The organism is Neobacillus ginsengisoli (assembly GCF_030813055.1).
Genome location: NZ_JAUSTW010000006.1, coordinates 172,332 through 230,002, shown reverse-complemented (window position 1 = coordinate 230,002; position 57,671 = coordinate 172,332). Strand labels below are relative to the sequence as shown.

Genomic DNA, 57,671 nt, shown 5'->3' with positions numbered 1-57,671 from the left:
ACTGTTTTGACGCTAATCACAAGCTGCTCGGCAATTTCTTTGTTTGCGTACCCTTTAGCAATAAGTGTTAGGACCTCTTTTTCACGATCGGACAAAAGATTGTAGGTATTGGAGCTATCTTGTTTCATGCTGCCCAGATATTCCTCCATTAATCGTTTTGTTGCCGAAGGATGCAGATACGCATCACCGAGAGAAACGGCTTCAATTGCTGACATTAATTCATCATGAGGGGCGCTTTTTAAAATACAGCCTGAAGCACCGGCCTGAATGGCTCGAAAAAGGTATTCTTCATCATCGTGCATCGTCAGAATCAGGATGTGAACATTTGGCATGTGCTTTTTTAATTCAGTTGTAGCAGATAATCCGTCTTTTCCGTGGGGCATGCTTAAATCCATCACAACCACATCAGGTTTCAGCTTTAAGGCTTTTTTGATTCCTTCGTTCCCTTCAGAAGCTTCTCCAATTACTTCCATTTCAGGATTTTTATTCAATAGCATGGTTAGACCCATTCTTACCACAGCATGATCATCAACTAGCAGAATTTTTATCACTACATTCTCTCCTTTGATCCATTATTAATGGAAGAGATATTTCAATAGATGTACCCTCTCCTATTTTAGAGGAAATCACACATTGTCCGCCAGTTAGAAGCATCCTTTCCTTCATCGCCGCTAGTCCTGATGAATGTTGGTTTTTTTCCATGTTCTCCTGTTGGAATCCTTTACCAAAGTCATGAATAGCTATTGTTAATTCGTCCGGCTTCCACATAAAGTTCATCTTCACATGAGATGTATCCGCATATTTTGCAATATTAGCAAGGGCTTCCTGACAAACCCGAAATAATGCGATACTATTTCGATCAGGTAAGGGTTTTTCAGTTCCTGTGGATTCCAAATCAACAAGAATACCAAATGTAGAAGTATATAACTTAATATAGCTTTTCATAGCGGGAAGTAAACCCAGAGTTGTTAAGGTAGGAGGATGCAGTTCGACAGAAAGCAGCCTGATTTCTTGAATCGTCTTTTCTATTAACTGTGACATTTCACGAACATAATTTACTATATTCGGCTGATTGACGCCTGATTCAATAAACTGTAAGCCTGTTAAAATACTATAAAGGTTTTGTCCGACTCCTTCATGAAGTTCAATGGCAATACGCTTTATCTCCTCTTCCTGTGAATGGATAATATAGGAACTGATTTGTTCCTTTGACGGTAATAGCTCCATTTGCACACCTCCTTTTAAAGCGGAAGCACCCGTTTAGCGCATGACAGGACTGAAGCGCTTCGACTGAGATAAAGTCAACACGAATCGCGTTTTTGGCTTTTTTGTGTTGACTTATCGTAGGGAGAAGAGCGAAGTACACTAGGCGCTGGGCGCTTGAGCTAGACAGTTACCTTCGTTCAAAAATCTTTACTTTCTGATATTTAAAAAAAGCCAGGTACTTAATTAAAAGTCCTGAACCTTTTTTATCGTATATTGTAGTCCACTGTCAGAGTCAATTGCCGTCCATTCAGTTTCCGATTGTTGGACTCTGCTTGTCAGCGGTACGGCGAGAAAATAAAAATCATCAAAATAAAAACGGATATGTGTATCATCAGGGCAATGCTGAACCTTTTTTACTGTTTTTTTTACAGTAGGGGCTTGATCTCCGCCTTGTTTATCTTGAATTGCAATTTCAACGGGGACACCGACAAAATGCATAAGGTTTTCTATTTTAATGGGTTCCACAGCTATTACATCCTCTCAGAACAGGATAGATGAACATCTTATATGCTTGTAGATACTCCCAAAACTTCTCACCTGCATGCTCCTCAAGGAACTGAATTGCATCTTCTTCCGTTGCCCATTCACTCATTCCTTTTATCTCGGCAATTACCATTTCAGCACCATCCATCGACTTTTCTTCCAGAAACCAATTCAACCTTTTCTTTGCAAAGGTGCTTTTTAGTAACTCATCAACTTCGGTAGAAAAACCGCCTGATTCCGGCCGTACGAAACAAAAATCAAGATAGGTCTCACTAGTCATTCACATTCACACCTTTTTTATAGATGAAGAAAGCAACAGGAAATAAAATTACGTTAATGATTGCTGCAATTAATGTGGTTGAATAATGTTCATAAAAATATTGATGGACCATGTATTGAGTAAAAATAATATTTAACATTAATACGACGAGAAGGAGTGCGACACTTAGGTAACTACGCTTCATAACGTTTCACCCCCACGGCATAGACAGCACCGTTTTCTACTTTCACATGAATTTCAGGAAGCGGACGTCTGGGCGGCCCGGCAATTGGCTCTCCTGTTTTTACGTCAAATTTCCCGTGATGGCAAGGGCAGATCATTTCACCCTCATCTTTTTTCCAAAATACAGGGCAACGCAGATGTGTACAAGCATTTTGATAGGCAACATACTTATTTTCTGAAAGTCGAATCAAGATGGCACTGTCATGTTCTCCCGGAAAAGCGAAATCAACAGCATCACCAACTGCGACTGACTTAACATCTGTAATTTTCTTTTTCGGGTATTCTTTATTTCCAAGTCCGGCAAGTTCTTTAGCCGCCAACGCTCCCCATGGAAGCGAAGAGATCGCAAACACGCCTGCTGCACCGACCAATGTTTTCATGAAACCGCGGCGGTCAAGCTTTCTTTCGTTATTACGGTTAATATTATGAGTATAGTTATCTTCATCAAACGGGATTTTATTATTTTTATCTGTCAAGTTAATCCCTCCTAAAACAATTTCGTAACGCCCTGTAAGATACCGGGAAGATTCACTTTTACATTTGTTTCGCCCTCTAAATAAGGCATGCTTGTCACCCATTTACCATTATCAAGATTAAATTGCTTTTGTTTTGCTTCAATTTCCTCATCAGTCAACCATTGCAGTGTGTTGGAAGGACATACACTCGCACACATTGGCGGTATTCCGTCCTTAGTGCGATCAATGCAAAGATCACATTTATACATTAGATTTTGCTCGGTATCAAATTTCGGAATACCATACGGGCAGGCAATCGTACAGTTTTGGCAGCCAATACATTTTTCAACAAGGGCGGAAAGAACCGCGCCTGTCTCATGGATTTGTATTGCCTGAGCCGGACAGCTTCTTGCACATGCCGGATTTACACAATGAAGACACATAAGCGGCATCGTTTGACGGTTAACAAGCGGGTTGACATCGTAAACATAGTTCCGGTTCCGCTGATCATGTCCGCCGCATTGCGTACAGGCTGCCAAGCAAGAGCGGCACCCAATACAGTTTTCAAGTTCTAAATATAGTCTTTTTTTCATTTACTGCACCGCCCCTTTTTTTAGTTTTTCAATCTGTGCTGCACATGCTTTGAATTCCGGCATCCGTGATATTGGATCAAGCGCAGGAATCGTTAAGAGATTAATAGATTTTTCATGTCCAAAATGGTACGGAACAAAAACCGTATCTTTTCGGATAGCTTCAGTAATCTTCACTTTATATTCTGCTTCGCCTCTTCGAGTAAAAAGGCGGACATACTCTTCATGCTCAATGTTATAGTTTGCAGCTGTTTCTGGATGTACTTCTACATATGGTTCTGGACACATATCACGTAAGAATTGTATTCTTCTCGTTTGGTTTCCTGATAGGTAGTGGAAAACAACGCGTCCTGTTGTTAAGCGTAAAGGATATTCTTCATTCGGCTCTTCAGCAGGCGGGCGGTATGGAAGTGCACAAATTTTCGCCTTTCCATCTGGATGATAAAACTTTTTATCTAAAAACATATGTGGTGTTCCAGGATCCTTTTCATCCTTACAAGGCCAGAAGACGCCATCTTGTTTGTCGATTTTATCCCAAGTTGCACCGTAATAGTCAGCATAACCGCCTTTAGAAGCTAATCGGAACTCATCCGCTACATCTTTTGCCGTTTTTAAATGAGAGAAATATTTTCCCCTTCCAAGGTATTCAGCTAGTTCTGCTTGAATTTGCCAGTCAGGTTTTGATTCACCCAGCGGCTCCTGTGCTTTATTAATTTTAATAATACGGCCTTCTAGGTTTGTTACCGTTCCTTCATCTTCAGACCAAGTTACGGATGGTAGAATGACATCGGCAAACTCCGCTGATTCAGACAAGTAGAAGTCTGAACAAACCATAAAGTCTAGGCCTTTTAATGCTTTGCGGACAAAGTTTTGATTTGGAGCGGAAACAGCTGGGTTTGAACATAGTAAGTAAAGACCTCGAATAGTTTTCTCTTCCATCAGTTCGAACATCTCGTATGCAGAAACACCCGGCTGCGGCATTTCTTCTGGGGTAATCCCCCATACTTTACATACTTCCTCAACATGTTTAGGGTTTGTGAGTTTACGATAACCTGGAAGTAAATCAGATTTTTGTCCATGCTCACGGCCGCCTTGACCGTTTCCTTGACCTGTAAAGGTTGCTACCCCAGCTTTTGGCCGACCGATTTTACCGGTAACAAGAGCCATATTAGTATATGCAGAAACATTGTCGACCCCTTTATGCTGCTGTTCAATACCACGGGCAAACATGACGATGGCATTCGGTGCTTTTCCGTAAATCTCTGCTGCTCTGATGATCTTCTCAGGAGCAACCCCTGTAAGCTGGCTTGTATATTCCGGCGTGAATTCTTTCACCAATTCTTTTGTTTCTTCAAATCCATTTGTATGGTTGTTAACGAAATCTTCATCAGCATAGCCGTTTTGTATTAATAGATTTAAAATTCCGTTCGCTAGTGCCAGATCTGTACCCGGTCTTAAATCTAAGTGCACATCTGCTCTTCTTGCGATTGGCGTTTCACGAGGGTCAGCTACAATCAAGTAACCCCCTCTTTCCTGTACCGCCCAAACGCGGAACATCGAAGTTGGATGGCATTCTGCTGTGTTACTTCCTGCAATAAACATACAATCTGTTTCATGAATATCTGTCCAAGGAAGAGTTGATCCACGGTCAACACCAAAAGAGCGAAGGAAGCCACCCGCTGCACTCGACATACAGAATCGACCGTTATAGTCGATATAACGTGTTTGCATAGCAACCCTAGCAAACTTTCCAGTTAAATAACATTTTTCATTTGTCATTGATACACCACTGAAAACAGATAATGTATCTTTTCCGTATTTAGTTTGTAGCTCTGCAAATTTCGATGCGATTAGTCTGTATGCTTCATCCCATTTTGCTTCACGGAAGCCTTCTTTTGTTCCTTTTAAAGAAGCATCATCACGGATCAACGGTTTTAAAATACGATCGTCATGGTTGGTTTGTTGATAGGCGGTAACCCCTTTAGGACACATTTTGCCGACGTTTACGGGCCAGTCATAACGAGGTTCGACCCCGATAATTTTATTTGTTTTTGTATTTACTCGTAAATTCATCCCACATTGCATGCCGCAGTAAGCACAGTGAGTTTTAACGAGCGTTTCATTTGGGTGGCGTACATTTTCTATTTCTTTAAAAAACTTATCCCTTTGCATTCTGGTTTGCCTCCTTGACCTTTACTTGGTGGGTTGCGAATCCTGAAAATCTTGAAATTCGGTATTTTCTGCGGCATGGCAGGCACAATTCAGCGAGATTAAAACCATCTTGCATATTAAATTCGATATCATTGACTCCCAATACTTGAATAACATCGTTTGATTGTTCAACTGAAACAAATTTATCTCCGCACACTTTACATTCTTTCATATGTTGTTCTCCATAATGTTCACGGTAGTTTCTTGCAAAGACACTCATAGGACGGAATGGGATATGGGCAAGCTTGCCAAATGGTAAATAGATTAAAGTAACAATTACGGAAAATTGGTGGATCAGCGACATTTGCGGCTGCATCCAGCCGTGCAGTACAATGTTTTGGAACGTTAATAAAAGTCCGGTAATCGAAATAAATAACAATAAGTAAAGAGGAAGGAAATCATACATAAACTTTTGTTCCGCTCTTGCTTGCATATTTCTTAACCGGCGGTACAATGCCATACAAACACCTGAAATTACCATTACCGCTGCAATATTTAGTGCGTTATAGGAGAAGAATGCAATGATTCCTTCTGCAGGTACCTTCAGCACATTCATTCCAAAAAGCACGATAGTGTAATAGCCATTGTTTTCCATCGTAAAATACATCCAGCTAAATACAAGTGGAAACGTTACTAGGCAGGCAAGAACACAGCCCCAGCCGATTAGGATATGCTGAACCCAGCGATAAACTCCCCGATTCCGAATGAAATCGTAAATCGCTAAATGGCTAACAGCAGTTTTAGCAGTACTTTTTCTAAATAGCAGCTTTAGGCCTTTTTTAATAATAATTTTGGTTGGCGGCCTTTCCCCCCATGCAATAAACCGGTAGAAAAATCCTCCGATAAACACGATGGTTCCAACCATATATCCGTAAAGATTCAAGTCAATATGGGTAAACATTCTTGTTCCAATAAAAACTAAAACGGCAATTCCGGCAATTGTTAGGAACACTGATTTAGCAAAATGGGATGCAAAGGCATCACTGATCGAGCGTCCTTCTTTTTTAGTCGTTGAAATTGTTGACTCCATTCAAGCTCCTCCTCAAAAAAATAACACTAACGATTTTCTTACCTTTATTGTAAGAAAATCGTTAGTGTTATAAATATCAGGGAACTCCCCTATCATCGGGGAAAAAAACCCTTATAAATTGCAATTTAGACATAGTTCTGTCACAAACTAGAAAAGCGGAAGCGCCTGTTTAGCGCACGACAGGACTGGAGCATCCCGAAACACGAATCGCGTTTTTGGCGATTCGATGCTGACTTATCGTAAGGAGGAGTGTGAAGTACACTAGGCGCTGGAGCTAGACAATACTCAATTTAGAAAAGACTTAAGATATTTTTTCCGCCAAGAAAATAACAGCAGCATAAAACCAAGCAAAAGTTGCAAGGAGAAAAGAGATGCATCCCAAAAAGCTAAGGATGTAGGAGCTTGTTCGAATCCGGGAAAAACGTTTTTCCAAGCAAACCATAATTGAGGGATATAAAATAGCACATAAAGCGTAATCGTCAAAACTACACCAACAAAATAGAAAATGGAATAAAAGTAAACCGGTTTTCTTTCACCTGCAAATATAACCTCTCCTTTTGAAGAAGTTTGTTGAATCGGAAGCCATTTTCTAATTATTTGCCTTGCATTTTCCATCAAATTATAGCAGCCCGAAACATTTTCAAAAACAAAATATAGATCGGTTTTCATATAAACACAGCATTGATACACCATGCGAATAAACGTATCCAAGACAACCACATGCATAATGCTCAGGAAAATCTCCGATCCTTTGAAGAAGATTAATTGACTGATTAAAGCCAGAAAAAGAACCATCGTATCAAAACATAAACCTGCTAAATATAAAACGTTCCGGTCCTTTGAGGGCAGTTTCCATACAGCTGACATATCGGTTTCCAGCACCACAAGAAATAAACGGTGACCAACCTCTAATTTGGTTGGGAGATGTTTAGCTCTCATTGCAAGCACATGTCCCAATTCGTGAATTAACACCAAAACACTCGTTAACAACAACCAAGAAGGTATATTTAACACCATTAAATGAAATATAAATAAATCCTTATAGTGTGGAAATAAGGCCGGATGGTAGATGAGGAGACCGACATTTATCATAAATAATAATAAATAAACAATAAAAGCTGTTTTATTAAAAAAGAATTTCCCAATCCTTGGCGAAATCCACAAAAAGCCTAGGCTTTCTTTTTTCTTTTGCTTAAATTCCACCTTAATACTATCAATCTCCGTTATAAGGTTTAACTCAAAAAGCTGTTCCGCAAAATCAATGAGGTCAACCTCTTCCTCTGGGAATTTTTCTCTAAGCTGTCTTTCAACTTCTCCAAGTACCTCACCATGTTGAATCAAGTGGATAGCTTTTATACAAACCTCCGGCATCTCGTAAAATTCACCTGAGGTTAAATCTTCTACGATATAATGCCGTTTATCTTTTCGAATTTCGATTGGAACCAACAAAAGCTGTGAACTCAGTGTTATCTTCATTTAAACACCGTTCCTAACTAGTAATCTATAAATAAAGAAGGATGCTAAGTTATTTGCTAGCACCCTTCTTTTTGTTACATAAACCAACATACCCAGCATAGACCAGTTGCTTTAACTTTTTTTAATTTACGGATTTTCAAGGCTATCACCTCCTTAAAATCAGTTAACTGCTAAACTAATGTTTAATTTTGCATTTGCATCATTTTTAAAGGACAAATCATGGATTTTTTCCCATAGCGGATATGCCTTTTGAAATAAACTAACTAATTCAGGATCAAACTGGGTTCCTTTTCCCTCCAAGATCCGCTTATATGCTTCTTCAACAGATAAAGCTGCTCTATAGGATCTATTGGACGTCATCGCATCAAAGGCATCTGCAATTGCTGCAACCCGAGAAAGATACGGAATTTCCTTCCCCTTCAATTGGTCGGGGTATCCTTTTCCATCCCAACGTTCATGGTGAGATCGAATAACCTCAATGCTATTACTAAATCCTGCTACTTTCGAGACTGCCTCTGCACCCACTGTTGTGTGTGACTTAATGATTTCATATTCTTCATTTGTGAGACGTGACGGCTTCATCAAAATTTGGTCCGGAATATGTATCTTTCCTATATCATGGAGTAAACAAGCAAAATTAAAAGCTTTCAACTCTTCATCAGTAAACTTTCCGCTAATTTTTGCTAGTTCTAGAGCATAACTTGCAACTCGTTCGCTATGGCCTCTTGTATACGGATCCTTAAGCTCAAGAGTTGCAATAACTCCCTTTACAATACCTGTTAGCTGTTGATCATAGGAAGTTTTTATTGCATTTACATATGATTGGAATCGGGATAACAAAATAAATGAAAAAACTGATAAAGTAGATACCAATACAATACCTAAAAAAACGACAGGGGATTTAATGATTAGTCCAACAATAATATATTTTAAAATTATTCCAAGAGAAACAACGATAACAAAAGGTTTGCTAACAAATATCGGTGACAACAAAATCCAAAAGATTTCTACTGCATTTCCACCCCTATACAAATCAGGTTTTCCAATAAATGTAACTGCATCATTTAAAAATGTTAAGGAGGTATAACTTATAAAATAGATATACTTAATTACATATGATTTTTGTTTTTTAGTAAAATAGTGGGCCACCGGTAATAAGGCAAACATGAATAGATATATCCAATAAATCAATTTATCCGGTGTATTGTCATTTAGTTGCGGAATATAACTTGAGATGAATTTATAAATTATGTCAAATGAAATGGATATAATATAAAATAAAACTAAAAACCATTTTAGCGTCCTGGTTTCTTCATTTCTTACATTTGGATCTATTACTTGTTCTTTCATGTGCCTACCTCACAATAGAAATACAAACATTTATTATCTGTTCTCGAAAAAACGATTTGATTGTTATAACAAGACATTACTTTCCATAATTACCACAATAAGTGTATTTATGACACTTTCCTACATTATAATTCATTTATATTAGTAGAAAAATATAAAACTAGATTGATTTATGTATAATTATAGAACTATTTTTTGTATCAAGGAATAATTTTTTGTTTTTTTTGAAAATTATAATATAATTTGTTGAATCTATCATTTTGACAATTTTTGATTTATTGGTAATTCTACTTCCACTTTAGTTCCTTTCTCGAGTCTGCTTTGAATACTAAACTTCCCTTTATGGTCCTTAATAATTTGATTCGTTACCATTAAACCGAGGCCTGTTCCATCTTTTTTCGTGGTATAGAATGGTTCCCCTATGTTAAGAATATTTTCTTCTGCAATACCGCAACCTTCATCCTCAATAGAGATTAGCATTTTGTGTTCCTTTGAAACTTTGACACGGATTTTTATTTTTCCGCCTTCAGGCATTGCTTCAATGGCATTTTTTAATAAGTTTATAAACACTTGCTTTAGCTGTTTGTCATCACAATCAATTTGAGATAGGGGTCCTTCTATAATCGTTTCAACAGTAACCCCCAGCATTTCAGCTTGTTGTTGAGTAATCGATAAAGTATAAGCAATAATTTCTTCAATGCTTGCTTTTTCAAGTTCAATTGCCTTTGGTTTACCAAGGTACATCAAATCGTTCACAATTGAATTGATTCGATCAATTTCCTGGATCATGATTGGATAGAAATCGTTAGTATTAGGATATCGTTCCTGTTGCAACTGTGTGAACCCCTTTAATGATGAAAGCGGATTACGAATTTCATGACCAATGGCAGCTGCCATTTGGCCAACAACAGCTAGCTTCTCTTTTTTTCTCAGCTCTTCGAAGACAGTTTGTAAGGAATTAATATAAGAATCAAACCGTATTAATAACACATAGGCAATTACAGTTAAAATTAAATAGATAATTGCTGGTATTAATACGTTTAAATCTTTTAAAATTAACCCTAATAAGAATTCCTTCCCTATCATCCCTACTGAGACTGTCCAAAAATATTTTTTATTGACAAACATAGGGGAAAAAAGAATAAATAAAACCTCAACAATATTTCCCGAAGCATAAGATTTCGTTGTTCCCAAATATGTAATAAGAGTATCAGTAATATCAATACATATGTAGCCAATGATGTAGATAAACTTTACAATGTAAGGATTATCCTTTTTAATAAAATAAATAGCAAACGGCAGCATCCCTAGAACAAGGACATATAACCATACCCCTAAACCATCCTTAGTGTCGAAATTGCTTTCTTGAGGATGTAGTCTAGGCCTAATATAGTTATAGAAAATATCAAAAGAATAAAACATTAAATTAAACAACCATAAAAAAAGAACAATCGCCTTCTTTTCTTCATAGATGAGCTTGGGATTCTTGATACTTTCTATCATATATGTTGCTCCCTCAATCAGATTTGTTTAGGAAAATTGTACATATAAATCCTCCTACCATTTTATCATCTTTTAAAAGAAAATTGGCTTCTCTTATGAAAAAAACCCTGCTTTTCGACATATTTCGCCATTATACAATAAAACAAAAGGAGCTTGCTACAGCAAGCTCCTTTTGTATATATTATGTTAATACTTACATCACTTTTTTCATTTGATTTGGCGGGTTATTCAAGGTTGAGTGTTTGCGTCCATACCCGAAGTAAACAACCAATCCGATTACAAGCCAAACGAAGAAAGCAATCCATGTTGTGGATGGTAACTGAAGGACTAAATAGCCACAGAATACGAATGCAAGGATTGGAATCCATGGTACAAATGGTACACGGAAGCCGGTTGTTGGTGCTTGCTTGTTTTTACGAAGATACAAAATTCCAACAGCAACAGTCATGAAGGCGAATAATGTCCCAATGTTTGTAAGTTCTGCAAGCTTGTTTAACGGTACTAATCCTGCAAAGATGGATACAAGTATACAGGTAATCCATGAATTAAACACCGGTGTTTGCTTCTTCTTATCAACTTTTGAAAATACCTTTGGCAACAATCCATCACGGCTGATCGCATAAAATAAACGAGTTTGCCCATAAATCATTACCAGTAATACCGTTGTGATACCGGCAATGGCACCTAGTGAGATGAAACCGGCAGCCCAATCCTGATGAATAAAATTAAGTGCGAATGCAACAGGATTTTTCACATTAAGCTGTTGATAAGGAACAATACCTGTTAAAATTCCGGAAACAATGATATATAAGATTGTGCAAACAAGAAGTGATGCAATAATCCCTATCGGCATATTCTTTTGCGGATTCTTTACTTCTTCCGCTGCAGTGGATACTGCATCAAAACCAATGTAAGCAAAGAAAACTGTAGCGGCCCCAGTTGCGACACCAGAGAATCCAAATGGCATAAACGGAGTCCAGTTGGCAGGCTTTACATACCATGCCCCAACAGCGATAAACAATAAAACAACTGCAAGCTTTATAATAACGATAATCGAATTAAAACGAGCTGATTTTTTTACACCTTGTGTTAATAGGAAAGTAATCAATAGAACAATTGCAATTGCAGGTACATCGATAAAAGTTCCATGTGCAGGGTCAAAAGCACTGGTTATGGCTTTGGGAAAATGAATGCCAAAGCCTGCAAGTAATCCTTGGAAGTAACCTGACCAACCGCTGGCAACAGCTGATGAAGCCAGCCCGTATTCCAGAATTAAATCCCAGCCCAATATCCAGGCAATGATTTCTCCGAATGTTGCATAGCTATACGTATAAGCACTTCCTGATACAGGAACAGTTGATGCAAATTCAGCGTAACACAGGGCTGCAAACACACAGGCTAAACCGGATAAAATAAAGGATAAAATAAGTGCAGGTCCTGCATGTTCAGCTGCCGCTACTCCCGTTAGAACGAAAATCCCCGTTCCAATAATTGCTCCTATTCCGAGCATCGATAAATCAAACGCCCCTAATTCTTTCTTTAAAGTTACATCTTTTTGTCCAACTTCTTTTATAAGATCCGCAATGGACTTTTTTCTAAATAAACTCACGGTATATACCTCCCTGGTATAATGTCGAAATGTTCTGAAAAAATATTTCGTAAATTTGTATATTGGTATAATATATTTTATTTTTAAAAAAAGCAATATTTTTCGAAAAATAAAATTATTTCAAATTAATCCCAAAACAATTAATCCCATTTACTTAAGCTTTCCACTTAAGGACATTCTCATTCAGGATAATATTTATATGCTTTTTCATTATTCTGATAAAATAAATTCGATATTCGAAATAAAAAACGAATCCAACAGATAAAGGCTTGTCACCTAATCCTGCGAATCCGCCTTTTTTGTCTATTTTACTTGATTTTTTGATAACTAATCCTATTAATAGTATTGACAATACTAAGAGGGCTCCCCGGTTAAAAGGCCCTCTTTTCTATTTTCCTATGTTTTTTACACACAAATGGGGGAATAAATAAAATGTATTTGTTTTAAGAATTGAAAGGAGAGTATGAAATGAACAATGACCATACAATTGAGCAAGCTGTCCTCCATAAAAAGGCTGATAATCTTGAGAAAGGGGAAACCTCAGGGCTTGCCTGGTGGCAGCTTTCACTGATTGGAATTGGTTCAATCATCGGAGCAGGCTTTTTCCTAGGGACAGGATTATCAATCAAAACAGCAGGCCCCGCTATTTTACTTAATTACTTAGTTGGCGGACTCACAGCCTTTTTTGTCTTTAGTGCCCTTGCAGAAATGACGGTCAGAGACCCTCAGCCTGGCTCCTTTCGTGCTTATGCAAAAAATGCATTCGGGAATTCGATGGGCTTTGTATCGGGATGGATGTATTGGTTATCAGGCGTTTTTATTATGTCTAGTGAGGCAGTAGCCCTTGGAACCTTTACCCGTTACTGGTTTCCCCATATCCCGCTGTGGATTTTCACCGTTGCCTACGCTGTTCTTGCATTTGGTATCAATCTTCTCGGTGTGAAAAATTTCGGCAAGATTGAATCAACCTTTGCCATGATCAAATTAGCGACACTTGTTATTTTTATATTTTTCGGCCTGTTATTATTAGTTCATTTTATTTCTCCCCAAGCGGTTTCATTAAGAGGCTTTGGCGATTTTCAACACTTTATGCCAACTGGTATAAAAGGAATGTGGTCCGCTTTAATCTTTGTATTTTTTTCCTTTGGAGGGATTGAGATTATTGGCATTGCCTCCTCTGAATTAAAAAATAGAAACGAAGTTCCGAAGGCAGGAATCGGCATGTTGATTGCTCTTGTTTCCTTGTACATTCTGTCTATTTTCTTTGTTCTGTATATGGTGTCATGGTCGACTATTAACGAATCAGAAAGTCCATTTGTTACGGCGTTAACCATTTTTCATATTCCCTTTATCGGAACTATTTTCAACATGATTGTTATTAGCGCAGCCTTTTCTACAATGGTCGGGGCTTTATTTTCTGTCACCAACATCATGGTATCATTGGCTGAGGACGGGGATGCCCCTAAAACGATTGCAAAGAAGAGCATGCGGGGAACCGCTTTTAAGTCTTTATTTTTAACAGGTCTCGCTCTAGCTGCTTCCCTTACCTTATCGTTTATTCTGCCAGGTAAAATATATGAATATATAACGACCGCTGCCGGTGTAATGATGATTTTAAATTGGACCACGATTCTTTCATCACAAATTAAATTGCGAAAAGGAACCCAAAATAATGAACATTTTAAAATGCCTGGTGCTCCTTTCACCTCCTTTTTAGGAATTGCCTTCATTCTATTGGGTGTCTCCGGCGGATTGTTTCAAGCTACCCAAAGAATGGGCGTGTTCATTAGCCTTGGGTTGATTGGAGTAATTTTCATCTGCTACTTTGCGATAGCGAAAAAACGGCAATTTTCCGCTCGGAAAGGATAGCAATTTGACATTTCTATACAATAGGTGTACTATTAGTTATTGTGCTTTAGATTTCAGTAACTTGTAATAGATAAATAACGCAATGTAAGAATTTTTCTGGCATTTTCGCTTATGTTTAAAAGAAAAAACTTATTCACACTGGATCGGCTTCGGAGTCGTAAGGATGTAAGAGAGGTAGGGCTTACATCGTTTAGGTATAAAACCATCAGGTGGAAAAATAACCGCGGCATATTTGTTTTCTAAAACAATTACAATAAATTAATTTTTACTTTGCAATGGCTGATATAAAACAACCATTCACAAGTTACGATATAGATCCAAAAGGGATCAAAAGCAAAAAAGGCAGAGGGCCGACGGTCCTCTGCCTTTGCCCATTCTACTAATAAAAAATAAAGCTGACCCCTGTTCAACTAGTCAGCCTCATTCTTTATTTTTCGATCACAATCGCTTGTTTGCCCATTTGTTCCCAGGCTTTAATAAAATTAATTCGATTTACTTTCTCGTTTTTAAAGCCATATGGATCGTTAATATAAATATAATTTTGATCGTATCCTGTTATAACGACACTATGTTCACTAAACGTAATCTCCATCATCCCTTGAGGAGTGTTCCACTTTTGAAAAACAGAAACCGGCGCAAACTGGGTTGTTGTGATTACCCAAACCGGAAGCCCCTGACCTACCATTTTTAATACTTCGTCAAACTGTCTGTTCGTTAAATTAACAGCTTTATCCCCAACATAGGATTGGGCAAGGTTAAAAATCGGGCCATTATAAACGCCTAAGCCCGGTCCGTCCTCCATATCTCCAACGAACCCGATATTGGGATTTCCCTTCTGTCCGTTGCTATAGGTTAATGGAACTCTATTTATTTTTTGAGCTAATGTATTTTTCGTCACGTTTACACCATGGTAATTCAAAATCATCGCTAAGCTGGTTACCTCACACCCATTATATAATTGGGGTTTATCTAACTGCAAAAGGAGTGGAACATCCAGGATGATACTATTCGGCAGCACGGGTTCTGCAGGTGCCACGGTAACTTTTTTCGGAATTTCCTTTGGCACTGCTCCTTGCTGATTCACTTCTTTTGTCGTTGGTAGGTCCTTAGACGCTTCCTTTGCAGTCGGTGAAAATTCATTCCTTTTTAAAGCTCCAGCTACTTCCGATGTTTTATCAGGCTGTAACTGTTTAGTAACGGCCGCAAAAATATCATTTACGTTCACACTTTGGGCACTAAAAAATGATATCAATATTATAAACACTATAAAAATAATTTTTCTCATAAGCTATTAGACTCATTTCTTTTATGAATTTACCAATAGTATTACTCTATTACTATATCAAAAACAATAATAACCATAAACCCTATTAAATTCCAATCCTATTGTAAATTAGGTTCCTTAACTTTTTCTTAAGAAAAAAACCTTCCGGTGATTGCTCACTAAAAGGTTCAATTTCTTACTTTTTCGGAATTAATTTTTCGAATTACCTGGTTGATTACTTCAGAAAAGACAAGGCCAAAGGCAATCGACCCGGAAATCATCAATACTTTAGCTGCTGAGCCTAATGCTGAATTGTAATCATTCTCGACAAAGTTCTTCATCGCATCAAAAGCTAATCCTCCGGGTACTAATGGAATAACCCCAGCGACGCTAAATATAATCACAGGTGTTTTATAAAATTTCGCTAATAATTGGCTAATAATTGCCACAAACAGACTGGCACCCAGTGTTGCGATAACAGAATCACCGGAATAATCTTCTGTTACATAATAGATCAACCAGCCTCCCATCCCAATGAGGCCACACTTCACTAACGTTTCTTTCGGTGCATTAAAAATAATCCCAAAGGCACCTGTCGCAATAAAGCCGGTTATTAATTGTCCTAAAATGGTCAAACTGCTGCCCCCTTATACTTTCAAAAACGCTAATACGATGGCAATACCCGAGCCGATGGCGAAGGCTGTCAGGAACGCTTCGGCGCCCTTTGATAATCCTGACACCAAATGCCCGGCCATCAAATCCCTTACCGCATTCGTAATCAGCAGTCCCGGAACCAAAGTCATTACTGAGCCAATAATAATTTTATCTAACTGATGACCTATTCCTATTTTTACTAATAATAAAGATAACAAACCGATTAAGAATGAGGCCAAGAACTCAGAAAAGAATTTTATTGGCACAAAGCGATGAACGTATACAAAGCTTAGGTAGCCTAATCCACCGGAAATCATCGCCGGAATGAAATCATTCCATCCGCCATTTAACATAATCATGAAACAACCGCTGGCACTTGAAGCGGCAGCAACCTGAACCATGAAGGGAAATGTCATATCTAAGGAATCGATTTCATTTAAAAGACCCAGCGCTTCCAAAAGGGTGACTTCACCGCTGCTGATTCTCCTCGAAATACTATTGACCATTGCTACTTTTTTCAAATCTGTCGATCGTTCGGAAATTCGAATAAGCTTGGTTTTGGTTTCCTCTGACCCCTCTGCGGAAAAGATGATACCAGTCGGTGTAACATAGCTATGGGTGTTTTCAATGCCAAAAGAAGCCGCAATCCGCATCATTGTATCTTCGACCCGATACGTCTCGCCTCCGCTTTGCAGCATGATTTTCCCCGCGAGTAAACACACTTCCATTATTTCGTACGTTTGTGATGCTTGATTTTTCATCTATATCTCTCCACGTTTATCTATGTTGTCTCTTAGTTTAAATCAAAACAAAGGAATGAATCAATCGTCAATAATAAAAACAGGAAATGACCGCACCTTAAGTTCGGGCTTATTTTCTGCTAATATAAACCATTAAGGATGGCCCAACTAAGGCATATTAATATTAATTTACTCTGCAGCAGTAGTTTTCACTAATTTAACAGCCGTTTTCTTTCTTCTTTCCAAAAAGATGATACCTGTTAAACAGAGATTCATTCTCCTTTTTGTTCATTTAATTTTAATATTGGATAAATTTACAAATTATTTTTTACCCAGATAAAAAGCATGAAAGACATCTTTCACGCTTCAATTTAATTACTCGCCAATATTATTTTCAAACCACTCTTGGAGTTCTTTCAACGAGGTAAAGCTAAAAATTTCTTCCCCATTTTGGCCGTTATCAAAGCCTGTATTACCCCTTAGGGTAATTTCCCCTTCATCTCCGGAAATCAAGATCGAATAAGGATGGTTTACATTTATGAATCTGGCATCCAGATCATTATCGCTCCAGTTCTTGCTTTTCAAAAAGGCTTCATAGTGTTCCATTATTTCCCTCCATTTTTTAATTCCTTCTATATTATTCCATTAGCTGCTTACAATTATTTTTCTGATTGATAACTTCTTAAAGATGTTTTTTATATCCACTAATGCGCTAAAAGCATGGGGGGTTATTTTTTTTATCTTAATTTTCCCTTTTTCATATCTTTTACAATTAATTAGGATAAAATCCAAGAGTCTGCAAAGCATACGATATAAAAAAAGACCCAAAATTAATTGAGTCTTTTTGCTATTTTTTAATATTGGAAGAGAGTTTTGTAAAGTCATAATCTTTGTAATAGCTATTCTTAACTAAGATGTTTGGCCCCAGACAAGATACTGCAGGGCAATGACAATTTAACTCTCCGGCAATAGCTGAAGATTGCCATGTTTGATAGGCATCTTGCAAATTCGTCGTTTGGATATTTCCAAGCGGCGGGGTATCGCCAAAATCCGTGACAATAATCTCACCTGAAAAAATGTTTACGTTCAAACGGGAACGGCCATCAGGGTCATTGCGGACCGTAACATTTTTACTACCATACAGGCGTTTCAAAAGATCTAAATCTTCCTGCATACCGCTGCAGGCATAGAAAGGCAGCGTACCGAAGAGCATCCAAACATTTTCATCCCGAATATCAAGCAAATGATGAATGGATTCTCTTATTTCATTAAGAGACAATGTTTCAAGATTGCTAGCAAAATCACTGGGGTACATAGGGTGGACTTCATGCCTTTGGCAAAGCATTTCATCAACGATTTGGCGATGGATTTTTTCCAAATGCGGTAATGTACGCTTGTTTAACATTGTTTCAGCTGATACCATCACACCGGATTTAACAAGTTCACGGCTGTTTTCTATTATTCTCGTAAAATATTTTTCCCGCTGACTGTATTCCGGCATTTTTTCCATCCTTGCAAACCCACCCTCGACGAAATCATCGACGGTTCCCCAATTATGAGAGATATGTAGGACATCTAAATAAGGGATGATTAATTCATAACGTGCTAAATCAAGCGTCAAATTGGAGTTAATCTGAGTTCGGACTCCTCGTTCATGTGCATATTTTAAGATTGGCAGCACATAGTTTTTTACAGAGGACAGTGATAGCATCGGTTCTCCCCCTGTAATACTAAGAGATCGTAACATCGATATCTCCTCTAACCTATTTAACAATAGATTAAGCGGCAGTGGCTCGGGATCCTTTGTTTGGAGCGTATATCCTACTGCACAATGCTCGCACCGCATATTACATAGGGTAGTCGTGGTGAATTCAATATTGGTGAGCTGCTGCTTCCCATATTGTTCGATATCTAAATAGGCTTCCCAAGGATCATGCATTGGGGTAATTTTTCTCAATGTTGACATGTTGAACTCCTTAAAATCAGTTTTAAAAAACCTTTTTATTATAGCTGATTTATGGATATTTTAGCTAATTTTACTCACTATTGTTTACAAAAGCTTATGTCCATTAAAATGCTAATATGATTCGGTTTTTTTGTAACGTAACAAGCAAAATTCTTTTGCAAAATGGCGAGTTTTCCCTAGCAATACATATTTAACACTTTTTGTATAAAATAAGAAAACATTAAACGTAACTTCGAATGGTGGTTAAAACAATATGGAAATGCAGCCTTTAAGAAAATTGGAAAAATTAGCGTTAAGGAAGGTGTAGTTTTCAAATTAATATGAAAAACAAGGCCGGACTTTAAGCCTTGTTTTCTATTTAACAGATATCGACAAATTCCCGGGAAATATCAACATAATCTGATATGATATCGACAATTCTATTTTTTCTTACTTATAAAATATAGATATGCTTTAATCATAAAATAGCTAACTTCCTCAGGAAGCAGTTCTTTAATTGGTTTTAAGCGATCTCGGCCTGCTTCTTCGACCGCTTTCCTGATTAGTAGAAGATATTCAGCCGGAATAAGCGTTAAAAAATCAACGTCCAGCCCATGCTGTGCACATTGAATTAAGTGGTTTTCAACGGTGCTAATGGCCAGATCCCTTTTTTCGGCAATTTCTTTTATGGAGTAATTATTTTTATGCAAGTTAAGTGTCTCTATATGGGAATCCCCCGCTGCTTTTTTTGCCGGTTTTTTTGGCGCTTTTTCTTCTGCTGCTATCTCGCTCTTATAGTCTGTGTTGGCTTCGCAATATGCACGGATGGCCTGAATAAATTCCAGCCCGTATTTTTGAAGCTTGTGCTCACCGACACCACTAACCTGTAATAACTGTTCGCTCGTTTGCGGTGCCTTGACACACATATCCTTTAAGCTGGCATCGGAAAAAATCATAAACGGCGGCACTTTTTCCGTTTCGGCAATCTTTTTTCTTACCTCTCTAAGTTCTTCAAACAATGGGTCAGCATTCGAGACTTGCTTAACCTTAGCTGATTCTCTCCTGCGGACCTGATGTTTTCCAAGAAGGATGTCTTTTCCTTTTGGAGAAACATAGAGTGTAGGATACGTTCCTTGCTCAATTGCAATTAGCTCCTGGGATATTAAGAATTCAATAAAATCACTAACTTCTTTTGCCCCTTGGTCCTTCATAATTCCATATGTGGTGAGTTTATCAAAACCCAACTCGGTTACTTTTTTATTTTTCGAACCGGTTAACACCTGGGCCGTGAGTGTCTTTCCAAATCTCTGCCCCATCCGAATCACACAGGACATCACCATTTGGGCTTCTTTTGTGACATCAATGCTTGTCCGGTCGTCTGTGCAATTTGAGCATCTTCCACATGGCTCCGTTTCCGTTTCCCCAAAGTAGTTTAAAATAAATTCCTGCAGGCAGTTTTCCGTATGACAATAATCTACCATTTGCTGCAATTTTTCTAACTCAGCATGAATCCGGTTTCTTTCACTTGATTGGTCGATTAAAAAGCGTTGAATTTGCACATCCTGTGAGGAATGAAGAAGCACACATTCACTCTCAAGGCCGTCCCGTCCCGCACGTCCCGCCTCTTGATAATAACTCTCCATGTTTTTTGGAAGCTGAAAGTGAAGTACATAGCGGATATTGGACTTATCAATTCCCATTCCAAAGGCGGAAGTGGCGACCATTACCGATGCTTTATCCTGTAAAAATCGCTCCTGCTCCCCGGCTCGCTCATCGTCTCCCATCCCTGCATGGTAGCGGGCAACATTGACGTTTTCTTTCCGTAGCCTTTCAAAGAGCTGATCCACGTTCTTCCTTGTTGCCGCATAAATAATACCTGCTTCTTTTTCATTCTTTTTAATATAGTCTACTAAATACTTAATTCTGTCCTGTCCTTTAATCACGGAAAATGATAAATTTACCCTTTCGAATCCTGTAATAATCGTATTTTCTTCATCAATTTTTAGCAGGCTACAGATATCTTCCCGGACCCTGGGTGTTGCTGTTGCAGTAAGTGCCAATACAATAGGCTTTTGCGGAAGGCTGTGAACCATTTGCTGAATATGGCGGTAGCTTGGGCGGAAGTCATGGCCCCACTGTGAAATACAATGGGCTTCATCTACTGCAACTAATGGGATTTCCATGTTTTTTAAATCTTCAATGAAATCACTTGATTCTAATCTTTCGGGCGCAATGTATAACAGCTTGTACTTTCCTTGTAATGCATCTTGCATTCGCTGATTCGCTTCTCTAAAACTTAACGAGCTATTAATAAATGTTGCTGGAATTCCCACCTGAAGAAGTGTATCAACCTGATCCTTCATCAAGGATATAAGTGGAGAAATGACGATCGTTGTACCTGGCAGGACCAAAGCGGGGATTTGATAGCAGATCGATTTACCTCCGCCTGTTGGCATGACGCAAATGGTATTTTCTCCGTCTAAAACAGCACGGATTGCATGCTCTTGACCGGTGCGGAAGGACCTGTACCCGAAATAGGATTCTAATAATGGCAGTGCTTTTTCAAACAAGCTTGTCTCTCCTTTCACTTTGAATTGGTTATGTTTTAAGTTTAAAAATAAATAGCAGATATTCTATTATTATAACTGAATGGAAAGTTAAATGGATGGGTGAATTTGGTGAATAGCGAATTATTAAGGCGAACAAGGGTTATGGGATGTGGTGCCCGGTGAAATGTTTTCCTTAAGATTCTTTGTTGTTGACTGTCCAAATTGGTAGTTGAAGGTGCTTTATATTTTTATCTCATTGTTACAGCAAAAATTGCCCGATTCTACCAGTTATAAAGAAGGTAACCAACCTCATACTAAAGAGAAAAAGGCGGGGTCAACATGAAAGGGCTCAAATTCTGCAGCTTTATATGTTGTGTTTCTCTTTTAACTAGTTGTAATCACCATATAACTGAGAATCAGAAAGGACTTGCGCAAACTTCTTCACCTCAGCCCAATAACTATAAACTGTTATTAACCAGCAACCCCGATACTCCTGCAACAACAGATGAACAACTAAAACAATATTTAATACAAAAATACCAAGTCCCTAAAGAGTGGGGAGAAAATGTTACAGGGGTAAGGACGAGATTAAATACGTCTGATAAAGTCATTGCCCTTACTTTCGATGCTTGTGGGGGAACAAACGGCAGCCGCTATGATTCTGAATTAATTTATTATTTGCGGCAGCAGCAAATTCCCGCTACACTTTTTATTAATAGCAGGTGGATTGATGCCAATTATTGGACCTTTATGGCTTTATCTAAGATACAACTTTTTGAATTAGAAAATCACGGAACCCTTCATAAACCCCTTTCGATAAACGGAAAATCGGCTTGGGGAATCAAAGGGACAGAGAATGTTGGACAAATCGTTGATGAAGTACTAGGCAATCACCGAAAAATGGAGAAGCTACTTGGTGCTCCTCCTCGTTTCTTCCGGTCCGGGACTGCTTATTATGATGAAGTTGGTGCAAAAATTGTCCATGAAATTGGCGAGCAACCCGTGAATTACAACATTCTTGGTGACGCCGGTGCAACATACAATCGCAATCAAGTTAGAGATGCTCTTTTAGCTGCCAAACCTGGTTCAATAGCTATTTTCCATATGAACCATCCTGAAGGAGAAACTGCTGAAGGAATAAAATTAGCCATACCTGAACTAAAAAAACAGGGTTTCAGGTTTGTAAAATTATCGGACTACCCACTTCAGTAATATACAGATTTGTTTTTTTCAACTAATCAAAGGACAGAGGAAACTTTTCCCAATTTCTCTATCCTTTTGATTCATCACATTGTTTACTCTCTCAGTTAGCTATTGAAAAATTTTTGGATAAAAAAGGCAGTCGTGGTATTTTCGACAGCCTTAATTCAATATTATCTGTAAATCTCATTCAAAATTTCGTCATTATGCTCGCCTTTTTTGGGTGGAGGAGTAAAATATAAATCCTTGATATCACTGTGCATTTTAACTTGATAGTCTCCCCATGAAGAAACAAACACCAGCTCCTTCTCTTTAAAATAAGGGTTATCAATCAGTTCCCCTGCTTCGAGCATCGGAGCCAAACAGCAATCTACCATTTGCGCAAATTCAATCCACTCGTAAAAGGTTTTTCTTTTAAAAAGAGCTGTTAGTTCCCGAAATACGGGATTTGAATCAGCCGATTTTGAAAAATGAGCCTCGATCCAATCTTCACGCCCGTGCGCCGTACAAAAATTTTGCCAAAATTTCGGCTCCAGTGCCCCCAGGCTCATATATCTCCCATCTTTTGTTTCATATAACCCATATGAAATAATACTCCCGGTTAAAACAGAGACACCTTGAGCTTCACCCGTTTCCTTTTCAACCATGACATGGTTCCCCATTAATGACACCATTTGGTCCGTGATCGAAATAGAATGATAACTTCCTTGACCGGTTAAAAATCTCGACACTACCCCCGCCAAAATCCGTTCATTCGCCGCCATTCCTCCGATAAAATCTGCAAAGGTTATGCTTGGATGTACCGGTTTTCCATGTTTATCCTTTAGCTGAGACAGCACTCCGCTTAATGCCATGTAATTGATATCATGGCTGCCAAGTACACTTAGCAGCCCTTGTTGTCCATATCCTGAAATCGAGCAATAAACGATATCAGGCTTTATTTTTTTTACATCATTATAGCCGAGACCTAATTTTCCCATAACACCTGGGCGAAAGCTTTCTAAAATGACATCAGCGTTAGAAATTAATTTCAAAGCAATTTGACGACCTTCTTCTTCCTTCAAATTGAGCGTGAGACTTTTCTTCAGACGATTGTTCGCCAGAAAAACGAGGCCTGTTCCTTCCTTTTTAATTCCTGTACTACGGGCAGGGTCGCCTTCCGGCGGCTCAATTTTGATAATTTCAGCGCCTAATTCTGCTAAGCGTAACGTAGCGAAGGGACCTGGTAGATAGTTGGTAAAATCGATGACTTTAATTCCTTTTAGCATATGTTAAATCCTTTCCTATGAATTGGTTGACCTTTTAGTAAAAATCTCTTCCAGCTGTTTTCTAAGAATAAATTTTTGGATTTTCCCGCTGGCATTCCGAGGAAGGGCATCACAAAAAACATACTTTCGCGGCCGTTTATAATTAGCAAGATTATCACTATTTTTACAAAACTCATCAAGTTCTTGTTCGGTCACACTCGGATCTTTTTTTACTACAAAGGCCGTAACGGTTTCTCCCCAGCGATCATCTGGCTGCCCAACAATGGCCACATCCAGGACTCCCTTATGGGCGTGCAGGACATCCTCCACTTCCCTTGGGTAAATATTTTCTCCGCCGCTGATAATCATGTCATCGACACGGTCATTCACCCAAAGATAGCCATCTTCATCCAAATAACCAATGTCACCGGTGTGATACCAACCTTTATACATCGCTTTTTCAGTTGCTTCATCAAGACCAAAATAGCCGGTCATCATACACGGTCCCTGAACAATGATTTCACCTGTTTCTCCCTTAGGTACAACATCATCCGGATCAGATGGACCATCCTCCCTTGTGCGGACAATCCGGATATCATGATTTAAACAGGCCCGGCCTGCAGAACCCGCTTTTGTAAGCTGATCAGCCTCTGACAAGAAGGTAATTGCCGGTCCCATTTCGGTCATTCCGTACGCTTGCACTAAAGAAATACCAAGGCGATCATGGCATGCATGAACAAGCGATGGGGCCATCGGAGCAGCGCCATACAAACCAAGCTTCAAACTTGAAAGGTTATAAAGGCTCAAATCCTCTTGCAGGAGCATATTCCACATGGTTGGTGCCGCGAAAAATTTCGTAATCTTTTCTTGTTCAATCAATTGCAGGACATTCTTAGGATTAAATTGGTGGAGGATGACATTTTTACAGCCGGCATGCACTCGCGGAAGGATATTACAATGGAGCTCCGCACAATGAAACATTGGAGCGGTTACTAGGCCAACGTCAGTATCCTCCAGCTTTGTCGCACCGATGACAATTAAGCTTTGCTCGACAATATTTCGATGTTTGTGGAGAACTCCTTTTGGCCTCCCGGTTGTCCCACTCGTATACATAATCGCATACAAATCATTTTCATCGACCTCTACCTGAATATTCTCTTTAGTTCCGGAAACAAGTCTCTCGTTGTAGCTGACAGCATAATCAGGGGTTTTTTCATCTATATACCAGAAGGAGATTTTCTCGAAGCGATTTTCAATTGCGGAAATAACAGGTTCTAATACTTTTTCAAAAAGAACAATCTTGGGAGATGCATCAGATAAGATATAGGCAACCTCTTCAGCGGTTAAGCGGAAATTAATCGGATTAAAAACAGCACCAATTTTAGCACAGGCAAAAAAAGCAGTTGCTAATTCCTCGGTATTGAAAAGAAACGTTGAAACACGGTCGCCCTTTTTTACTCCTTCTTTTAAGAGTACATGGGCAAGTTGATTAACCTGTTCACTCCATTCCTTATAAGTTAGGCGGATATTTTTTCTCATATCATAAATGGCTTCCTTGTTCGGAAATCTTTTCACCGTTAAATCAAAAATTTTCCCAATCGTCATACCCATCCAATTTCCCCCTTAAGTGTGTATGCAGGCAATCGGTTATTTAACCGGTTGCCCCTTTATTTAATTCAACCGCTCGATAATCGTAGCATTGGCCATGCCGTGACCTTCACACATTGTCTGCAATCCGAAACGGCCGCCCGTACGCTCGAGTTCGTGCATCATAGTTACCATTAAACGGGCACCGCTTCCGCCTAATGGATGGCCTAGGGCTATAGCTCCGCCATTCGGGTTAAGTTTTGCCGGATCAGCACCTGTTTCTTTCAGCCATGCTAGCGGGACAGGAGCAAAGGCTTCATTGACCTCAAATACATCGATGTCGTCAATGGCAAGGCCCGCTTTTTCTAAGGCTTTTTGTGTCGCAGGGATCGGCCCTGTTAGCATTAAGGTTGGATCAGAACCGACCACCGCACGGGTATGGACACGGAAACGAGGCTTAAGCCCGAGCTCCTCTGCCTTCTCGCGGGACATCAGCAATACCGCTGCAGCGCCATCGCTGATCTGACTGGAATTCCCTGCATGAATCACCCCATCTTCTGCGAATGAAGTGCGGAGCCCTGCCAAAGCCTCCTGTGATGTACCCTGTCTCGGACCGGAATCATCCTTGATTACAGCTGTTGTCCCATCCGGGAGCGTTACTTCAAGCGGGAAAATTTCTCTTGAAAAATAGCCTTCTGCCTGTGCCTTTAAGGCCTTTTGATGGCTTTCAAGTGAAAATTGATCAAGCTCCTTGCGGGTAAAACCATATTTTGCAGCAATTCGTTCGGCAGACAAGCCTTGATGGATCATTTCATATTTCTCTTTTAGCTTAGGGCTAAACGGTTCTGCAGTCCCATAGTTTAATCCCATTGGCACACGGGACATGCTCTCGACCCCGCCGGCAATCACTACATCCATATCACCTGCTAAAATCGCTTGGGCGGCAAAGTGTACTGCCTGCTGACTTGAACCGCATTGGCGATCAATCGTAGTTCCCGGAACTTCAATTGGGAATCCGGCAATTAAAGCGGCAACCCTAGCGATATCCCCTGCTTGTTCACCGGCCTGGGTAACACACCCCAATATGACATCTTCCACGATGGCAGGGTCAATACCGGCTCGAATGACGAGTTCCTTCAATAATAAAGCAGCCAAATCATCCGGCCGGATATCCTTTAAAACGCCGTTTCTTTTTCCTACAGGTGTACGAACACCCTCTACAATTACCACTTCACGCATCTTCATCTTCCTCTCAGGAATTCTATAATCCTAGGTTTTTCGCAATAATCGTTTTCATGATTTCATTCGTGCCTGCATAAATGCTTGCCACCGGAATATCCCGATATCTTCTTGATATCTCGTATTCTTCCATGTAGCCATATCCTCCATGGAGCTGCATGCATTCAGCGGCAATCTTTTTGGCATTTTCCGTCAGCTTCCATTTGGCCATCGACACTTTAGTGACGACATTTCGGCCATCGATATGTTCGGCGATCAAGCAGTCTAAAAAGGCTCTTCCCATTTCTATGTCTGAAGCCATCTCGGCAATTTTGAATTGGGTATTTTGAAACTCGCTGATGGGTTTTCCAAACACTTCGCGGCTCTTTACATAATCAATCGTCATCTTGAGCATCACTTCCGCAGCCGTTTGCGCCGCTATCGCGACAACAAGGCGTTCCTGTTGGAGTTTCTCCATTAAATAAAGAAATCCTTTGCCTTCCTCCCCGAGTAAGTTTTCCTTCGGGACGCGACAGTCTTCAAATATCAATTCAGCTGTATCCTGACAATGCAGGCCAACTTTGTTTAACTTTCTACCCCTGGAAAAGCCCGGAGTACCTCTTTCTACTACCAGCAGGCTGACTCCTTTATGCTTCGGTAATGCATGAAGGTCCGTTTTAACGGCAACAACAATGAGGTCGGATTGAATTCCATTTGTGATAAATGTCTTTTGTCCATTAACAATATAATGGTCACCGTCAAGCCTGGCAGTTGTTTTGATATTGGCTAGATCAGAACCTGCACCCGGTTCTGTCATGGCAATGGATGTTATCAGCTCTCCTGTTACACATCGCGGGAGCCAGCGCTGTTTTTGTTCATCGGAACCGAATGATGTGATGTAGGGAACGACAATATCATTGTGCAGCCCAATTCCAACTAGACCTGAACCTACTCGTTCCAGTTCTTCATTAATAACCACAGAAAAACCCCAATCGACTTCACTGCCGCCATATTTCTCCTCTAAATCAGGACAGAGAAAGCCCCACTCTCCCATCTTCGTCCAAAGGGAGCGGGGAATCATTCTGTCCTCTTCCCACTGTCCATAAAAGGGATATGCTTCTTTTTCCAAAAACTTTCTGAAAGACTTGCGAAAAATTTCATGGTCTTCAGTTAAATAAGGATGTTTCATCTTATAACCTCCTCCGACATTGTGAAGGCGTTTCCATTTTTAAGCGCTCACTTTAAGAGGTATTTACAAATTTGGGGGTTATTTACGTTTTTTAATTTATCTACAAATTCCCGTTGCTCACTATTCTCCCTTCCACTTTTTCATATATATTTATTATAGCAAAGAATATTTATTTTTTTGAATATTTTGATTATTATTTCATTAACATTTTAATGGATCAGGCTCTACTATCGAAAAGTAGGCCTGATTTTTTATTTTGGTTCCTCGTAAGCATTCATAACTTGTAAACTTTATATCAGCAATATTATCCAACCTTACCTGAGGGGGAAAAAATGGTTATCATTCCTAATAAAATCCGTTATCATTATTTTAGGTAAACGAAATTAATGTAACACTATTTTCGGAATGGAGGATCATATGTCTAAAAGAAAAATGGTTATTACCAATAAGCTGGAACAACACTACTACAAGCAAATAAAGGAAATCCTCCCTGATTGGGAACTAGTGGTTGGAAAAGAAAAAGCTATCTGGCAAGATCATATCCGCGATGCTGAAATCATTGCCGGTTGGAAAAAAGGGTTAGAAAAAGATTGTCTCTCACCACATTCAAAACTTAAGTGGCTGCAAACCTGGAGTGCAGGGGTAGATTCCTTACCACTTAAAGAACTGGCTTTAAGAAACATTGCCCTGACCAGCGCAAATGGCGTTCATGCCTATCCCATCTCAGAGACCATCTTTGCTTTAATGCTTGGATTAACGAGAAAAATCCATACATATGTAAGAAACCAATTATCGATGGTCTGGGATCATGCCAACATGGGATTGGAAATACATGAAAAGACGGTTGGAATTATTGGTGTTGGAGCAATAGGAAAAGAAACGGCTAAAATTGCAAAAGCATTTGGGATGAAGGTAATCGGAGTCCGCCATTCCGGGAAACCGGAAGAATGTGTTGATGAAATGTACACCACTAACCAATTACCCGTTCTTCTTCCAAGATGTGATTATGTCGTCATAACATTGCCCCTTACGCAGCAGACCTATCATTTATTTGGCGCGGAACAATTTCAACACATGAAGTCATCTGCCTTTTTTATTAATATAGGTCGTGGGGAAATTGTAGTTGAAGCTGACCTCGTTAATGCTTTAAAAGAGGGTACAATTGCCGGTGCGGGGCTTGACGTATTTGAAACCGAACCTTTAACGAAAGAAAGTCCTTTATGGGAAATGGAAAATGTTATCGTTACACCACACACATCAGGCTCAACAGAACATTATGATAAGAGAGTTATTGAAACAATCTTAATCCCTAACTTAAAGGATTATATTTCCAGTGGAAAACCTTCAATTAATCGGGTTGATTTTTCAAAGGGGTATTAATAAGAAAAGCGCAAGCACCCATTTAGCGCACGACAGGACTGGAGCGCTTCGACTGAGATAAAGGAAACACGGAGCTGAAGTCGATTCGATGTTGACTTATCGTAGGGAGAAGAGCAAAGTACACTAGCCGCTGGGCTCCTTGTGCTAGACAATTCTCGAAGTCAAAAATTTCTTTCTTATACTTTAAAAGGAAGATGCGTAAGCATCTTCCTTTTAAAGTATTTAATAAATCGTCTGCATCCCTTTTCCTGCTACAGTCATCCATTCAAACTGACGCAGTCTTACTTCAAACAGCGTCAACGGATCACGGAAAATTTCAGGATTGGTATTCATTTTATCGAGCATTTCTTTATTCGTACGAATTTCTGAACGTGCTCCCTCAGCCGTTTGATTTAATAGAGCTAATGGAAATTTAAAAAACAAGGTAATATCCCGTTCCAATGATTTTTCAAACAGTTCAAATTGCCTGAAGAAACGTTCGGTAACCAGTGCGGTTACTTCAGAATAATCTTCATTTTTTACAAATGATTTGTACTTATTAAAAAGCATCGCTTTGTTTTGTATAGCCCCAAATAGTTTTCCCGCACTTTTTAATAAAAATTGTGATGGGGTATTGCGCAGCAATATATTTACATTTTCAAGCTGGAATCCGTTTGTCATCCGGTCGGTATCACGTCGCCAGTCTCCCAGCACTTTAAAGTCACATTCAAGCTTGATTCTCTCTTCCCCGTACAAGGTGTTAAAGCCTTCAGCCATCTCATCCAAAAATAGCCGGCTTTGTTCGAACTCTTCTTTGGAATTCACGATCCACCCCTGAAGTGAAGTGAAGTATTTCGGCAACACCGAATTCTCCAAGTAATCTTGTATTTTTCTGTTCATCTCTTCATTCAATTCAATATGAATTTTACTAAAATTGCTGTCTTCGGTAATAAGCTCCGAACACTCCTGCAACATCTTCGGCACAGTTTCAGAAATCTCATTTTGAATCGCTTCTCTTATTGCACGATACGACTTTGTGATGGCAGTTGTTTTTTGCGACTTTGCATCATTCACTTGGTTTAGGGCACCGGTTAGCTTCATTACCAACTCTTCGTTCCAACGTACTGATTCGATCAGTTGATTTTCGACACTAATCCTTTTTTGTAAAAGGTTCGTTATGGTTGTACGGATAAAGAATAATAACTTTGCTAAACGTTTATCCTCTAAATTACGAGTGTTTTTAATTGATTGAACAAACGCTTTAAAATCGCTTAGCTGCTGACTGCTTTCGTACTGAGAAGAAAAAGCAAACACCTTGGCATCGGGCATATATCCGTTTATGACCGCTTTCGTTTCATCAAAAATTTGAATCGCTTCCTGCTCATTGACAATGGTATCCATCTTATTCAAAAGAAAATGGACAGGAATAGCAGGTGCCAGCTCTTGTATTTGTGAAAGAACTGCTCGTTCCTTGTCAGTAAACGGAGCATTGGCATCAAGGACAAATAATACCGTATCTGCAGTATGTAGATGCTGCAGCACCTCATATCGATCCTGTTGACTGCCCTTTAACCCGGGCGTATCAATAAGGGCCAGGCTGTTTTCATATAAAAATGGATTGGGCCGTTTGAATTCGAATATTGATTCCAGCGCATTCCGCCGTCGGTCAAGTCTCGCTTGAAATTGCGAAAAATCTGGGAGCGTTACAGTTTCGTAATCAGTGATTTCAGTAATAGTTAATTCCTCAAAATCTTTAAACATAATGACAGATGATGTTGGGCTATCCTGTACTTCTTCGCCCAGAATTGCATTCACAAAGGTCGACTTTCCGCTTCCGCTTAACCCGGTAATTAAAAGATGGTGTGTTTCAAAATCGATTAATTGTTGGACAATCCATTTTAAGCGATTATTTTCGCCCATGTCATGAGCCTGTGCCCATTTCAAGATTGCTTCAAAAAGACTCAAGCACTCTTCAAGTTCATCCATTTCCGTTTCTGTGTGACTGATTAGGTCCTCAGCTTCACTCACAATGGACATACTAATGCTTGCCGGAAAAAGTTCATTCCAGGATAAAGCAGCGGCAGATGCCACAACTGTCTGAGCAGGGTCCGTTAATCGCACCCAATTCGTTAAGAGGTCGGGAATGAGATCCTGTAATTTTTTAATAAAGAATCTTCCATCAATTAAGCCGAAATATGTTTCTTTATGAAGGCTTGAAAGACCGTGCCAATAATCATTCCTACTAATATCGAGATTTAATAGTAAATGATTGATTTCTCTTAACCATGCAAAATAGGACTCTTCCTGTTTATAACTGTTCCAAAGTGAACAACAAAGCCGTTCAAACAATTGTCTATCAAGGCTGAATAATTCTATTAATGCTTGGGAAAAATAGTTTGGGTGTAGCTTTTTTGTTACACCTTTTTCAACATACGTATTGATAGTCTCAAACCATTCCAGTGAACCGGTTCGCTTTGCTTCATTCACTGCCAGTTCAATCGCATTGCTCCAATCCTGCCGATCTTCAAAAAAGCAGCGGGCAATTTGCGTGACATTCGGATAATCAGGATTTGAAACAATGGTGCTTTTGATGACAGCTACTGCCGCATCTAACTTACCACGCTCGATATAAAGTGAAAATAACTGCAAATTCACTTCTGTGTTTAATGTAAGTTGATCTGTTTCAATGGCCAGATAGAAATCCTCCGCATTGGATAACAGCCCCGATTCATAGTAGGCATCAGCAATATTTTTCTTTGCCCATGGCTCGAGCTCATTTGTGATGTTTTCCCATTTAAAAATAGCTGTTTCATAGTCTTTGTTTTGGAAATACACTTCCCCCTGAGCAAAACGAATAAACGATAAATCAGGCATATCTTTTTTAAGTTCCTCTTGGGATGCTTCACCAAGGACACGAATCGGATGAATGTTTTCATGCTCATTTATGAACATTTCATAATATGTTTTTTGTATTAGTTGCTTCTCTAACGTCATAACTTTCCCTCCATTAACAAGCACTTCTATGACATTCATATGGAAAAGAGGCATAATTATTCCTCATACTATTCGTTCAAAGATCAATTTATTAGTCCCAATTATACAATTCTAACAAACGATTTTTTTAAATAGATGACAGTTGTGTTTCAATTTGAAGACAAAAGAAATAAAGCTGAAGCGCCCGTTAATCGAAGTACACTAGTCGCCGGACGCTTTTAGCACAGGTTGGATCTAATAATTCTTTTAATAAGGCTTGAAATTGCAAATCTTCTTTGTAAAAGTTCAACTTTGCATGCCCCCCTATAAAAGATTTTTCGGAATAATCAATAAACAAATTATAACATTATTAAAGATGGGAAAAAATAAAAATTAGTTCAATTGGTACTAGATTCCCTTACTTTCCTTTTTCAACGTATAATAATATCAAAGACCAAAGGAGAATCGAATGTGGAAAAGGATCAAGCTATTTATTTAAGTAATTATCTTGAAGAGTGGAGCGGTTCCTCTTTTGAAATTAATAAGTTAAAAACAGTTGGCGGAACCTTACCTAAGTTTCATCAATGGACTAATGGAAAAAAAACGCTGGCCGGCTACGAAGTCACCCGTCCTGACCATGATATAGGTTACTATCTTTTATTTATTGATTGGCATCGGAACGAAAACTATTACCTAGTTATTTATGCCCATGATAAATCGACAACCATTGCGGAGATGCGTCAAATTGAGGAAATTGATGGAATCTTCCATCTGGTATGGAAGTACAATCCCTTAAAACGGGACGGGAAAAACGATCAACGGAAAGCCTATTTTAAACAAACGTTTGGCACGACAACTGTACAAATTAAGATCCCCTCCTCTTCTATTGAAGTGGAAGCATTTATTAGCCAATTGTTTAAGCTTTGCCAAAATAGAATGAAAGCTGACCAAATTGTTGAAGTATTTGATTTTGAAAATGGAAGGGGCTGTTGAATATCAGTACGCAATTGAGCTAATAAAGAGATGACTTAAGAAAACAAGCTTAAGGATATCTCTTTTTATCTTTTTTAGGACATGTAACGAAGTCGAAGCCTAATCATATTTTGATAGAAATGATGTAAAGGAGTCGATTTTTTAAGCATGATTACTTATATACTCCAACCCGGTGATAATTTATTGACACTTGCTCAAATGTATCACACTACTGTGGAGGAAATTGTTGCTGCTAATCCAAGCATTGGCCCCTATAATCTTTTTGTTGGCCAAATCATTTCCATTCCTGCTGCTCGTCAGCATAAACCTATTGCCCCACATCATCCCGGACACTCCACTCACCATACAAAGTGTGGACCAGGATGTGTCAGTAAGGCGGAACTTGATTTAAATAGCTTCATGCGCGTTCTTTGGGAAGAGCATATCGCCTGGACGCGCATGGTAATTATTAGTATTACGTTTAAATTACCAGATGTTGACTTTGTCATTAAACGGCTCCTGCAAAATGCGACTAACATGGGTGCTGCCTTCAAGAAGTATTACGGGGAACAAATTGGAGCTAAATTTGCCGCCTTGATTAAAGATCATCTCGTGATTGCTGCTCAGCTCGTTAAAGCAGCAGCAGCAGGTGACAGTAAGGGAGCCGACATGGAAGAAAAACGTTGGTATGCAAACGCAGCCGAAATTGCTGACTTCCTAAATAAAATCAATCCTGCTAACTGGCCAAAGGATGCAGTCAATGAGATGATGAAGCACCACTTAAGATTGACCAAATCGGAAGCTGTATACATGATTACAAAGGATTACGCATCAGATGTTGCCATCTACGATGAAATTGAAAAGCAAGCGTTAGAAATGGCCGATGCTTTTACAAATGGAATTATCAAGCAGTTTCCGCATCTCTTTTAAAAAAATAGGGGAAGCAGTAACAGCCTCCCCCTTAACTAGTTATAAAACCTTACTTAAAAATAATTTTGTTCTATCTTCCTTTGGATGATCAAATAATTCACTTGGGACGTTTTCTTCGACAACTACACCGCCATCCATAAAGATCACGCGATCGCCTACTTCTTTGGCAAAGCCCATTTCATGCGTAACGACAATCATCGTCATGCCCTCTTTTGCCAATTGCTTCATAACTTCGAGCACTTCGCCAACCATTTCAGGGTCCAGTGCTGAAGTCGGTTCATCGAACAGCATGATTTTTGGTTCCATCGCAAGCGCTCTGGCAATTGCCACCCGCTGCTTTTGCCCCCCTGATAGCGAATCAGGATAAGCATTTTCTTTATCCTCTAAACCAACTTTTCTTAAAAGCTCTAATCCTTTTGCTTTTGCTTTTTCTGCAGGAACATTTCGCACCTTCATTGGGGCGAGCATAATATTTTCAATAACCGTTTTATGAGGAAATAGGTTAAATTGCTGAAAGACCATTCCTACTTCGGTCCTTACTTTATTGATATCGGTTTTTTTATCTGCAAGATCGATTCCCTCAATATAAATATGACCGTTTGTAATCGTTTCAAGTAAATTAATACAACGGAGAAACGTCGATTTTCCTGAACCGGATGGTCCAATGACTACCACTACCTCTTGAGGTTTAACGGAAACATTTATATCCTTTAGAACCTCGTTATGTCCAAATGTCTTTTTCAAATTTTTCACATGTATCATTCTGTTGCCAACCTTCTTTCAAGACGAGTTAACAAGAAGCTCATGGTAAGAGTTAATACTAGATAAATGGCAGCTGCCGTAAGATACGGCTCCCAAACGCGGTAATACTGTCCCTGCATCGCGCGTCCCCAGTACATAAGCTCCGGTGCCGCAATAAGTGCTGCCAAGGATGAATCTTTAATGAGGACAATAAACTCATTTCCCAGCGCAGGAATCATCCGTTTAAAAGCTTGCGGCAGAATAACAAATTTCATGGCTTGTACATGTGTCATCCCTAATGAGCGGGCTGCTTCCATCTGACCCTTGTCGATTGATTGGATCCCGGCACGGAAGATTTCTGCAATATAGGCTGCCGAATTTAATGAAAGACTTAAAATCGCTGCCGTAATTGCATTGGTTTCACCAAGAAAAAGCGGAACAACGGCAAAATGGATCAATAGAATTTGGACCATAAATGGTGTCCCGCGGAAAAAAGCAATGTACCAAGTAAACGGCATGGAAAAGAGTTTCTTACTACTCATTTTTCCTAAACCAATTAATAAACCAAGTATTGTTCCGATTAAAATACTGGCAATGGATAGACCAATTGTCAGCAAAGTCCCTTTTAAGAAAAAGGGAGAGTATTCAGCTATAATATCCCAACGAAAATCCATCTAGAATCCCCTTCCAAGGCTGTAATCGCTTATAGCAATAACATAAGGCAGTATTTTTCTTGCTAGAATCAAAAAATTGCGTAACTGCTAATTTAGAGTTACGCAATTTAATATGTTTGCCCGATTATTTCTGTTCTTTTAGAATTTTTATATCAGGGTCTACTTTAAACCACTGTTTGTATAACTTCGCATATGTTCCGTTATCCAGCACTTTTGTAATGGCCTTATCAAAATCAGCTTTAAGCGTACTTCCTTTTGCAAACATTAAACCATAAAATTCTTTATTAAAGGCTGTATCGTCCTCAATAACTTTTAAATTGTCCTGCGGATTATTTTTTACATATTGCTCGACTACCGTGTTATCTGCAACTACAGCATTAGCTCCGCCGCTTTTTAGCTCCATAATTGCCAGGTTATTATTTTCAAATTTTTTAAGTTTATCACTGTTTTTCCCTAGCAGTGCCTCAACTGCATCCTGACCGGTTGTACCGTTTTGAACTGCGACGGTCTTCCCTTTTAAATCCTGTGCATTCTTAATATCACTATTCTTTGGCACTAGAATTTCGTTTTTAGATAAAAAGTATGGAGTGGAGAAATCATAGGTCTGTTTTCGTTCATCGTTAATTGTGATAGCAGATAGTCCGATATCTGCTGTCTTGCCTTTAATTTCTACAAACAAAGGATCCCATCCAACGTTATCAACCTTCACATTGTAGCCTGCTTCCTTTGCAACAGCCTTGATAAAATCAATATCAAAACCGACTACTTCGCCTTTATCCTGGTATTCAAATGGTGCATATGCGGCATCTGTCACAACTCTAAGAGTTTTCTTAGCATCACTCTTTGTGCTGCCGCTTGTTTGACTTGTTCCGCATGCTGCCAGAATAAAAAGTAAAGAAAAAACGAAAACTGTTGATAAAATTTTAAACATCTTCATTTTTTTGACCTCCAATTATTTTTTTATAATAGCAATGTTCGAAAACAATTATTATTTTTGTAACATTTATGATTATACATTCGAATGTTTATTTATTCAATACTAAACTTTAATGTTTTACTACTTTAGTAGAATAAATTAATAATCCAAATATAGTAAAAAATAACTTTTAGTATAACACTTTATTATTCTACTGAATATTCTGTTTTTTAGCAATATTATTTTCGAAATAAAAAAATGCCTTGTAATCTAATCTGTCACTACGGCGGCTACAGTGAATATTCTATTAGAAACGATTAATAAAGAAGTAACATTAGACCAATTGCCTTTTTATTTATCCTCTATTTTAAAAGCTGAGGTACGGGGCAGAACGTTAGTGAATATTAATTAATTAATTACGAAAAAAGCAGCGTTCTTTAACGTTGCTTTTTTATATTATTCAATACCTAGTCTAAACTCACTACCAATATTTCAATTAAAATTCCCCCTTTAAAACAAAGCATTATATTTCCAAAATTATTTTTTATGTGAGAAAATCTAACATAAAATGTTGTAATTTTAAAAATTTTTAATAAACTACAGTAAACGAGGTTAGTGTGGTGAGAGATTAAATGAGTAAAGATTTGTCTTATAAAGATAAGAAGGTTATAACGATTGGGATTGTAAGGGATTTAACCGGACTATCCGAAAGACAAATACGTTATTACGAAGAAAGGAAACTGATTTTCCCCGAAAGATCCCCTGGGGGTTCCCGTAAATACTCCTTTGCAGATGTTGAATTATTGATGGATATCGCCAATAAAATCGAAGATGGCCTTCAGACACATGAAATCAGAAAAGAAATGCTCCGGGAGGAGAAGAAACAAAACCAAGAGGACATTCGCAGGAAAATGATCCAAGGACAGCTCAATGCTCAATTTGGATTTCGGAAGCGGCAATAAGTTTATGTTAATTTAAAGAGATTGTCTCAAAAAGTGATTTTTGAGGCAACCTCTTTTTGTTAGTCTTTTAATTAAAAATCTTGTTAATTTCCCTAACAAACTCTCTGACAAAATCGAAATCCTCAGCTATCTTTTACATATAAACGATGGAGAGGGAGAAATTAAATGAATAGACCAAACGCGGTTAAATTAGCTGAAACAATCCTGCAATTAGATAAATTAAGAGATGAATTGTATGAAGAGCTAATGATCATCCTCGGCCCAAGAGCTCACGAACTTTTACGCAAACTCCAAAATAGTTAAGGAGGGAGAATAAATGCCTAATCAATTACGGAGAGGAATGGAAAGCCTAAAACAGTTTTATATCAATAAGCTGGTAGCATCCGGAATATATCATACTTCCGACAAGGAACTACACTCTTTTACCTTAAGTGAATTGAAGAGTATCGTTAAGAAAGAATGTACCCCAAAAAAATAATCTCCTCATCTCAAATGAATACCTTTATTAATCAGCCACCCATATGAGGCCGCACTACCAAATTGGCAGTGCGGCTTTTCCTGTTGAGCTAACTCTTTGTTCAACCCCATCATTACAAAGCAGACTCAGAAACCATGTGAGGTTTTCTGACAAGAATATGGATTCCATCTCACATCCATGTAAAAATACAACTACAGAGAATGTTAAAAAAATTAACATACATTAAAGGAGGCAAAATGATGAATACTACATTTTTATTGAACAGTCTATGGGTAATGGTCGGAGCAGTCCTCGTTATTCTGATGATCGGAGGTTTCATTCTACTCGAAACCGGTTCGACTCGAATGAAGAATGCAGGACATATCGCAGGTAAAACGATCCTTACTTTTAGCATCGGTTCCATCGTGTTTTGGGCAGTCGGATACGGTTTAGCCTTTGGAAAAGGAAATGCAATTATAGGTTTTTCCAATTTTTTCTATTCAGGATATGAAATTAAAGGTTTATCCCTATCTGGATCTGTTTTCTTTTTATTTCAATTAGCCTTTGCGGGTATTTCCTTAACCATTGCATTCGGCGGCTTTGCCGAACGGGCAAAATTAGCTGCATATCTCGTGTTTGCTGTACTTTTTTCAATATTTGTCTATCCTTTTATCGCCCATTGGATTTGGGGAGGCGGCTGGTTAGCAGCGCATGGAAAGCAGGATTTTGCCGGCTCAACCGTTGTTCATTTAACTGGAGCTATGGCAGCACTTGCAGCAACAATTATATTAAAACCTCGGATTGGAAAATATAATAAGGATGGTTCAGCTAATAATATCGCCGGCCATAACCAAGTCTTCACAGCATTAAGCGTGTTGCTTTTATGGGTCGGATGGTTTGGCTTCAATGCCGGCAGTACATTATCCGCTGATAAAGCATTCTTTGGATTTGTTGCCCTTAATACCAACCTGGGAGCAGCTGCCGGCACCGTTGCCGCTATGATTGTTTCCTGGATGGTCATGGGCAAAGCAGACGTACCGATGATGTTAAATGGTGCATTAGCAGGCTTAGTAGCAATTACGGCATCCTGCGGTTTTGTAGATACATGGGCTGCTGTCGTAATCGGTTTTATCGCAGGTATCCTTGTATTTTATAGTATTCGTTTCTTTGAGAACAGAAAAATTGATGATCCAATTGCAGCTCTATCTGTACACGGAACTGCAGGGGTTTGGGGGACATTATCAAATGGCTTTTTCGCAACGAAAGAATTAGCGACTGTCGGTAAACCCGGTTTATTTTATGGCGGCGGTTTTCATCAGTTAGGAGTTCAGGCAATGGGAGTCTTTACTTGTGCCGCTTTCGCATTTATTGTATCTTATATCATTTTAGTGATAATGAAAGCTGTCATGAATGGATTGCGTGTTACTGAGGAAGAAGAAATCATTGGACTTGATATGAGTGAACATGGCAGCTATGGTTACCCTGAATTATTAGAGGTTGAACAAAAACTGAAAGCCTAATAACAATACTTTTAATGAGCGGTGGTCAATCCCTGTAAATATACATCGGGGATTGCACCGCCCTTTGGATTTTTCCGGAAAGGAGGGTAAGAATGGAATACCGCACCTTCTCAGAAATTAGGAAATACAGAGAATCCCAAATGAAGGATGCCTCCGGCGATCACTTTAAACTAAATCAAGTTCATGAGGATATACTTTTGCAAGTTTTAAACACTGCGCTTTATCAAATGACCGACGCGTTTGGTCCACCCCCTTCCCTATTTTCATTTTTTGTTATGGGCAGTGCGGGTCGTTATGAACAATCGGTTTGGAGTGATCAAGATCATGGAATCATCTATGAAGACAAAAATGATGTGGCAAAAGTCTATTTTTTAGCATTAGGAAAAGAGATTTCTGATGGCTTGCATCAAGCCGGCTATAAATACTGCGATGGCGGTGTAATGTCCTGTAATCCTCTATGGTGCAAATCATTATTCGAATGGGAACAGCAGATTATGGAATGGACCGAGGAGTCCTCATGGGAATCGATTCGGCATTTGTTAATTTTGATTGATGCACGGGCTGTTACAGGGGAGCAGCGATTGGTAGAGAATTTAAAAACATCCATCTATCAAACAGTTCACAAAAAACAACTTCTGCCCAGATTCCTCGAAAATACACTTCATCTTAAAAAGGGGATAGGCGTGTTGGGCCAAATTTTAACGGAAACACACGGGGTCCATACAGGTTCACTAAACATTAAGGATATCGCTCTTTTCCCTTATGTAAATGCGATTAGGCTTTTGGCCGTTCAAGAGAAATTGATGGATACCTCTACCCTTTCCAGGCTCGATAACCTACATGTTCAGGACAAAGAATTATATAAAACCATGTTTCTTAAACTATTACACTACCGATTGAAATTTGGAAACCACACAGACTATGAATCAGGCCATTATTTGCAGATTGACCTTTTAACAAAAGAGCAAAAAAAAGAAATAAAAGACATCATCAAAAATGGAGCTGCCCTTTATCATTACGTTATTAAGAAAATTGTAAAGAGGCATTAAGATGGGAATGATTGAAATGATTCAATTTCTTCGACAAATGTATGGAAAAATCGGCTCCAATATTTATGCCGGTGTTGGAGGACAATCCAATCTACAGCAAATCTCTTTTATGAGGCAGCTGCAAAAGGAAATGAAAGAAAAGGACGTCTTAGATTCCCCTCTTAACGAATTAAGAGTAGTCGTATTTGATATAGAGACCACCGGTTTCTATCCGGAAAAAGGAGATCAAGTACTCTCCATAGGAGCAATTAAAATGACGGGGCATCAGGTTCATATTGATGACACATTTTATTCCCTCATCCATTCCGAACTCCCTCTTTCCGATGCTATTTCATCGTTAACCAATATTCAAGAGGAACAATTGCGCACGGCTCCTGAAGCTAAGGAAGTTTTAATACAATTTTTCAAGTATGTTCATAGTGATATACTTGTTGCCCATCATGCCAAACATGAGCAATCTTTTATGCAAAGGATGACTTGGGATATCATGCGTACCAGATTTGAGCATCGAATCATCGATACATCCTTTTTAATTCGGCTTTCGAACCCTACTAAGAGATCGCTCCCGCTTGAAGAGATTTGCGAGGAATGCGGGATAGAAATCAAAGACCGGCACCACGCTTTGGGAGATGCGGTCATGACAGCATCTATCTGGAGCTGCTATTTACAAAAAGCACTGACAATGGGGTTTAAAAATCTACGTGAAGTATATGAATATCTTGCCCATTTAAAATAGTAGTAAATATGCAAAGAAAGTAATAAAAAAACGGTAAGGGTCCGTAGTAATAGTAACTTTTATGACAACTTTTTCCTATCAAACTATTTCTCCCTTTTTCCTCTTTTTATCCCCTCAAGCTGTCCTCAAAAATATTTTTTTGAAAAAATAAAAATTTTTTTTCTTCGCTTTAACCTTAGTATGACAAGAATGAAAACGCTACCATAATTTTTGATTGTTTTGAATTATCTGATTTTTATATTGACCATGTTTTCGATTGGTTGTATGATTACTGACAATAAAACATTGTAATTAAACATCGCCTTTATTCATCCATTGTTAAACAGGATGAGGCAAGGCAATTCTTTTACAAACAATTTTTACCCATTTAAAGCGGTTTATCACTAAAGAGGAGTGGTTATGTTGGGAAGTCAATGGATATTCCTTGGCGGAGAGTTCGTCAAGAAAGAGGATGCTGTAGTATCAGTTTTTGATCATGGCTTTTTATATGGTGATGGAGTATTTGAAGGCATTCGCGTTTACAGCGGTAACGTCTTCAGACTCGATGCCCACCTGAAAAGGCTTTATGAATCAGCACAATCCATTATGCTAAAGATTCCTTATACACACGAAGAAATGACTCAATTGATCGTTGAGACCATCAAAAAAAATCAGCTAGAAAGCGCCTATATTCGTGTCGTTGTATCCCGTGGTAAAGGAAATCTCGGATTAGATCCTTCCTCTTGCTCGAATCCAAATGTGATTATTATCGCTGAGGAATTATCGATGTTTCCTAAAGAGTTTTATGAACAGGGCATTAAGATTGCTTCGGTTGCAAGCAGAAGGAATCGGCCTGATGTCCTTAGCCCTCAGATTAAATCGCTTAATTATTTAAATAATATCCTCGTAAAACTGGAAGCCAACCAAGCCGGGGTTCAGGAAGCATTAATGCTGAATGATCAAGGATATGTTACTGAAGGTTCTGCTGACAATATCTTCATTGTAAAAAATGGAGTTATTTATACCCCTCCTGTTTATTTAGGGGCTTTAGAAGGAATTACCCGAAATGCCATCCTTGATGTTGCGAAAGCAAAAGGATTCGAGGTCAAAGAATCTCCATTTACCAGACATGATGTTTATGTTGCGGATGAAGTGTTCTTAACTGGAACCGCAGTAGAAGTCATTGCCGTTGTTGAAGTAGATGGCCGCAAAATTAAAGATGGCGTGCCCGGTGAAGTAACAAACGAATTGTTAGAAGAATTTAGACGAATCGTTACAACAGACGGGGTAGCTTGTTACCCTTCCGCTACAAACCATGCAATCGTCAGTTAGGAGGCGCTAAAATGCGCAGCGATATGATTAAAAAAGGGATCGATCGTGCTCCCCATCGCAGTCTTTTATACGCAACAGGGGTAAAGGTGAGTGACTTAGAAAAGCCGTTTATCGGTGTATGTAACTCATATATTGACATTATCCCAGGACACAAACACCTTAATCATTTCGGTGAAATCGTGAAAGAAGCCATCCGGGAAGCCGGCGGCATACCTTTTGAATTTAATACAATCGGTGTTGATGATGGAATTGCCATGGGTCATATCGGAATGCGCTATTCCCTTCCAAGCCGTGAAATCATCGCCGATAGTGCTGAAACAGTCATCAATGCCCATTGGTTCGACGGAGTTTTCTACATTCCAAACTGTGACAAAATTACGCCGGGAATGCTGATGGCAGCTGCCAGAACCAACGTCCCTTCCGTATTTGTTTCAGGTGGTCCAATGGAAGCGGGTGTCTCTTCATCAGGGAAAAACCTCTCCCTCACTTCTGTTTTTGAGGGTGTAGGGGCTTACCATAGTGGATCAATGAGTCAGGAGCAGCTGCTTGAGATTGAAACTCAGGCTTGCCCAACATGTGGTTCATGTTCGGGAATGTTTACAGCGAACTCAATGAACTGTCTTATGGAAGTACTGGGAATGACCGTTCCCGGCAACGGAACAATCGTCGCAACTTCTGATGAAAGGCATGAGCTCATTCGCCAAGCCGCAAAACACTTAATCGAATTAGTGAAACAGGATATTCGCCCACGCGACATTATTACAAGAGAAGCAATTGATAATGCATTTGCCCTTGATATGGCCATGGGCGGCTCAACAAATACGGTATTACATACCTTGGCTATCGCTCATGAAGCCGGTATTGAATACGATCTGCGGGATATCAACAAAATTGCTGAAAAAGTTCCGTATCTGGCAAAAATTATGCCTGCATCCGACTATTCGATGTCAGATGTTCATCGTGCAGGCGGTGTAAGTGCAATCCTTAACGAACTATGTCAGATTGAAGGCGTGCTTCATAAAGAGTGCCTTTCAATTACAGGAAAAACTTTAGCAGAAAATGTTAAAGAGGCAAAAATACTTGATGAAACGGTCATCCGACCAAAAGAAAATCCATACAGTCCTGTTGGCGGTCTTTCCATTCTATATGGAAACCTTGCTCCGGATGGCGCTGTTATCAAGGTTGGTGCCGTTGATCCATCCATTAAAACCTTCCTTGGGGAAGCAATTGTTTTTGAATCCCAAGAGGAAGCACAAGAAAATATTAACAATGGTACTGTAAAGGCGGGGCATGTAGTTGTCATCCGTTACGAAGGGCCAAAAGGCGGCCCGGGAATGCCGGAAATGCTTGCTCCAACATCCGCTATTATGGGTCGTGGATTAGGTAAAGAAGTTGCGCTGATCACTGATGGACGCTTCTCCGGTGCCAGCCGCGGTATTTCTATCGGCCATATTTCACCTGAAGCAGCTGAAGGCGGACCAATCGCTTTCGTGCAAAATGGTGATAAAATTTTAATCGATCTAGAAGCACGTTCCATGGAACTTATCGTTGATGATGAAGTTTTAGCCGAAAGACGTCAGGCATGGCAAAAGCCTGAGCCGAAAATCAAATCAGGCTATCTGGCAAAATATGCAAAACTCGTTACTTCTGCCAACACAGGCGGAATCATGAAAATATAGGGATCTACTGGTACCCCTCCCCTTCTTAAAGAAGTAAAGGTACTAAAAGCGTTAACCATTGACAATGGAATATCAAAATCGATGACGGGAATAAAGGAATAAGATTTAGTATTTTCAGAGAGCTGGGGTTGCTGGAAGCCCAGTAATACAACTTATTCTGACATCATCCCTGAGTGTTGAGCTGAACAGACTTAACTTTAGTAGGCTCAATCAGGTGGTCTAAGCATGGATCACCTGTTACCAAAAGAAGCGATCTCTTTATTTAAGTCGCTTCATAAGGCAGTATTCGTGAGGATACTGTAAATCCGGGTGGTACCGAGAAGAGAAAGGCCTTTTCTCCCCGATTATTCTGCGTAGTAGTTTATTCGCTGCAGTTTATTCGGAGAGAATAGGGCCTTTTTTACTATGTTATAAAGATATCTACAAATTTTAATACCCTTAAGGAGGGATTACGACGTGAAAGCAGAAGCAAAACTGGAATTCCAAGCCAGTACCGCCCCCAAAACAGGTGGAGACCTTCTTCTCGAATTATTAATAAAAGAAGGGGTTGATACAATTTTCGGGTATCCGGGTGGTGCTGTCCTCCCGATTTACGATTCTATTCATCGGGCACAAGGATCTATAAAGCACATCCTCTTCCGTCACGAGCAAGGCTCTATCCATGCTGCAGAAGGCTATGCCCGAATTACCGGGAAACCCGGAGTTGTTATCGGGACATCCGGTCCCGGGGCAACCAACCTGGTTACCGGAATTACAGATGCAATGATGGATTCCTTACCTCTTGTCGTTTTAACCGGACAGGTAGCACGCAGTGTCATCGGAAGCGATGCTTTTCAGGAAGCTGATATCATGGGAATCACGACTCCGATTACAAAGCACAATTATCAAGTGCAATCGATAGAGGATTTACCAAGAATCATCAAGGAAGCTTTTCATATTGCATCTACAGGCCGGCCGGGACCTGTCGTAGTCGATATTCCCAAAGACATCTCATCTGGAATTGTTCAAGAAGAACCTAAAGATGTCAGCTTGCAATTGCCGGGCTATCAGCCGACGATTAAGCCAAACCCGTTACAAATTAAAAAGCTGACAGATGCAATTGGCAAAGCAAAAAGGCCTGTCATTCTTGCCGGTGCAGGTATCCTCCACGGAAAAGCGGCTGCTGAATTCAAGGATTTTGCGGAAAAACATCAGCTTCCCGTGGTCACTACCTTGTTAGGAATTGGAACTTTTCCTGCTAATCATCCCCTTTCATTAGGAATGGGCGGCATGCATGGAACCTATGTTGCGAATATGGCTTTATATGAATGTGATTTGCTTATCAATATTGGCGCCCGCTTCGATGACCGATTAACTGGAAATCTTAAGCACTTTGCCCCACATGCTAAAGTAGCTCATATTGACATCGATCCTGCGGAAATTGGGAAAAACGTACCGACGGATATTCCAATTGTTTCTGATTCAAAGGAAGCATTACTCGAGCTTCTAAACCTGGACGGAGATTCTCCGGAACAACAAGCCTGGGCCGAAAAGCTTAAGGAATATAAACAGCAATTCCCGCTTTGGTATAAACATAACCAACAGGAAATTTGCCCGCAATGGCTTATTGAATCGATTCATAAGGTGACAAGCGGTGACGCGATTGTAGCAACAGACGTCGGGCAGCACCAAATGTGGGCAGCACAATATTACACATTTAATGAACCGGATCGCTGGATTACATCAGGCGGACTTGGAACAATGGGCTTTGGCTTCCCTGCTGCCATCGGTGCCCAAATCGCTTCACCGGAAAGTACCGTTGTCGCAATCGTCGGTGACGCAGGATTCCAAATGACCCTTCAGGAGCTTTCGATTATTTATGAAAGAAATTTACCTGTCAAAGTAATTATCGTCAATAATGGTGCACTTGGAATGGTTCGCCAATGGCAGGAAGCTTTTTATGATGAACGTTATTCTGAGTCCCTGTTAATGTCTCATCCGGATTTTGTAAAACTTGCAGACAGCTATGGAATCAAAGGGTTTAGAATCAACACTCCTGAGGAGTTGATTACAACTCTTCCGGAAATTTTCGCCTATGACGGCCCGGTCCTTGTTGACTGCCGAGTGATTCAACTGGAAAATGTCTACCCAATGATTGCCCCGGGCAAAGGACTGCATGAAATGATTGGGGTGAAACCATGAAACGAATAATCACAGCAACTGTTCAAAATCGAAGCGGTGTTTTAAATCGCGTCACTAGTTTACTGCAAAGAAGACAGTTTAATATCGAAAGTATTTCCGTCGGGCAAACCGAAACAGAAGGCATTTCCAAAATGACCCTGGTTATTGATGTGGAAGACGAGCAACGGCTTGAACAAGTGACAAAGCAGCTACACAAACAGATTGATGTTTTAAAAGTTTCCGATATTACCGATAAGGCAATTGTTGCCAGAGAACTCGCACTTATTAAAGTAGCCAGCACCAGTCAGCTGCGGAGTGAGATCAACGGTATCATCGACCCCTTCCGGGCCTTGGTTATTGATGTAAGTAAAGATAGTCTTGCAGTCCAGATTACCGGACGACCTGAAAAAATCGATGCATTGATTGAATTGCTTCGCCCTTATGGAATAAAAGAGATTGCCAGAACAGGGCTGACAGCCTTCTTACGAGGGCATCAGCCGCAAGTAAACGAACTAACTAATTACTCCCTATTAAAATAATAATTTACCTTGAAAGGATGATCGATAATGGCAAAAGTACTTTATAACGGAAATATTAATGAAGAGGTTTTACAAGGAAAGAAGATTGCTGTAATTGGCTATGGCTCACAGGGTCATGCACATGCTCTAAACTTAAAAGAAAGCGGCTTTGATGTCGTAGTTGGCTTAAGAGGCGGTAAATCATGGGATAAAGCAGTTGAAGACGGAGTTGAAGTTACCTCTGTTGCAGAAGCAACAGCAGCAGCGGATGTAATTATGATCCTGCTTCCGGATGAACATCAACCGAAAGTATACGAAGAAAGCATTAAACCAAACCTTAAAGCCGGTGACGCGCTTGTTTTTGCTCATGGCTTCAACGTTCACTTTAACCAAATCGTTCCTCCTGCAGATGTCGATGTATTCCTAGTTGCCCCTAAAGGACCTGGACATTTAGTTCGTCGTACTTACACTGAAGGTGCCGGTGTTCCAGCCCTTTACGGTATTTATCAAGATTATACAGGTCAAGCACGTGAACTTGCCCTTGCATATGCAAAAGGTATTGGATCTGCCCGTGCAGGTGTATTGGAAACAACTTTCCAAGAAGAAACAGAAACAGATCTATTCGGAGAGCAAGCAGTATTATGCGGTGGTACAACAGCTCTTATCAAAGCAGGATTCGAAACGCTTGTTGAAGCAGGTTATCAGCCGGAAGTTGCCTACTTTGAGTGTTTACATGAATTAAAATTAATCGTTGACCTTTTATACGAAGGCGGATTAGAAAACATGCGTTATTCGATTTCTGATACAGCTCAATGGGGAGATTTCGTTTCCGGACCACGTGTTGTAAACGAAGATACAAAAGCACGCATGAAGGAAGTATTAAAGGATATTCAAACAGGTGTATTTGCAAAAGGCTGGATCCTTGAAAACCAAGCTAACCGCCCGCAATTTAACGCAATTAACCGCAGTGAAAACAATCATCAAATTGAACAAGTTGGCCGTGAGCTTCGTTCATTAATGCCATTTATTAAAAAGCCGGTATCTGCTAAGAAGGAAGTGGTGGTAAATGGTTCACGTTAACATCTTTGATACGACATTACGCGATGGCGAGCAGTCCCCCGGCGTGAATTTAAACCAGCTTGAAAAACTGGAAATTGCGAAACAACTTGAAAGGTTTGGCGTTGACATTATGGAGGCCGGCTTCCCGGCTTCCTCACAAGGCGATTTTGAAGCAGTTCGCAGTATCGCCCGTACGATTAAAAATGTTTCCATAACAGGCCTTGCAAGAGCGACAAAGTCGGACATTGACATTGCGTGGGATGCCTTAAAAGATGCACAAGAACCTAGGTTGCATATCTTTCTTGCAACCTCCCCTATTCATATGCAATATAAGTTGCTAAAGACACCTGAGGAAGTAACACAATTAGCAATTGACATGGTTTCCTATGCACGAACAAAGTTTCCGCATGTAGAATGGTCGGCAGAAGATGCTACCCGCTCTGATCTCGATTATCTCGTTCATATTGTTGAAAAAGTCATTGATGCAGGAGCTACGGTTATTAATCTTCCCGATACTGTCGGATATTCAACTCCTGAAGAATATGGGCGTATGTTCCGCTATGTAAGGGAAAACGTCCCTAATATTCATAAGGTTCAGCTATCGGCACACTGCCACGACGATCTTGGAATGGCTGTTGCCAATACGCTTGCTGCAATTGAAAACGGCGCTAACCAAGTAGAAGGAACCATTAATGGAATCGGTGAACGTGCCGGTAATGCTTCCTTAGAAGAAATTGCAGTTGCACTTAATATCCGAAAAGATAAATATGATTTTACAAATAACCTGGTTTTAAAAGAAATCAAACGCACGAGTGACCTTGTCAGCCGCTTTACAGGCATGGTGGTCCCGCCAAACAAAGCAGTTGTTGGTAAAAATGCGTTTGCTCATGAATCCGGTATTCATCAAGATGGCGTATTAAAAAATGCATTAACCTATGAAATCATTACTCCTGAATTAGTCGGGATTCAATCCAATGATTTAGTTCTTGGAAAACATTCAGGCCGACACGCATTTAAAGATAAAATCGAGCAAATGGGCTTTTTATTACCGAATGAAAAGCTTATCGAAGCATTTACTTCTTTTAAACTGTTAACGGACCGGAAAAAAGAAGTTACGGACGAAGATTTATTTGCCATTTTAACGGATATACAAACTGCTGTTGTCGATGTGAAGAAATATGAGCTGGTGGCTTTCCAAGTCCAATACGGTTCAGCTAACCTCCCTACTGCAACTGTTGCCCTAACAACGCCTGAAGGCATTCGGGTCGAAACAGCCCGCACCGGATCAGGAAGTGTTGAGGCACTGTGTAACACATTAGAAGCATTGGTAAAAGAAGAAATTCATCTTACTGATTTTAATTTAAGCTCTATCGGTCAAGGTCGTGATGCTCTTGCTGAGGCCCGTGTAAAAATGACAGTAAACGGTACCCAAGTCAGCGGCCGTGCATCAGCACAGGATGTTTTGGAAGCTTCGGCAAAAGCCTTCTTGAACGCAGTGAATCGTGTATTTTTTAACCAAAAGGCCGCAGTTAAGGAAACTGCGATTCTATAAAAGAAGCGGAAGCGCCTTGGAAACTTCGGTCCCAATAGTGCTTGCTTCAAACTATCTATCTCTGTGAAACTAGCGCTTTCGAAGATTACCTTAAAGGTGCTAAAAAATGATGAGGAGGTTGCTTTGATGAAAAAACATGTTGTATTACTCCCTGGTGATGGAATTGGCAAGGAAGTTATTAATTCTGCAAAAGATGTGTTAAATGCAATTGCAGAAGAATTTAATCATGAATTCAGCTTTGAAACACATGAGATCGGAGGGGCAGCTATCGACCAATATGGCACTCCCCTGCCGGAGTCAACCGTAGAAGCTTGCGGGAGGGCTGATGCAGTATTACTTGGAGCTGTAGGCGGCCCTAAATGGGATAACAACCCCTCCCATTTACGCCCTGAAAGAGGTTTGCTCGGCATTCGAAAAGCGCTTGATTTGTATGCCAATTTACGACCGATTAAAGGCTTCAAGAATCTACTTCACGCTTCACCGCTAAAAGAAGAAGTTGTTAAAGGAAGCGACTTGTTGATTGTCCGTGAGCTAACAGGCGGACTTTACTTCGGAACACCGAGTGAACGACGCGATAATGGTCAATCTGTTGTCGATACTCTTGCTTACTCACGTAAAGAGATTGAAAGAATTGTAGACAGGGGGTTCCAAGCAGCACAACAAAGACGCGGGCATCTCACTTCTGTTGATAAAGCCAATGTCCTTGAATCCAGCAAGCTCTGGCGCGAAGTTGTCGAAGAAAAAAAATCCCAGTATCCTGATGTTTCCGTTGACCATGTGTTAGTCGACGCTGCAGCAATGAAATTGATCACCAACCCTACTCAGTTTGATGTCATTGTAACGGAGAATTTGTTTGGTGACATTTTAAGTGACGAAGCTTCCGTATTAACCGGATCGCTTGGTATGCTCCCTTCTGCCAGCTTGCGTGAAGATGGTGTCGGCCTTTATGAACCTGTTCATGGTTCCGCACCCGACATTGCCGGTAAAGGTATTGCCAACCCCGTCGCCATGATATTGTCCACAGCCCTAATGTTAAGGTATTCCTTCCAAATGGAAAACGAAGGGAAATTGATTGAAGATGCCGTACAATCCGTACTGGATGCCGGATTCCATACAGCCGATCTTCAAATTGAAAACGGAAGTCTTGTTGGAACAGCTGAAATGACAAAACATATTGTTGATTTTATTAAGTCGCAAAATGCCGCAAAGTGTATTATGAGCTGTTATATATAGAAAAGCGCAAGCGCCCTGCACTGAAGCCGGACAATTCTCTTAGATAAAAATTTTTATTAATTAAATCCTGCGGGTAAGCTGCAAAAAAAAGCAGTTTACCCGCAAATTCTAAAACAGAAAAAATATAAATCTATTTACGTGAGGAAGGAAACTATGCAAAAACCAAAAAATATTATTCAAAAAATTTGGGAACAGCATGTGGTACATCAAGAAGAAGGAAAGCCGGATTTACTATATATTGATTTGCATCTTGTTCATGAAGTCACCTCTCCTCAAGCATTTGAGGGACTACGCTTGAACGGGCGTAAAGTCCGCCAGCCAAATCGAACCTTTGCAACCATGGACCACAACGTTCCTACTCGTGATCGTAGTGTTATCAAAGATGAAGTTTCTAAAAAACAAATGGACACATTAAAAAATAACTGCGAAGAATTCGGTGTTTCCCTTGCCGGTATCAATCATCCGGATAACGGAATTGTCCATGTCATTGGTCCTGAGCTTGGTCTAACCCAGCCTGGAAAAACAATCGTTTGTGGTGACAGCCATACATCTACACATGGGGCGTTCGGCGCATTAGCCTTCGGAATCGGTACAAGTGAAGTAGAGCACGTCCTGGCGACACAAACGCTTTGGCAGGCACCTCCAAAAACTCTTAATGTAAAGATAAACGGTATGCTTGGAACGGGTGTAACAGCGAAAGATTTAATTTTAGCTATCATCGGTAAATTTGGTGTTCAATTTGGAACTGGATATGTGATGGAATACACAGGTGAAGCGATTCGCTCCCTTTCGATGGAAGAGCGTATGACTGTATGTAATATGTCGATTGAAGCCGGTGCTAGAGCAGGATTAATTACTCCGGATGAGACTACTTTTGAATATTTAAGAGGCAGACGACATGCTCCTCAAGGGGAAGCTTTCGATGAAGCTGTAGCCAAATGGAAGGATCTTGCTTCTGATGAAGGTGCTACCTACGATGCAGTTGTTGAAATTGATGCTGCTGAAATAGAACCACAAGTGACTTGGGGAACAAACCCAGGTATGTGTATACCCGTCACTGCTTCTGTTCCAAATCCGGATGACGCAGTTAAAGCAAGCGAAAAAGAGGAAATTAACCGTGCCCTCGAATACATGGGTCTTGAAGCCGGTCAGCAAATCACAGACGTTAAAATTAGCCATGTGTTTATTGGTTCCTGTACAAATTCAAGGTTGAGCGACCTTCGCAAAGCAGCTGGAGTCATCCAGGGCCGTAAGGTTAACCCTTCTGTTACTGCCATCGTCGTTCCTGGTTCTTTTAGTATCAAACTTGCAGCAGAAAAAGAAGGATTAGACCAAATCTTTAAAGAGGCTGGGTTTGAATGGCGTGAAGCGGGATGTAGTATGTGCTTGGCGATGAATGATGATATTTTATCACCGGGAGATCGCTGTGCGTCCACATCAAACCGTAATTTTGAAGGCCGTCAAGGAAACGGGGCCCGTACCCACCTTGTGAGTCCGGAAATGGCCGCTGCAGCTGCGATTGCAGGCCATTTTGTCGATGTACGTCAATTCAGTGCCCAAACTGTTAATTCCTAGGAGGTATTAGAAGCAATGGAACCGCTACGCATTCATCAAGGCCTTGTTTATCCATTAAACCGGGCTAATATTGACACAGATCAGATTATTCCAAAACAATTTCTTAAACGTATTGAGCGCAGTGGATTTGGACAATTCCTTTTTTATCACTGGCGTTTTGATGACAACGGAAATCCACGTGAAGATTTCTCTTTGAACGATCCAAAATATCAAGGTGCATCTATTTTAGTTGCCGGAGAAAATTTTGGCTGCGGCTCCTCTCGTGAACATGCACCATGGTCTGTTCAGGATTATGGCTTTAGAGTCATAATTGCACCAAGCTATGCGGATATTTTTAAAAACAACTGTGTAAAAAATGGCATCCTTGCTATCCAGGCGAGTGAAGAACAAGTTCAAACCATCATTAAGAGGGCGGAATCCGACAAGTACGATTTAATTGTGAACCTTGAAGATCAAGTAGTGTATGATAATGAGGGCTTTGAGGTTAAATTTGATATTGCCCCCTACTCTAAGGAAATGCTGCTCAATGGCTGGGATGAAATCGGTGTAACATTAACATATGAAGAAAAAATTAAGCAATATGAACTTGTAAAAAATTAAAACTTTCTTTCTATAACATAATGAGCTAGGAGACATCTCCTAGCTCATTTATTTATTTAAAATTTTTGCCTGATAATCTATTATTAAACATAAGTATTCATTTCCTACAATAGCAAGAAGCGAGGAGAAATTTATGGCCGAAACAAGAACTAACAAAACGTCATCCTCTAATCCGAGGAAAAAAGTAAAACCCTTTCCGGAAAATGTAGATTTATTTCGGTTACTGAAGGTTATCCTGCTTATTCTCTTTTCCCTGCTATTTGTTTATCTTTACTATTTACATACAAAAGGAACTCTTACATCCACTATGGTCTTACTATGGAAATTGCATAAGAAAGTTATTATGGCTATATTCGGATTCGCTGCATATAGTTTGGTAGTTTTTTATTTGGGTGTAAGGAAAGGGAGAAAAAGATAAGAGGGAATGAATTCATCCAAAAAAAATGAGTAGTATTAAAATACCACTCATTTTTTAAAACTCAGGTAAGCGGTCCAGATTATTTTCTTTTATCCCATCCGGTTCGCTGCGAATGATGTCTCTTCCATATTTATGAAAAACATCAATATGTGCAACTTTTCCTGCTTTCGCTTCATCTAATGCCGTGAGATAATCCAGCTCACGTCCCGAGCTCGTCTTAAAGGCTATAATGTCCCCATCGTGATTTTTTCTCACTGCTACGAACTCTTCTTTTCCATCAACATTGCCTTGATTTGCTTCCACTTGGGCTAGCTGTTCACTTTGCTGTCTATACTGATCATAAATTTTTTCAAAATCCTTTTGTTCCATTGTTGTCACCTCCAAACATACGATAGTATTTACATGCCGGGCAAAATTATGTATGTACCTGTGGATAGCAAATTAAATCACCTTTGGCGCTTCCCATCTTTTTCTATTACCATTTCATCGACAAGTTTTTCGGCAACTCTTCGATATAAGTTACTCATATGAACGAGAGTAGCAATCATTAATACCTGATCAAGATTCGGAGAGTCACCATCCTCCATCTTGATTACTTCATTCTTTACTTCCTTCACCCTGGCATCCATATCCGCTTTAAAGTCACCAACATTTTTGCCGGTAAGATTTAAATAGCTTTGATAAAAGGAGTCAATATTGCCCTCCTCTTTTATAAGCTTTTTATTGATCCTATCAAGCGTTGTTTTAATATCACTAATCGATAAAGCACCTTTCAGCTGATAAATCAGGCTCATTAATATAAGATGCTCTTTCGAATACTTTTTGTTTTTAATCGGAAAAATCACCTTGCCTTTGGCATAGTTATTGATCATTGTTTTGGTTAAAACTTTTTCTTCTTCATTCCTCTTGGAATCTCCGAATTTGTTTTCAAATAATTGAATTACTTGGTCCATGTACAAATCTATATGGGGGATTTCTTCTAAGGTAAGGCTTGTTTCCAGACCAAGTTGTTCGAGAATCGTCTTGATATTGTCCATGCTAAAAACCCCGTTCTAATTAATATCTGCTTTTATTATACATACTAAAGTAATGATTGACTAGTTCACGTTTTGTTAGTATGATTATATGTAGTTATCAAAACTACATATTGTGCGGGAGGTATTTCAAATGAACCAATACATTCGGGAACCTATCAATGGATTAACCCATTTAGCGGGAGCCATTTTATCGTTTGTCGGACTCCTTGCGATGGTGATTAAAGCAGCAATGACAACACCATCTTCACTTACACTCTCAGCTGTAATCATTTTCGGTGTTAGCATGATTCTTCTTTATTCGGCTTCAGCAACCTATCACATGGTGATAGCTAGAGATAAAGTTATCGCCTTTTTACGCCGACTCGACCATTCAATGATTTTCATTCTGATTGCCGGCACATACACCCCTTTTTGCTTTATAAGCTTGAATGGACAAACGGGGTGGATTTTATTTTCGATTATTGCCTCAGTTGCAATCTGCGGGGTTGTTTTTAAAATGGTATGGTTTAAATGCCCCCGCTGGATTTCTACAGCTTTGTATTTGGCGATGGGCTGGATGATTGTCTTCGTTTCCTCCCCACTGACAGGCAGTTTAAATCCGTACGGTTTGTTCCTGCTATTTTTGGGAGGCATATTCTACACAATCGGCGGTGTGATTTACGGAGCTAAGCCAAAATTTTTAAAATTGAAATTTATGGGTTTTCATGAGATTTTCCATATTTTCATTTTGCTTGGCAGCCTGGCACATTTCTTATGTGTTTTCCTATATGTAATTTAAATGAAAAAATCGACCTTTTTATCAGCGGTCGATTTTTTCATTTAATCTTTTGCGGAGCTCTTCCTGTAGGACTTGGGCATGGTTATAAATCGGGTCCTTAGCACCGTATAAAAGGGTGACCGTTCCGGTTTGGGATAAGCTGATAATTTCCTCTACAGCCAGTGATTGCGTTTCATTCGATTGAAGCTCAGTAAGGTAGTTGCTTCGGAACTCTTCAAATCGCTCCGGCTTATGGCAAAATAATTTTCGAAGCTCATTACTTGGAGCGATGTCCTTTAGCCAAAACGCCAATTTTGCATCTTCTTTGGAAATCCCGCGCGGCCACAGCCGGTCAATTAAAATTCGTATGCCATCCGTTTTATCATAGGGTTCATAAATTCTTTTTAAAAATATATTCCTCATTTTCCGGCCTCGATTCTTTTATATTGTAATTAAGTTAGGGACAGTGGATTGTATTTAAAAGAGCCGGAGTGAAAAAAAATGAAACATCAAAAGAGTTTATTTTTTGATGTTTCATTTTTCCTAAATCATTGATTCCCTTGTTTGCTCGACTTCCCGGCGTTGTTCCTTAATGAGAAATCCTCCAATCAAACCAACCATTGAAAAAATAACCGGAATTATAAAACCATAGTGATATCCAACACTACTTGCATCAATTCGAAAATGGTCTAATACCTTTCCAAAAATACTTGGTAAAAGGACAGCACTTAAAAATCCTCCGGTATTCGCAAATCCTGAGATAACTCCAACCTCTTTCATTGGAAACGATTTTCGAACGACGGCAAATGTCAACGAACTTGAACCATTTCCGTAACCAATGATAAAGAAAAGAATAATAAGCATGTAGATTGGCGGCTTCCCGCTAAATAAAAGAAACGCAATCCAACTTAAAAAAACGATCATGTGAGCAACAATATAGGGACGTTTTATCGATTCTAAACGGCTTGAACTCCAACTTGTTAGCGGAGCGCCAATAATGGCTCCAAAAAGACCGACCATAATAAGCTGACTCGCACCTGAACGTGTCATACCATACACATGCATCCCATAAGGTACTGCCCACGAACCAATAAACCCTACATAAGTACCGACAAGACCAAAGTGACATAGGAATGTTGCCCATGCTTGCCGATCAGAAAAGATACGTCGTAGCATTATCAGAGTTTTTTCACGTTTTTTCTCGGGTTTTACAGTTAGAGAATTGTTTTTTATAATTTGTTTTGATTTTTTTACAAGAACATAGTAAAGAAGAAATCCACAAAGGCATAACAGAATTCCCATTGTAAAAAATGGAGCTCTCCAGCCGGATAAGGCAATCCAAGCTGAAAATGGAACGGTCGCCATCAAGGAGCCAAGACTCCCCGCCATTCCCGCAAGGCCAAGTAACCCAACAAATTCTTTCACTTTAAACCATTGGCTTAATATCAATACCAAATTCACCCAAATGGTCGCATCCCCCATTCCCACCAGTAATCTGGCAAGAAGTAAACCAAATTCATTGGGTGCAAGACTGTAGACTAAAGTACCTAAACCGTTAAGTAATGCCCCACCGATAAGAAAATGATTAGGACCAAAACGGTCGGACAGGATCCCAATTGGAATTTGGAAGCCTGCGTAGGCCAAAAATTGTATACTCGTAAGTAATCCTATGGTTGCTGCTGAAACATTGAAGTCCTTCATCAATTGATCGGAAATTAGTCCCGGTGCTGTTCGTTGTGTCACGATTAAAAAATAGGTTAACAATACAGTTGCAAAAACAACCCATCTATATTTGCTATTTTGTTTTTCCAAGAATTCTACCCCTGTTAGCTATTATTTTCTTATTATTATACTCTTTATTTTTCTCATATAAATTCTTCTGCTCAAACAATTATCCACCAACATAAGAACTTTTATTAAAATATACAAACTTCCCAAATTTGCAAGCATTCATAATCCTTCCAGTTAAGGAAATAATAAAATAGGATGCTGAGTAAGGCGGTGAGACGACTTGATGGGCTGGTTTACAAAAAAGCAGGAACAAAAGGATGAAAAAGAATCGCTGGAACACTATCTTCAGCGCTCAAATGATTATAAAAAGGTTGATTATATCAACCAACAAACAAACAGGCGTTTTTCTTTTTCGTTTATTTCTTCTCTTATAGACGAAGCGATTCTACAGAATAATGCGCTTCCCTATTTAATAGAGAAACCCTTCGAAACAATCGAGGATGTAAAGAAAATCATCCCAATTGCAGATGTAGAAATCAGCAATGATCCTAGCGTAATCGAACAGAAATTGTTTAATGGATATGTCCTTTTTACCATAGATTCAGACAAGGGAAATTTTGCATTTATAGCTGCTCAAAAGGAGCTTGTTCGCAGCATTGCTCCGCCGGAGGTTGAATTTAGCGTTATCGGGCCGAAGGAGGCTTTTGTCGAATCGGTAGAGCAAAATGTAAACCTAATTCGCAAAAGGCTTCCTATTAAAGAACTGATTATTGAAGACGTAACAGTTGGATCTCTTTCAAAAACAAAAATTTCGA

Annotated in this window: 53 protein-coding genes (2 of these 53 cut by a window edge); 22 read left to right on the top strand and 31 right to left on the bottom strand. The window is 39.5% G+C overall.

Translation table 11 applies throughout. The features are described 5' to 3' along the window. From J2S10_RS18640 to J2S10_RS18580, 13 genes are all read right to left on the bottom strand, one after another. A protein-coding gene (locus J2S10_RS18640; protein WP_307410579.1) for a response regulator crosses the window boundary here: on the bottom strand, nt 1-551 show its 5' portion. The gene continues 103 nt to the left of window position 1, outside the view; only the first 551 of its 654 coding nucleotides appear in the window; it begins with the start codon at nt 549-551; the stop codon falls past the left edge of the window. Continuing rightward, nucleotides 529-1,227 carry a sensor histidine kinase gene (locus tag J2S10_RS18635; protein ID WP_307410576.1) on the bottom strand — a complete coding sequence of 233 codons (699 nt, stop codon included), beginning with the start codon at nt 1,225-1,227 and terminating at the stop codon, nt 529-531. The genes J2S10_RS18640 and J2S10_RS18635 overlap by 23 nt, the downstream gene beginning before the upstream one ends. A 222-nt stretch (nt 1,228-1,449) precedes the next feature. Further along, entirely contained in the window at nt 1,450-1,731 is a 282-nt protein-coding gene (locus tag J2S10_RS18630) for a hypothetical protein (protein ID WP_307410573.1), read from the bottom strand. Next, complete coding sequence (locus J2S10_RS18625; protein WP_307410570.1) at nt 1,718-2,029, bottom strand: hypothetical protein; 312 nt, start codon at nt 2,027-2,029, stop codon at nt 1,718-1,720. The genes J2S10_RS18630 and J2S10_RS18625 overlap by 14 nt, the downstream gene beginning before the upstream one ends. Then, a complete protein-coding gene (locus J2S10_RS18620) occupies nt 2,022-2,213 on the bottom strand; it encodes a hypothetical protein (RefSeq protein ID WP_307410568.1) in 192 nt (63 codons plus the stop codon). Before J2S10_RS18620 ends, J2S10_RS18625 begins: the two co-directional genes overlap by 8 nt. Beyond that, on the bottom strand, nt 2,203-2,727 hold the full coding sequence (locus tag J2S10_RS18615) for a Rieske 2Fe-2S domain-containing protein (RefSeq protein ID WP_307410565.1): 525 nt from the start codon (nt 2,725-2,727) through the stop codon (nt 2,203-2,205). Before J2S10_RS18615 ends, J2S10_RS18620 begins: the two co-directional genes overlap by 11 nt. 11 nt (nt 2,728-2,738) lie before the next feature. Further along, entirely contained in the window at nt 2,739-3,299 is a 561-nt protein-coding gene (locus J2S10_RS18610; RefSeq protein WP_307410563.1) for a 4Fe-4S dicluster domain-containing protein, read from the bottom strand. Continuing rightward, complete coding sequence (locus tag J2S10_RS18605; protein ID WP_307410560.1) at nt 3,300-5,468, bottom strand: molybdopterin oxidoreductase family protein; 2,169 nt, start codon at nt 5,466-5,468, stop codon at nt 3,300-3,302. It abuts the gene before it with no gap. Continuing rightward, on the bottom strand, nt 5,455-6,537 hold the full coding sequence (locus J2S10_RS18600) for a hypothetical protein (protein WP_307410557.1): 1,083 nt from the start codon (nt 6,535-6,537) through the stop codon (nt 5,455-5,457). Before J2S10_RS18600 ends, J2S10_RS18605 begins: the two co-directional genes overlap by 14 nt. A 285-nt stretch (nt 6,538-6,822) precedes the next feature. Continuing rightward, the gene (locus J2S10_RS18595; RefSeq protein WP_307410554.1) at nt 6,823-8,013 is read right to left on the bottom strand and encodes a hypothetical protein; all 1,191 of its coding nucleotides are present in this window, start codon (nt 8,011-8,013) and stop codon (nt 6,823-6,825) included. Between the two features lie 159 nt (nt 8,014-8,172). Next, on the bottom strand, nt 8,173-9,363 hold the full coding sequence (locus J2S10_RS18590; protein WP_307410552.1) for an HD-GYP domain-containing protein: 1,191 nt from the start codon (nt 9,361-9,363) through the stop codon (nt 8,173-8,175). Between the two features lie 255 nt (nt 9,364-9,618). Continuing rightward, on the bottom strand, nt 9,619-10,866 hold the full coding sequence (locus J2S10_RS18585; RefSeq protein WP_307410549.1) for an ATP-binding protein: 1,248 nt from the start codon (nt 10,864-10,866) through the stop codon (nt 9,619-9,621). 193 nt (nt 10,867-11,059) lie between these two features. Further along, nucleotides 11,060-12,475 carry an amino acid permease gene (locus J2S10_RS18580; protein ID WP_307410546.1) on the bottom strand — a complete coding sequence of 472 codons (1,416 nt, stop codon included), beginning with the start codon at nt 12,473-12,475 and terminating at the stop codon, nt 11,060-11,062. A gap of 468 nt (nt 12,476-12,943) precedes the next feature. On the opposite strand from J2S10_RS18580, the gene J2S10_RS18575 reads away from it, so the two are divergent. After that, entirely contained in the window at nt 12,944-14,344 is a 1,401-nt protein-coding gene (locus J2S10_RS18575; protein ID WP_307410542.1) for an amino acid permease, read from the top strand. Nucleotides 14,345-14,771: 427 nt separating this feature from the next. On the opposite strand, the gene J2S10_RS18570 is transcribed toward J2S10_RS18575, so the two are convergent. From J2S10_RS18570 to recQ, 6 genes are all read right to left on the bottom strand, one after another. After that, nucleotides 14,772-15,398, bottom strand: coding sequence for a C39 family peptidase (locus tag J2S10_RS18570; RefSeq protein WP_307410955.1), 627 nt, complete (start codon nt 15,396-15,398; stop codon nt 14,772-14,774). A gap of 398 nt (nt 15,399-15,796) precedes the next feature. After that, complete coding sequence (locus J2S10_RS18565; protein WP_307410540.1) at nt 15,797-16,243, bottom strand: threonine/serine exporter family protein; 447 nt, start codon at nt 16,241-16,243, stop codon at nt 15,797-15,799. Nucleotides 16,244-16,255: 12 nt separating this feature from the next. Next, complete coding sequence (locus tag J2S10_RS18560; protein WP_307410537.1) at nt 16,256-17,023, bottom strand: threonine/serine exporter family protein; 768 nt, start codon at nt 17,021-17,023, stop codon at nt 16,256-16,258. A gap of 354 nt (nt 17,024-17,377) precedes the next feature. After that, nucleotides 17,378-17,608, bottom strand: a complete 231-nt coding sequence (locus J2S10_RS18555; RefSeq protein WP_307410534.1) for a hypothetical protein — start codon at nt 17,606-17,608, stop codon at nt 17,378-17,380. Nucleotides 17,609-17,849: 241 nt separating this feature from the next. Then, on the bottom strand, nt 17,850-18,968 hold the full coding sequence (gene yfkAB / locus J2S10_RS18550; protein WP_307410530.1) for a radical SAM/CxCxxxxC motif protein YfkAB: 1,119 nt from the start codon (nt 18,966-18,968) through the stop codon (nt 17,850-17,852). 419 nt (nt 18,969-19,387) lie between these two features. Then, complete coding sequence (gene recQ, locus J2S10_RS18545) at nt 19,388-21,517, bottom strand: DNA helicase RecQ (RefSeq protein ID WP_307410527.1); 2,130 nt, start codon at nt 21,515-21,517, stop codon at nt 19,388-19,390. 318 nt (nt 21,518-21,835) lie between these two features. Here recQ and J2S10_RS18540 point away from each other — a divergent pair, with 318 nt between their 5' ends. After that, a complete protein-coding gene (locus J2S10_RS18540; protein ID WP_307410524.1) occupies nt 21,836-22,708 on the top strand; it encodes a polysaccharide deacetylase family protein in 873 nt (290 codons plus the stop codon). Nucleotides 22,709-22,869: 161 nt separating this feature from the next. Here the strand turns inward: J2S10_RS18540 and J2S10_RS18535 are convergent, their stop codons facing one another. The 4 genes from J2S10_RS18535 to J2S10_RS18520 are packed head-to-tail and all read right to left on the bottom strand — an operon-like array spanning nt 22,870 to nt 27,937. Then, nucleotides 22,870-23,964, bottom strand: a complete 1,095-nt coding sequence (locus tag J2S10_RS18535) for a CaiB/BaiF CoA transferase family protein (protein WP_307410521.1) — start codon at nt 23,962-23,964, stop codon at nt 22,870-22,872. Nucleotides 23,965-23,979: 15 nt separating this feature from the next. Then, a complete protein-coding gene (locus tag J2S10_RS18530; RefSeq protein ID WP_307410519.1) occupies nt 23,980-25,554 on the bottom strand; it encodes a fatty acid--CoA ligase in 1,575 nt (524 codons plus the stop codon). 60 nt (nt 25,555-25,614) lie between these two features. Continuing rightward, nucleotides 25,615-26,769, bottom strand: a complete 1,155-nt coding sequence (locus tag J2S10_RS18525; RefSeq protein WP_307410516.1) for a thiolase family protein — start codon at nt 26,767-26,769, stop codon at nt 25,615-25,617. Between the two features lie 22 nt (nt 26,770-26,791). Continuing rightward, nucleotides 26,792-27,937, bottom strand: coding sequence for an acyl-CoA dehydrogenase family protein (locus J2S10_RS18520; RefSeq protein ID WP_307410513.1), 1,146 nt, complete (start codon nt 27,935-27,937; stop codon nt 26,792-26,794). Nucleotides 27,938-28,354: 417 nt separating this feature from the next. Between J2S10_RS18520 and J2S10_RS18515 the strand changes: the two genes are divergently transcribed. Next, the gene (locus J2S10_RS18515) at nt 28,355-29,317 is read left to right on the top strand and encodes a D-2-hydroxyacid dehydrogenase (protein WP_307410511.1); all 963 of its coding nucleotides are present in this window, start codon (nt 28,355-28,357) and stop codon (nt 29,315-29,317) included. 222 nt (nt 29,318-29,539) lie between these two features. On the opposite strand, the gene J2S10_RS18510 is transcribed toward J2S10_RS18515, so the two are convergent. Beyond that, the gene (locus tag J2S10_RS18510) at nt 29,540-32,290 is read right to left on the bottom strand and encodes a dynamin family protein (protein WP_307410508.1); all 2,751 of its coding nucleotides are present in this window, start codon (nt 32,288-32,290) and stop codon (nt 29,540-29,542) included. Nucleotides 32,291-32,740: 450 nt separating this feature from the next. On the opposite strand from J2S10_RS18510, the gene J2S10_RS18505 reads away from it, so the two are divergent. Then, the gene (locus J2S10_RS18505) at nt 32,741-33,262 is read left to right on the top strand and encodes a hypothetical protein (protein ID WP_307410505.1); all 522 of its coding nucleotides are present in this window, start codon (nt 32,741-32,743) and stop codon (nt 33,260-33,262) included. A gap of 147 nt (nt 33,263-33,409) precedes the next feature. Further along, a complete protein-coding gene (locus J2S10_RS18500; protein ID WP_307410504.1) occupies nt 33,410-34,171 on the top strand; it encodes a LysM peptidoglycan-binding domain-containing protein in 762 nt (253 codons plus the stop codon). A 39-nt stretch (nt 34,172-34,210) separates the two neighbouring features. Here J2S10_RS18500 and J2S10_RS18495 read toward each other — a convergent pair whose 3' ends face one another. The 3 genes from J2S10_RS18495 to J2S10_RS18485 form a co-directional block, all read right to left on the bottom strand. After that, the gene (locus J2S10_RS18495; protein WP_307410501.1) at nt 34,211-34,933 is read right to left on the bottom strand and encodes an amino acid ABC transporter ATP-binding protein; all 723 of its coding nucleotides are present in this window, start codon (nt 34,931-34,933) and stop codon (nt 34,211-34,213) included. After that, a complete protein-coding gene (locus J2S10_RS18490; RefSeq protein ID WP_307410498.1) occupies nt 34,930-35,586 on the bottom strand; it encodes an amino acid ABC transporter permease in 657 nt (218 codons plus the stop codon). Before J2S10_RS18490 ends, J2S10_RS18495 begins: the two co-directional genes overlap by 4 nt. A 124-nt stretch (nt 35,587-35,710) precedes the next feature. Continuing rightward, a complete protein-coding gene (locus J2S10_RS18485; protein WP_307410495.1) occupies nt 35,711-36,523 on the bottom strand; it encodes a basic amino acid ABC transporter substrate-binding protein in 813 nt (270 codons plus the stop codon). Between the two features lie 611 nt (nt 36,524-37,134). Here J2S10_RS18485 and J2S10_RS18480 point away from each other — a divergent pair. From J2S10_RS18480 to leuD, 15 genes are all read left to right on the top strand, one after another. Continuing rightward, complete coding sequence (locus J2S10_RS18480) at nt 37,135-37,464, top strand: MerR family transcriptional regulator (RefSeq protein ID WP_307410493.1); 330 nt, start codon at nt 37,135-37,137, stop codon at nt 37,462-37,464. A gap of 165 nt (nt 37,465-37,629) precedes the next feature. Next, nucleotides 37,630-37,767, top strand: a complete 138-nt coding sequence (locus tag J2S10_RS18475) for a hypothetical protein (RefSeq protein WP_307410490.1) — start codon at nt 37,630-37,632, stop codon at nt 37,765-37,767. Nucleotides 37,768-37,780: 13 nt separating this feature from the next. Beyond that, on the top strand, nt 37,781-37,942 hold the full coding sequence (locus J2S10_RS18470; RefSeq protein ID WP_307410487.1) for a Fur-regulated basic protein FbpA: 162 nt from the start codon (nt 37,781-37,783) through the stop codon (nt 37,940-37,942). A gap of 239 nt (nt 37,943-38,181) precedes the next feature. Next, the gene (locus J2S10_RS18465; protein WP_307410485.1) at nt 38,182-39,441 is read left to right on the top strand and encodes an ammonium transporter; all 1,260 of its coding nucleotides are present in this window, start codon (nt 38,182-38,184) and stop codon (nt 39,439-39,441) included. Between the two features lie 92 nt (nt 39,442-39,533). After that, the gene (locus J2S10_RS18460; RefSeq protein WP_307410482.1) at nt 39,534-40,490 is read left to right on the top strand and encodes a DUF294 nucleotidyltransferase-like domain-containing protein; all 957 of its coding nucleotides are present in this window, start codon (nt 39,534-39,536) and stop codon (nt 40,488-40,490) included. Between the two features lies 1 nt (nt 40,491). Next, nucleotides 40,492-41,226, top strand: a complete 735-nt coding sequence (locus J2S10_RS18455) for an exonuclease domain-containing protein (RefSeq protein WP_307410480.1) — start codon at nt 40,492-40,494, stop codon at nt 41,224-41,226. A 402-nt stretch (nt 41,227-41,628) separates the two neighbouring features. Next, nucleotides 41,629-42,537, top strand: coding sequence for a branched-chain-amino-acid transaminase (gene ilvE, locus J2S10_RS18450; RefSeq protein WP_307410952.1), 909 nt, complete (start codon nt 41,629-41,631; stop codon nt 42,535-42,537). An 11-nt stretch (nt 42,538-42,548) separates the two neighbouring features. Next, a complete protein-coding gene (ilvD, locus tag J2S10_RS18445) occupies nt 42,549-44,216 on the top strand; it encodes a dihydroxy-acid dehydratase (protein WP_307410477.1) in 1,668 nt (555 codons plus the stop codon). Nucleotides 44,217-44,672: 456 nt separating this feature from the next. Beyond that, on the top strand, nt 44,673-46,397 hold the full coding sequence (ilvB, locus tag J2S10_RS18440) for an acetolactate synthase large subunit (protein ID WP_307410474.1): 1,725 nt from the start codon (nt 44,673-44,675) through the stop codon (nt 46,395-46,397). Further along, a complete protein-coding gene (gene ilvN / locus J2S10_RS18435) occupies nt 46,394-46,915 on the top strand; it encodes an acetolactate synthase small subunit (protein WP_307410471.1) in 522 nt (173 codons plus the stop codon). Before ilvB ends, ilvN begins: the two co-directional genes overlap by 4 nt. 27 nt (nt 46,916-46,942) lie before the next feature. After that, the gene (gene ilvC, locus J2S10_RS18430) at nt 46,943-47,974 is read left to right on the top strand and encodes a ketol-acid reductoisomerase (protein ID WP_307410467.1); all 1,032 of its coding nucleotides are present in this window, start codon (nt 46,943-46,945) and stop codon (nt 47,972-47,974) included. Next, nucleotides 47,961-49,505 (top strand): 2-isopropylmalate synthase, encoded by a 1,545-nt coding sequence (locus J2S10_RS18425; protein WP_307410464.1) that lies wholly within the window; start codon nt 47,961-47,963, stop codon nt 49,503-49,505. Before ilvC ends, J2S10_RS18425 begins: the two co-directional genes overlap by 14 nt. 126 nt (nt 49,506-49,631) lie before the next feature. After that, nucleotides 49,632-50,738 (top strand): 3-isopropylmalate dehydrogenase, encoded by a 1,107-nt coding sequence (gene leuB / locus J2S10_RS18420; RefSeq protein ID WP_307410462.1) that lies wholly within the window; start codon nt 49,632-49,634, stop codon nt 50,736-50,738. Nucleotides 50,739-50,891: 153 nt separating this feature from the next. Beyond that, a complete protein-coding gene (gene leuC / locus J2S10_RS18415) occupies nt 50,892-52,313 on the top strand; it encodes a 3-isopropylmalate dehydratase large subunit (RefSeq protein WP_307410460.1) in 1,422 nt (473 codons plus the stop codon). 15 nt (nt 52,314-52,328) lie between these two features. Then, nucleotides 52,329-52,913 carry a 3-isopropylmalate dehydratase small subunit gene (gene leuD / locus J2S10_RS18410; protein WP_307410458.1) on the top strand — a complete coding sequence of 195 codons (585 nt, stop codon included), beginning with the start codon at nt 52,329-52,331 and terminating at the stop codon, nt 52,911-52,913. 472 nt (nt 52,914-53,385) lie between these two features. On the opposite strand, the gene J2S10_RS18405 is transcribed toward leuD, so the two are convergent. Together J2S10_RS18405 and J2S10_RS18400 are read right to left on the bottom strand one after the other, a co-directional pair. Continuing rightward, on the bottom strand, nt 53,386-53,700 hold the full coding sequence (locus J2S10_RS18405) for a DUF3892 domain-containing protein (protein ID WP_307410455.1): 315 nt from the start codon (nt 53,698-53,700) through the stop codon (nt 53,386-53,388). Nucleotides 53,701-53,777: 77 nt separating this feature from the next. Next, nucleotides 53,778-54,368 (bottom strand): DUF1836 domain-containing protein, encoded by a 591-nt coding sequence (locus tag J2S10_RS18400; protein ID WP_307410453.1) that lies wholly within the window; start codon nt 54,366-54,368, stop codon nt 53,778-53,780. 130 nt (nt 54,369-54,498) lie between these two features. On the opposite strand from J2S10_RS18400, the gene trhA reads away from it, so the two are divergent. Continuing rightward, on the top strand, nt 54,499-55,146 hold the full coding sequence (gene trhA, locus J2S10_RS18395; RefSeq protein ID WP_307410450.1) for a PAQR family membrane homeostasis protein TrhA: 648 nt from the start codon (nt 54,499-54,501) through the stop codon (nt 55,144-55,146). 21 nt (nt 55,147-55,167) lie between these two features. On the opposite strand, the gene J2S10_RS18390 is transcribed toward trhA, so the two are convergent. Both J2S10_RS18390 and J2S10_RS18385 read right to left on the bottom strand, forming a co-directional pair. Beyond that, nucleotides 55,168-55,548: a DUF488 domain-containing protein gene (locus J2S10_RS18390; RefSeq protein WP_307410448.1), complete on the bottom strand. Its 381-nt coding sequence runs from the start codon at nt 55,546-55,548 to the stop codon at nt 55,168-55,170. Nucleotides 55,549-55,668: 120 nt separating this feature from the next. Continuing rightward, nucleotides 55,669-56,937: an MFS transporter gene (locus J2S10_RS18385; protein WP_307410447.1), complete on the bottom strand. Its 1,269-nt coding sequence runs from the start codon at nt 56,935-56,937 to the stop codon at nt 55,669-55,671. A gap of 202 nt (nt 56,938-57,139) precedes the next feature. Between J2S10_RS18385 and J2S10_RS18380 the strand changes: the two genes are divergently transcribed. Then, on the top strand, nt 57,140-57,671 hold the beginning of the coding sequence (locus tag J2S10_RS18380) for a spore germination protein (protein WP_307410949.1). It continues 956 nt past the right edge of the window; 532 of the gene's 1,488 nt are visible here — the first part of the coding sequence; its start codon is at nt 57,140-57,142; the stop codon falls past the right edge of the window.

Coding starts and splice junctions, on each gene's coding strand:
- J2S10_RS18590 (WP_307410552.1), bottom strand. CDS start 9,363: ATGAAAGAACAAGTAATAGATCCAAATGTAAGAAATGAAGAAACCAGG.
- yfkAB (WP_307410530.1), bottom strand. CDS start 18,968: ATGTCAACATTGAGAAAAATTACCCCAATGCATGATCCTTGGGAAGCC.
- J2S10_RS18530 (WP_307410519.1), bottom strand. CDS start 25,554: ATGGGTATGACGATTGGGAAAATTTTTGATTTAACGGTGAAAAGATTT.
- ilvC (WP_307410467.1), top strand. CDS start 46,943: ATGGCAAAAGTACTTTATAACGGAAATATTAATGAAGAGGTTTTACAA.
- J2S10_RS18455 (WP_307410480.1), top strand. CDS start 40,492: ATGGGAATGATTGAAATGATTCAATTTCTTCGACAAATGTATGGAAAA.
- J2S10_RS18555 (WP_307410534.1), bottom strand. CDS start 17,608: ATGGAACACTATGAAGCCTTTTTGAAAAGCAAGAACTGGAGCGATAAT.
- J2S10_RS18610 (WP_307410563.1), bottom strand. CDS start 3,299: ATGAAAAAAAGACTATATTTAGAACTTGAAAACTGTATTGGGTGCCGC.
- J2S10_RS18595 (WP_307410554.1), bottom strand. CDS start 8,013: ATGAAGATAACACTGAGTTCACAGCTTTTGTTGGTTCCAATCGAAATT.
- leuD (WP_307410458.1), top strand. CDS start 52,329: ATGGAACCGCTACGCATTCATCAAGGCCTTGTTTATCCATTAAACCGG.
- J2S10_RS18635 (WP_307410576.1), bottom strand. CDS start 1,227: ATGGAGCTATTACCGTCAAAGGAACAAATCAGTTCCTATATTATCCAT.
- J2S10_RS18510 (WP_307410508.1), bottom strand. CDS start 32,290: ATGACGTTAGAGAAGCAACTAATACAAAAAACATATTATGAAATGTTC.
- J2S10_RS18560 (WP_307410537.1), bottom strand. CDS start 17,023: ATGAAAAATCAAGCATCACAAACGTACGAAATAATGGAAGTGTGTTTA.
- J2S10_RS18520 (WP_307410513.1), bottom strand. CDS start 27,937: ATGAAACATCCTTATTTAACTGAAGACCATGAAATTTTTCGCAAGTCT.
- J2S10_RS18540 (WP_307410524.1), top strand. CDS start 21,836: ATGAAAGGGCTCAAATTCTGCAGCTTTATATGTTGTGTTTCTCTTTTA.
- J2S10_RS18460 (WP_307410482.1), top strand. CDS start 39,534: ATGGAATACCGCACCTTCTCAGAAATTAGGAAATACAGAGAATCCCAA.
- J2S10_RS18515 (WP_307410511.1), top strand. CDS start 28,355: ATGTCTAAAAGAAAAATGGTTATTACCAATAAGCTGGAACAACACTAC.
- leuC (WP_307410460.1), top strand. CDS start 50,892: ATGCAAAAACCAAAAAATATTATTCAAAAAATTTGGGAACAGCATGTG.
- J2S10_RS18390 (WP_307410448.1), bottom strand. CDS start 55,548: ATGAGGAATATATTTTTAAAAAGAATTTATGAACCCTATGATAAAACG.
- trhA (WP_307410450.1), top strand. CDS start 54,499: ATGAACCAATACATTCGGGAACCTATCAATGGATTAACCCATTTAGCG.
- J2S10_RS18405 (WP_307410455.1), bottom strand. CDS start 53,700: ATGGAACAAAAGGATTTTGAAAAAATTTATGATCAGTATAGACAGCAA.
- leuB (WP_307410462.1), top strand. CDS start 49,632: ATGAAAAAACATGTTGTATTACTCCCTGGTGATGGAATTGGCAAGGAA.
- J2S10_RS18480 (WP_307410493.1), top strand. CDS start 37,135: ATGAGTAAAGATTTGTCTTATAAAGATAAGAAGGTTATAACGATTGGG.
- J2S10_RS18605 (WP_307410560.1), bottom strand. CDS start 5,468: ATGCAAAGGGATAAGTTTTTTAAAGAAATAGAAAATGTACGCCACCCA.
- J2S10_RS18600 (WP_307410557.1), bottom strand. CDS start 6,537: ATGGAGTCAACAATTTCAACGACTAAAAAAGAAGGACGCTCGATCAGT.
- J2S10_RS18495 (WP_307410501.1), bottom strand. CDS start 34,933: ATGATACATGTGAAAAATTTGAAAAAGACATTTGGACATAACGAGGTT.
- ilvN (WP_307410471.1), top strand. CDS start 46,394: ATGAAACGAATAATCACAGCAACTGTTCAAAATCGAAGCGGTGTTTTA.
- J2S10_RS18525 (WP_307410516.1), bottom strand. CDS start 26,769: ATGCGTGAAGTGGTAATTGTAGAGGGTGTTCGTACACCTGTAGGAAAA.
- J2S10_RS18475 (WP_307410490.1), top strand. CDS start 37,630: ATGAATAGACCAAACGCGGTTAAATTAGCTGAAACAATCCTGCAATTA.
- J2S10_RS18585 (WP_307410549.1), bottom strand. CDS start 10,866: ATGATAGAAAGTATCAAGAATCCCAAGCTCATCTATGAAGAAAAGAAG.
- J2S10_RS18485 (WP_307410495.1), bottom strand. CDS start 36,523: ATGAAGATGTTTAAAATTTTATCAACAGTTTTCGTTTTTTCTTTACTT.
- J2S10_RS18470 (WP_307410487.1), top strand. CDS start 37,781: ATGCCTAATCAATTACGGAGAGGAATGGAAAGCCTAAAACAGTTTTAT.
- J2S10_RS18400 (WP_307410453.1), bottom strand. CDS start 54,368: ATGGACAATATCAAGACGATTCTCGAACAACTTGGTCTGGAAACAAGC.
- ilvD (WP_307410477.1), top strand. CDS start 42,549: ATGCGCAGCGATATGATTAAAAAAGGGATCGATCGTGCTCCCCATCGC.
- J2S10_RS18625 (WP_307410570.1), bottom strand. CDS start 2,029: ATGACTAGTGAGACCTATCTTGATTTTTGTTTCGTACGGCCGGAATCA.
- J2S10_RS18425 (WP_307410464.1), top strand. CDS start 47,961: ATGGTTCACGTTAACATCTTTGATACGACATTACGCGATGGCGAGCAG.
- J2S10_RS18500 (WP_307410504.1), top strand. CDS start 33,410: ATGATTACTTATATACTCCAACCCGGTGATAATTTATTGACACTTGCT.
- J2S10_RS18465 (WP_307410485.1), top strand. CDS start 38,182: ATGAATACTACATTTTTATTGAACAGTCTATGGGTAATGGTCGGAGCA.
- J2S10_RS18535 (WP_307410521.1), bottom strand. CDS start 23,964: ATGCTAAAAGGAATTAAAGTCATCGATTTTACCAACTATCTACCAGGT.
- J2S10_RS18620 (WP_307410568.1), bottom strand. CDS start 2,213: ATGAAGCGTAGTTACCTAAGTGTCGCACTCCTTCTCGTCGTATTAATG.
- J2S10_RS18490 (WP_307410498.1), bottom strand. CDS start 35,586: ATGGATTTTCGTTGGGATATTATAGCTGAATACTCTCCCTTTTTCTTA.
- J2S10_RS18575 (WP_307410542.1), top strand. CDS start 12,944: ATGAACAATGACCATACAATTGAGCAAGCTGTCCTCCATAAAAAGGCT.